Below are 43,444 nucleotides of genomic sequence, written 5' to 3'. Positions count from 1 at the left end.
GCCGAAACCCTTAACCATCAAGGGTTAGAAGGCTATTAAAGCTGAAGAAAGTGCGAGGTTTTGGCTCAAAAATGCTCTATATCAAGAGCTTTTTGGGAAGATGCGATGCAGAATCTGCCGAAGACGGGGCAATGAAACTGTACCAAATCCGATGACAGGAATCCCATGACAGCCATGGCGATTGAAATCGCTGCTACACTTGCCAAAGTCCGCAAGGTAAGGACTGGGTTATAACGGGGGTAGCTAACCCGGATTTAGTATTAACCGTTAATAGATCGCGTCTTTAGCCGCAAGCCTATGAACTCCGGTTGGCGCGAATGAATCAGAGAAACTTTCCCAAGGTGAGTTGTCTTACTATAACTCAATTTCCTGCTGATATCAGTTGCTTGCCTTGGGGTGAATTCGCGTAACCTAAGAAAGCTTGAACGGCTGGATTCGCTGGGTTTTTGTAGACGTAATAGAGGGTTCGTTGATAGGGATACATCGGTTGATCGGGAAGTACACCATTAACAGCTAAAGAACGCACAGTTTTCTGGTTCATCACCTGAGTATACGTCGCATAGCCAATACCATCATTCCCTAATGCTCGAAGTAGGGGTGTTGTGGCGTCTTGGGGTAGGGTGGTAATATTCGGCGTTGTGCCAAAATTTTCTCCAGCTAATACTAATTCTTGAAATGCCTGATGGGTGCCACTAATCGCGGGACGATTGATGACGCGGATGGCATTTGCAGCACCACCAACTTGTGACCAATTGGTAATTTTTCCCTGGAAAATACCCTCGACTTGACTAGGAGTTAGTCCTCCGGTAAGGGGATTATACACGCCAACGACGATCGCGATCGCATCCGTAGCCAGCCGCGAGTAAGGCGAGGGTGATCAGAATGTAAGGAATGGGGGAAGGATCACCATGTTTTATCATCAGATTCACCTTGAGTGGGAACAGATATCTAGATGAGGCAAAATCACCGATAATTTAGAAAATGTAGAGAGGAGTTAAGCTGTTCGGCATTTAAACCTTAATGCCAATAATGGCGAATTCCTTGTATGTAGTGCGAGCATCTTGCTCGCTATTAAGCATCTTGCTCCCCTAAGCATCTTGCTCGCTATTAATACCCAATTTAAATGCATGACAGCTTACAACCTGCTGCTAATTTTATGCAAACAACGGCTCTTAATGAGCAAAATTAACAAAACTCTACACTTCCGCCTAGCTTAACCAAAGCTTAAACTAATCGTGCTTATCTATTGCCATCAGGAATTGATGATGCCATTAAAGGGTGGTATTAGTCGGCGCTAATCATGAAATGTATTCAATGTCAGACGGATAATAATTTACAAGAACGGACTGAAAATCAGGGGCGGTGTAAAAATTGTGGGCATCCCTTTGCCTTTGAGCCGACGAGTATGGGTACACCAACATTTACTGACCCCTTTTTTGCCAAGGCGATCGCAGATATTTCGGTTAATGGTACTCTATTTTTTACGCCCAAGCAATTCTTGTATTTTTTGGATAGGCGTTTGAGGAGTCGGTTTGGAAGCGGTAGCTATGGCTGCTTTTTATTTTTATATATCTTCTACATGGGTTTTGCTATTACTTTTGGGGGTTTATCATTATCTACGTTGTTGATATTGTTGAATTTTTATTTGAATTTAAATATTAATCTTTATTTCTCCTTTTTGATGGCATTTGTTTTGTTTCATGCATTAGCTCTTTATTATATTTTAGTAAAAACTAAATCAGCAAAACAAAACTATCAAGATCGAAAGAAAAAATCAAAAGCTTTAATCTTCTTGGGTTTACTAATAATTATTTTAGCCTTTTGGGTGACCATGGGCATACTAAATTCTTTTATTGCATTTTCAACTTTCGTTATTCTAGGAATGACATCCATATATTTAGGGAGCCGACAATTAAAGCGTCAACCTAAAATCCGTCAATCGTTTTTTGTATATCCAACTAGAGTTCAAGATTGGCTGAATCGCTGGATAGAAATTAATGGTAACTCAGAAAAAATGCTACCCTCTCCCCCTGAGGAGAATACTGAAGCCGAAATCAGTCCAGATATCAGCGCCTATAGTTTTGACCGAGTAGTCGTTTGTGATAGTGCGACTATTGCACAACTCCTGATTGCGAATAATTTCCACTTTGAAAATAACTGTGCAGTTCTGAGTATCAATGGCTATCCTCAAAGAATTTTTAGAACCGTATTACAAATGTTAAAACGTAATCCAGAATTAAAAGTTTATGCCCTCCATGATGCTAGTCCTCGTGGCGTCAGATTGCTGCATCACCTGCGAACTAGCCGAAACTGGTTTGCCGAAAGTACGGTAACAATTTATGATTTGGGATTACTTCCTCGTCATGTATTAAACAGCAAACGTAATTTTTTTGTCCGAGGATCAGCAGAATCAGCGCAACAGGCAAAACAATTACCTCCAGACGTGCGGCAGAATTTATCGGCAGAGGAACTAGAATGGTTAGAGTTGGGTAATTTTGTAGAATTGGAATCCTTGACTCCCCGCAGGTTGTTGCAAATCGTGAGTCAAGGGATTGCCAGAAGACAACTTTCCCCAAATGGCACAGATTCAGCTTTTGTAGAAATTGATAGCGATTCGAGTAGTGGTGATGCTTATTTGTTAGCCTCTGAAAGTTTTGGTTAAGCTGTCACACATTTAAATTGGGTATTGGAAGCGCCTCCAAATAACAAATATACAGGGGTTGGCAACCTTTTAGGTATAGGCGTGAGGGCGCAAGCCTTGCGCCCCTACATTTGGGTGTACCTCACGCACTTGGGAACTGCTAGTGCAGCGCGGCTTCAAATACTAACCAGTTAACAAGCTCCTTAAAAGCAGCTACCTTATGTTCCTTATCGCCTTCTGCCATCTGCCTTCGGACTTCTGCCTTCTTGTACTAGCCAGAAATCGGTTTGCTCATTGTTGTTACTGTACCTCATAGCAGCGCGAAGCGCTGTATTCCGGTTCCCTCCCCTTGCAGGGGCTGACAGGTGTAGGTTTTTTACTGTGCGGTTGGGGCAAGACAAGGAGGGCAAGGTGGACAAGAGGACAAGGAAGGAAAACCGTACAGAATCTTGTTCGGTCAACCTCACTTCTAAAAGCCGAAACGCCCGATTTTTCGTTCTCACTCTTCCTTGTCTACTGGTCTACCTGTCTCCCTTGTCTTACCTGAACCCCAATCTTAAAGAACCTACCCTTATGAGGGGTTAGGGAGGGGTCTTTCCTTCAACCAACAGCATCATACATATCTTAATCCTCTAGCTTTAACGCCGCTGCGTGATGACGAATGTGGTCTTCCACAAACGAGGAAATGAAATAATAGCTGTGATTATACCCTTCCTGGAAGCGTAATGTTAAAGGAACCCCGGCTTTTTCACAAGCTTGGGCAAAGATACCCGGAAGCAATTGCTGCTTTTCTAAAAAAGGATCGGCTGTCCCTTGATCAATAAGAATTGGGCGCTTATATCCCACAGTTAACACTAATTCGCTAGCATCATAGATGTCCCAAGTTTCTTCATTCTCACCTAAATAATTCGTAAATGCCTTTTGTCCCCAAGGACACTGTGTTGGTGCAGCAATGGGAGCTAAAGCCGAAACAGAGGTATATTGCTCAGGATTTCTTAAAGCACAAATCAGCGCCCCATGACCCCCCATAGAATGACCAAAAATCCCCTGATGATCAATTTGAGCCGGGAAATGTTGGGCAATAATTGCTGGTAATTCCTCAACCACGTAGCTATACATTTGATAATGGTCTGACCAGGGTTCTACTGTCGCATCAACGTAAAAACCCGCCCCTGTACCGAAATCCCAGTCGTCATTTTCTCCAGGAATTCCTGTATCACGGGGACTGGTATCCGGTGCCACTAGCATTAATCCATACTTCGCCGCAAACTTCTGCGCCCCAGCTTTTGCCATAAAATTTTCTTCAGTACAGGTTAAGCCAGAAAGGAAATAAAGAACGGGGACTCGTTCTGATTTGGCTTGAGGCGGCTGGTAAACCGCAAACCGCATTTTACTGTTGCAGGTTTGAGAGTGATGGGAGTAAAAGCCAACTGTACCACCGAAGCATCGATTTTGTGAGAGAATTTTGGGGGCTGTGGACATAGATTAATTGTGTAGTGAGCAGCAGTAGATGTGGCTTTTTAAGTCGGCTGTTTTGATACCTGACGCACAACCCATACCCGCAAGACGACTAATAGTGGCTATTGATCCGATAAAGCATGAAGCAAGCGTCAGTCCTATTCTATTCTCCCACAGACAGGCGATCATCGTCTGCTTTAGATTAGTGATTATTATGAATCACTGCTCAGGGGATCAAGTTGTCACAGGTTGAGAAAACGGCTAAGGTGTCCGCGATCGCTCATCTCGAAAAATTTTTCCCTATCCCTTACCTACCCTAGCTTTCGATGAAGTGATAGGGAAAGCGCGATCGCAGGAGAGCGAGATGGTCTAGAATCGAAGCACAATCCGGATTGTGCGGCTATAGTAGAGTAGATTTACCTTGAATTCTAGACCTAAGGTAGCTTAAAATACCCACCTGGAAAAATTCTATCCCCCCTCCCAGGCTTGGCAGAGGGGATAGGGGTGAGGGCGAAACCTGTCTGTCAATTCCGAGCATTTGGGTTTAAATTGATACCAATATCAGGAACTATAGAAATTCTTATAACCCTGGTGATACTGCCTAAAAACGTTTTAAGATCCTTGGGGATGGACAATTGAGCCTTTCTCGTTTTCAATGAGAAAACGGAGAACAGCTAGAGAACCCCCCAAAAGACTCAATGACGTATAAACTCATAAGGAGTCAAGTCTCACCAACGGCAGTCAGCCTGTATCAGTAACAATGAGTGGTAGTTCAGTTTTAAATGTGAGGTAAGAGTGATGAGTGATGGTATGGCATTCCTAACAGGGGCTGCCTTTGCGGGGGTAGCGGTTCTGTTTATGATGAAAGGCGGAGACAGTCTCGGCATAACGAATGCCCCTCCCTCTCAAACCGCTCAACTTCCACAGAGCAATCCTTATAATCCCTATAATCCGGCTTATGGGCAGAACCCGCAAATGCCAGTTCAAACAACACCGGGTTTTCCAGGGAATGATTTGGAACAGCAGCAGGTGACAGTAGAACGCTTGAGAGCCATGCTGGAACAGCAACGCGCCGAAACTGAACAGCTAAAAGCGCAGGTGCAAAACCAGCAAGCGTTGATTGACAATCTGATGGGACAAAATAATCCCAATAATCCCAATAGTTTCGTACCCCCTCGGATTGAAGCTGCACCTCCGGTAACGCCTGTCCAGCAGTCTGAACCAGATAATTCAATTCTTTCCGGCTTAGTTTGGGGATTAGGGGGTATGGCAGTAACGATTAGTGGAGGTGTAGTTGTTGTAGGATTATTGGCGGCACTATCGCGACAACAACAACCGCGTCCCTCTCGGACAACTTACGTTGTCCCCCATCCCTACAATGCGCTTCCTTATGCTCCCTCCGCTAGGCGACGCACTGAAGTGATACCACCTCCTCTTGATGATAGACAAGTGGATTATGTGGAATATGAGCGTTAAATCATGTAGGGTGGGCATTGCCCACCAGCCTTAAGGAACGTGACATTTTGCTTAGGAGGATCACACCCCTACTGATATTATGTCCGGTTGAATACCCATAATTACGGTGAGGGGGAGATGGAGAGAAGTTTTTATTATGGGTGATGAGTCCGGACATCAGATGATTTAATCCTCACCGCACATTCCGATTAATCTCGTCCACCGATAATCCTAACGCCTCTGCTACCTGTTCAATCGTTAATCCCATTGCCAATAATCGAGGAATCGCGTCTCGTTGTGCCTGTTCTGCTTGTTGTCGGGCTTGGACTTCTTGTTGTCTCGCCTGTTCTGCTGCTTCTTCAGGCAAAAGGATTAAATTCCCTTCTGAGTCAAACAAACGCAGCCAAATCGCGGGTTTTCCCTCAATTTCTCCCTCCCAGGTTCCCAACCATAACTGCAAACGCTGACACCATAATTGACCTTGCTCATTAGGTGTTAGGAGTTGATACTGTTGATTAGCATCTAAATGCCAACCCTGTAACGAATTCGGGTCAAAAGGGTTAACTAACAGTCCGTAAATATCTAGACAATTATTGACATAACTGGACATTTTTCCAGATATAATCGGGCAATGTCTAGTTTTCCCCCAAGAAGCAGCTACTCGACTTTGTGTGACGGTCTTTCACGTTGCACCGATGGCAACTCAACGGCTGGCATCCGATCTTCAAAGGACGGCTGGTAGTCCGGAGTCGATAGGATATTGCTGACTTAATTGGCAATAAATCTGGTATAGTGAATGAACTCAGGGAGGTAGCCAAAAAGCTATGACGACTCTCACTTATTGCAAAGGCTTGCCAACTCCCGCCGATGAACTTAACCCCATCGGTTTCACCGACTTGGAGATGTTGTTAACGTCATTGTCCGATATATTTTATCAAGCAACAGTTGAAACAGTTAACCATTTATTAAACAAAGAAATAAAATTCAATCAATCCAGTTGGAATAGTCATATTCAACAGAAATACGGACTCAGTAAACGTTATGCTAACGGAGTAATTGCATTAGCTAAAGGAAAAAATACCTCTGCCAAAGAATGTAGAAAAATCGAGATCAAGCAATTAAGAGCACGAGTTAAGTCAGCGAAATCTTGGGTAGAGCGAGCCACTAAGAAAATTAAGTTGGCTCGGAAGTTCTATGGAAAAAAGAACTGGCAATTCTCCAAAAATGGCTGTAATTTTCCCTTGTCGTCAAACCTGAAGACGAGAAAAACCAACTGGTATCATCTGCGTCAAGGTTTGCATCAGAAAAAGCGATATATCCACCGACTTGAAAATCAAATTAAACATCTCTTGTCGGCGAAAATTAGAGTGAAGGTATCCAGAGGCGAACTATTTATTGTTGGCTCATCGGATGAAAGTTATGGGAATCAAACTTGTCAATGGTCTGGGGATACGCTCAAATTGAGAGTCCCCGGTTGTCTGGAAGCCAAATTTGGCAAATATGTCACATCAAAAATAGGCAGCTTCTCCCGTCAGATTAATAGATTACCCAATAGTGGTGCGAAAACCTGGCACTTCTATAGAAAGGATAATCGCTGGGTGGTTGCTGTTCAATTCACACCCGCAGCCGTAGAGAAAGTTAGCCTCCCAATTCAGTATGGTGCCCTGGGTATCGATCTAAATCCTAGTTCTATAGGTTGGGCTTATGTTGATGGTCAAGGAAATTTAAAAGCTCAGGGAACTCTGCCTATAAAGACGGGTTTACCCACAGGTAAACAAGATGCTCAACTTGTAGATGTTTGTTTGAAATTGGCAGCTTTAGCCAAGGGTTTTCAGAGCCCGATTCTGTGTGAACGCTTAGATTTTTCGAGAAAGAAAGCTCAATTAAGAGAGGGAACAAAAAAATATGCTAGAATGCTTTCTGCCTGGGCATACAGTCGTTTTTATAAAATTTTATCATCGATTTTATCCAACCGAGGAATAGCTCTAAAGTTGGTCAATCCAGCTTACACGAGTTTGATTGGATTGGTTAAATATAGTCGGATGTATGGACTATCATCTGATGTGGCAGCTGCCCTAGCAATTGCCAGAAGAGGCATGAATTTGAGTGAGAGATTGCCGCGCTCTGTGTCCGCCTATCTCGGAGTGAATCCGAGAAAGCACGTATGGAGTGCTCTATATCAATTTAATAATTTTATTGGTCGATGCCCTGTAGTCAATCGTAGACACGATTACTACAGTGTCTCTAACTGGGAGCCGTTGGTTAAGGCTGATATCGAGCAACAACGCCGGGTATCAGCCAAGCTTTTGCGTTAACGGTTATCGATCAAAAGTTACACCGTGGACTTATACCAAGACAGAATTACTTGTGGGTAGGTTTGTCTAGGTTTTTAGAAGCGGTAGGATATGGGGTTCTACTGGACTGGCACAGCTAAAATGGTGGAATAGATTTTACCATTGAATCGGGCGCAAAGCTTTGCGCCCCTACGGTTTCGGGGCGTAATTCTAATTCATCAAATAAGGTGTGCTACGCCACTACTGGACTGACACAGCTAAAATGGTGGAATAGATTTGACGTTTAAACCGGGCGCAAGCCTTGCGCCCCTACAATTCTAATCCACCAAATAAGGTGTGCCACGCCACTACTGGCGTGACCCAACTAAAATGGTGGTGTCAACTTGAGGATGCTTCGCTTTTTTTGCACGGAAGGGGGAGCATCAAAGCCCCTCCAAATAAAAAAATATATTCCGCGTCGCTGAAGGACTTTATGCTCCAGAAACGTTAGAGAATATGATTGACCGCAACAGGATTATTGATAGCGCCATGACCCTTATTTTACCTAACAAAGTCTAAGCAACACAAAAATCAGGTTTTCATGGCACATCAGATGGGTAATCGCGGCTAAAACAAGAGAATTAGTGCTTGACTTTTTATCGATTTTTAGGTGATTTTAGATAATGGAAAAATGTGCTGTCCTATAGAACCAAATCAAGCGTGATCCGTAGGGTGGATTAGGCGGTATTAAATTTAGGAAATAAACCGCTCAATGATACATCCGCCGTAACCCACAAAGTTATCATTGATTCCAGATAAAAATCAAATACCCAACCGGATTTATGCCAGCTAAGATGAATGCCACTGACTTTAGAGTTTGTAGTAAGCGCTGTCTTCGCTTCTGGCACTAAAGTGCCTACTACGAACCCAGACTTAAGGATGGTGGGCAATGCCCACCCTACGGTATATATAAGGTTGTGGCGATTCCCTAATGCAAATTTTCAGTGCCATTCAGCTTAAGTCAGTGACATTCCAGCTAAGATAGTATTTTATACAGCCTGATCGATAATTTGAATTGTGCCGATTATAAGATAGCTAGAAAATAGATTTATATTGATTGGAGCATGAGAACGATGAATCTAGAGGCTGAATACGATCTGGACTTCTATGCTTGGATTCGTAAAAATGTAGAATTACTGCGGCGAGGCTGTTTGTCCGAAATTGATGTGGAGCATATTGCCGAAGAGTTAGAAAGTATGGGCAAGCGTGACCTCCGTCAACTTCGCAGCCGCTTACAGGTTTTAGTCATGCACCTGCTCAAGTGGCAATATCAACCCGACAAACAAAGCAAAAGTTGGCTAGTGACGATTGATCATCAGCGGGATGAAATTGAAGCCCTATTGCTAGATAGTCCGAGTTTAAGAGGCGAGTTGGAGCAGGGATTGGCAAGGGTGTATCCGAAAGCTGTGCGAGATGCCTGTCGAGAAACGGGTCTTCCTGAGACGGCATTTCCCTTATCCTGTCCTTTTGAGATAGAAGAGATTTTGGCTCAAAATTTTCTGCCGGATTGTCGTTAGTTTTCGTAACTACTGTGATAAGGGGGAGGAGAAAATGGAAATTAGAACAGAGCGTGTAAATGGAAACTCCGATTGGCTACTTAAAATACCTAAGTTGAGGTAATTCAGACCTACACTGATCTGTCAGACGCCGCGTTAGTGCGTCCTATAGACCCCAATCAAGCGTGACCCGTAGGGTGGGTTAGGCGGTATTAAATATAGGAAATCAACCATTCAATAATAAATCCGCCGTAACCCACCAAGTTATCATTGATTCGGGGTTAACAAAAGATTCGGGTTCCTCAATAAAATTAATGGATTTGCCCGTAGTATTGGCAAGGAGGAACCAACAAGGATAAAAAGGCACTTGGGTCAGATAGGAGTCTCCCCTACAGACGGTCGGGTCGCCCGCTGATTGTGGAAATCCAAATAGATAGTCGAGGAAAGAGGGGAACGAACACGAAAATGGAAGAGCTAAAAATCAAATACCCAGCCGGATTTGAAAATGCTGTGCAAATGACTAAGGATGAGATGGAGCAGCATATCCGTTTAATGGCTGCCCTGAAAATGTTTGAACTGGGAAAGGTTTCGGCGGGAAAAGCGGCTGAGTTAGCGGGAATGTCAAGACTCGATTTTTTTGAGACTTGCAGCCGATATCGAGTCAGTGTTTTTAATTATCCACCAGAAGAGCTGGAATTAGAACTGGAACAGGATTTAGAACGGCTTAGGAACGCCAGCTAACGATGAAACTTGTTGTCAATACAGGTCCGATTATTGCCTTAGCCAAAATTGGAAAATTAGCTTTACTCAAAGAGCTGGCTCCAGAAGTATTTATTCCTCCTACCGTTTACCGAGAATTATTGGCGAAATTTGGAGCCGAATCGGAGCAGCTTGAGCAAGCTCTTACTGATTTTATTCGTGTTCAGATGGGTAATCGCGGCTAAAAAAATAGAATTAGGGATTGACTTTTTCTCGGATTTTAGGTAATTTTATATCATGGAAAAATATGCCGTCCTATAGACCCAAATCAAGCGTGACCCGTAGGGTGGGTTAGGCGGTATTAAATTTAGACAGTGAGCCATTCAATAATAAATCCGCCGTAACCCACCAAGTTATCATTGATTTCTGGTTAAAAAAAGATTCGGGTTCCTCAAAAAATTAATGGATTTCCCAGTCGTATTGGCAAGGAGGAACCAACAAGGATAAAAAGACACTTTGGTCAGATAGGAGTCTCCGATCGCACCCGTTTAGGGATGATCCGAAACACCTGGGGTCAGGTAGGGGCAACCCGCTGGCACGAATGAACAACTCCAGAAACAGGGCGGGTTTACATAAGTTACCAGTTTTGCAAAGAATGTTATCGGTAAAACCCGCCCCTACAGACGGTTGGGTCGTCCGCCCTCTCCTCTACTGGCTGAAGAAGAGGATTGATTTGTGCGACCAAGATATCCTGAAGGTGTGACGCTTACGGGAGGGATCATGAATCCGGCTAGTCTTGACCAACAATTAATTCCTGCTTTGGAAAATGGCGATCGCTTGAGTCGTGCTGAGTTTGAGCGACGCTATAATCTGATGCCTGATATCAAGAAAGCCGAGTTAATTGAAGGAGTGGTTTACGTGCCATCGCCTCTACGCTATAACCGACATGGCAAACCTCATAGCAAAATTATTGCTTGGCTGGAAGTTTATGCGGCTTTGACACCAGGGGTTGAGGTGGCTGATAATGCGACGGTACGCCTGGATTTAGACAATGAACCGCAGCCGGATGCTTTGCTGCGCTTAGATGAAGAGAGTGGGGGGCGATCGCGAATTAGTGAAGATGATTATGTTGAAGGAGCGCCAGAGCTAATTGTGGAAATTGCTGCGAGTAGTGCGTCTTATGATCTCTATGATAAGTTACGGGCTTATCGGCGCAATGGGGTGCGGGAGTATTTGGTGTGGTTGGTGCAGGATAGAGTGTTTCGCTGGTATATTCTGGAGCAGGGAGAGTATGGACAGCAGCAACCGGATTCGTTAGGGGTGTTAAGTAGTCCCTTTTTTCCAGGGTTGCGGTTGGATGTGTCAGCACTATTGCGGGGAGAGATGTCGCGAGTTCTGACTGTGCTACAGGAGGGACTCGGTTCCCCAGAACATCAGACATTTGTTGAGGAATTATCTAGAGCGTCGCTCCAGTAACCGTTAAACTGAATGCCGTCCTATAGACCCCGATCAACCGTGACCCGTAGGGTGGGTTAGGCGGTATTAAATTTAGGCAATGAACCGTTCAATAATAAATCCGCCGTAACCCACCAAGTTATCTAACAACTGGGCGGTTGAAACCGCAGCTACACAAACCAAACCCGCCTGCGCGGGTTTCATAACCCCTAGAGTGTCGGCTCGTGAAACCCAACAGGAGGTTCGTAGTGGGAACTTTAGTTCCAGCCCGCTCTACTGGCTACTTTTTAGGCAAAAATTCATCCTTGAAGCCTCTGGCTTGGTCGCGGGTAATGGCAGTAAGGATGGCAATTATAAAACTGGCGATCGCATCCAGTACTATTATTTGTACTAGGGAGCGGTTCTAATCTGTTGGGGATCGATGCTGTTGGAGTCGCGAACTTGAGCAATGGGTTGGTTTAACTGTTCGAGAATCTGTTGCGGCTGGTTGATTTCTAGCTCGATGGGGCATAGACTATTAGCGATCGCGTGACCTAATGGGGCTGGGAACTGCTGCTGGAGCCGGGTAGAGACTTGGGAGGCGGCTTAAGCGATAAAACGGGTATCGGGCGATCGCACGGTGATGTTGATCGGCTGCGTTTGGGTGTTATAGTTGGATTTGACCTCAATCTTGTCGATTTTGTTGTAATGATTCTCCAACTGTTTCACAGTTTTGTTGCTGGCTTGCTGGATATCGATGCCAGGGATACCGGAGACGGAGATGGGAACCAGGGTGACTGACAGGGTGAGCTGTTTCTGGTATTGTTTGGGTTGGAGTAGGGAGAGGGCAATGGCGATCGCAGAAAGTCCAACTGTTATCAGTCTGCTCGATGTACTGGGGATTCGGAAAAACAGAATACTATCGACTAAAGAAACTTCATCCTCATTTTAATGGAGCCTGTGTCCAGTATTTTCCGTGAATCAACCTATACTCCTTTGTTCCATCTAAGCTATATTAACCAAAGCAATCTTACAGGCGACTTTCAGGCAGGGGCTACCAACTGAGAGAATGGTTACAATTTGGTGTGGGGAAATCAGATGGATAAAGTTTGCGTCGTTGGTTTGGGATATGTAGGCTTGCCAACAGCGAGTTTGCTGGCGAACAAGGGTTTTCAGGTGCGGGGTGTGGATGTCAACCCTGGAATTGTGGAGACTATCAATCGTGGTGAAATTCACATTCATGAGCCAGATTTAGATGTTTTGGTCACCTCAGCAGTCAACAGTGGTAATCTAACGGCGAGTTTGTCACCAACTTCGGCTGATGTGTTTATCCTGGCTGTACCAACGCCGTTTCAGGATGGGTATGTGCCGGATATATCTTATATTGAAGCGGCGACGCAGGCGATCGCGCCTTACCTGGAATCGGGTAATTTGGTGATCCTGGAATCCACCAGTCCTGTGGGAACCACTGAAGCGATTGGGGACTGGTTACGGGAACTGAGACCGGATTTAGAGGCTAATGCTATTTATATCGCCCATTGTCCAGAACGGGTGCTACCGGGTCAAATTCTTAAAGAGTTAATTATTAATGATCGGATTGTGGGTGGCATCAATCCAGCGTCAACAGCTAAAGCGGCGGCTTTTTATCAACAGTTTGTTACGGGTGAGATTGTCCCGACTCAAGCCCGCACCGCCGAACTATCGAAGTTGACCGAAAATGCCTTCCGGGATGTGAATATTGCCTTTGCCAATGAATTGTCTCTGATTTGCCAGAGGTTGCAGATTGATGTCTGGGAACTCAGGGAACTGGCAAACCGACATCCACGGGTAAATATTTTGCAACCGGGACCAGGAGTAGGAGGACATTGTATTGCTGTCGATCCTTGGTTTATCGTCCACTCAGCACCAGAACAAGCACGGCTGATTCGAATGGCTAGGGAAGTTAATGATAGTAAACCCCATCAGGTCGTTACTCAAGTTAAAGCAGCTACGGCTGAGTTCCAGCACGCGGTCATTGCTTGTTTGGGATTGGCTTATAAGGCAAATATTGATGATCTGCGTGAAAGTCCCGCCATGGCAATTGTTAGAGAATTGGCAAGGGAGGCGGTAGGACATCTATTAGCAGTAGAGCCTCACATTCCTAGTCTTCCGGCTAGTCTGGATAGCTTGGGTAATATCCAACTGGTTGAGCTGGACATGGCACTCCAGAAGGCAGATATTATCGTGCTACTGGTTGACCACCAAGCTTTTAAGGATATTGATAGAGAACAGTTGCAAGGGAAAACAGTCATTGATACACGGGGGATTTGGCGGTGAAGCAGGTACTGATTCGCCAGGGTCAAGCAATCGTCGAAGAAATTCCTGTTCCTCAAGTTGAACCAGGTACAGTTCTGGTGCAGGTCAATCATTCGTGCATTTCAATTGGTACGGAAATGAGTGGTATTAAGATGAGTAGTCTGCCACTGTGGAAACGCGCACTCAAGCAGCCGGAAAATGTGAAAAAAGTAGTCGATATGGCGGTTAACCAGGGGGTGTCGCGTACTGCCAGTTTAGTGCAGGGCAAGCTGGCTGGCGGTCAGCCGACTGGGTACTCCGCCGCTGGGACGGTGTTGGAAGTGGGTGCTGGAATAGATGACCTGCGCCCAGGGGATCGGGTTGCCTGTGCTGGGGCGCAATGCGCTCACCATGCGGAAGTGATTCGCGTGCCGCGTAATCTTATCGTACCGATACCAGAGGGATTGGAGTTTGCTGAAGCGAGTACCGTAACCCTGGGTGCGATCGCACTTCAAGGTATCCGCCGCGCTCAACCGACTCTGGGTGAAGTGTTTGTGGTGCTGGGATTAGGGATTTTGGGTCAGCTTACTGTCCAGATGCTCAAGGCGAATGGCTGTAGAGTCATAGGTACTGATTTGGAGCGCCAACGGATTGCGATCGCTCAGCAGCTAGGTATGGATATTGGCATTCATCCAGACGATGGGGATACGATTGAGCAGGTGGCACGGCTGACGGATGGTTTAGGTGCTGATGGTGTGATTATCACGGCGGCTACGCCATCGGATGAGGTGGTGTCTACTGCCTTCCGGATATGCCGCAAGAAGGGACGAGTTGTGCTGGTTGGGGATGTGGGACTCAATCTCAACCGGGCTGATTTTTATCAGAAGGAACTGGACTTTTTTATCTCGGCGTCCTATGGTCCTGGTCGCTATGACCATAATTATGAAGAACAGGGTTTAGATTATCCGGTTTCCTATGTACGTTGGACAGAAAACCGGAATATGGCAGAATATTTGCGTCTAGTCGCTGAGGGGAGAGTGTTAGTTAAACCCTTGATTCATGCTATCTATCCGATAGATCAGGCAACAGATGCCTATGAGTCACTCAAAAATTCTGGAGAAAAACCCCTTATGGTACTGCTTGCCTATCCCCAATCCCAGGAAACCAGTAATGTGGTTAGAGTAGTCCCTAATCCGACAGCGAAAGCGGCGGGGACAAAGCAGATTCGGGTAGCGTTAGTGGGTGCGGGTAGTTTTGCCAAGGGGATGCACTTACCGAATCTGCAAGCGTTGGCTGATCGCTATCATTTACAAGCGGTTGTCAGCCGAACGGGGCATAATGCGATGGTGACGGCTAAGCAGTTTGGGGCTAATTATGCTACGACGGATTATCAGCAGGTTTTGCAGGATACAGAGGTTGATGCCGTTATTATTACAACTCGGCACCATCTCCATGCTTCAATGGCTTTGGCAGCGCTGAAGGCAGGTAAGCACGTTTTAGTTGAAAAGCCCTTGGCATTGACAAAAACGGAACTGAGTGATGTGGAAGGGTTTTATGCTTCTGCCACGGATGAGTCTTTACCCATTCTCGTAACTGGCTTTAACCGTCGCTTTTCTCCTTATGCTCGACGGATTTATGAGATAATTCAAGACCGAAGCAACCCGATGATTCTGAATTACCGGATGAATGCAGGGTATATTCCTTTAGATCATTGGGTACATGGAGAGGAGGGAGGTGGACGCAATCGGGGTGAGGCTTGCCATATTTATGACCTGTTTACTTACCTAACGGGTAGTAAAGTGGTAACGGTGAATGCTCAGGCGATCGCATCAACAACGGATCATTACAGCTGTAGCGATAATTTTGTGGCGACAATGACGTTTGCCGATGGTTCAGTGGCGAGTCTTACCTATACGGCTCTTGGTAATAAGGATTATCCTAAAGAACAGTTAGAGGTATTTGTCGATGGTAAGGTGATAGTCTTACATGATTATAAGCAGCTTACGATTAGCGGTTCTCTGGCAAAAGGGATGGAAACCAAGGTGGTCAATAAAGGTCAGAAGGAGGAGTTAGCCGCGTTTGCCTGGGCAATTCAGCAAGGAGGAGAATGGTCTATTCCATTATGGCAGCAGGTGCAAGCAACGGAGATTAGTTTTGAGGTGGAAAAAGCACGGGGTTAGTAATGAGTGTTTGCCGGATTTGCTGAATACCATTTAGGTTATTGGTATATTCACTCAATTCCTAAGATGAAATAATCATAAAATTGAAGAGTTAAAAAGTATTGTTAAAAATTATGAATGCACCAATTTTTATTAGTGGATGTCCTAGATCGGGAACAAGTATTCTTGGCTTTTTAATAGGTAAAAACAATCAAATATTCTCTTATTTAGAGCCATCAGGGTTCTATAGGTACTTCAATGAAATATTTCTCAAGTATCCAATACCTTTATTATTGTTCAAAAAAATTTTTGCTGGGAAAATTTCTAGTAGCATAGTTTATTCTGTTTCTGTTTCAAAGCAAACTATTCCTAGTTATGTCCAACCGGAATTATTTTTTTCCAAAAAAGAACTTGTCAGAAAAATGAAAATTTTAGAAGGATATAGTCAAAAAAATGAGTGTTTAGAGATTTACGGTAGATTTGCAGAAAGTGTATTTGGTGACTTTGCTAGATATTGCCAAAAAGAGAGATGGTGTGTCAAAAAACCTAATTATCTTTACGCAAATATTGACAAAATATATAGAATTCATCCGAACATGAAGTTTATTAACATTGTACGGGATGGTAGAGATGTTATCGCTTCGTTGATGAAGCAAAAATGGAATAAAAAAAATACGTTTAAAAATTGTCTGAATGTTTGGATGCAAATATTAGAGTTAGGTAATAGAAAATGTAGAAGTGTACCTGTCGATAATTTTTTGACGGTTAGACTAGAAGATGTATTGTCATCAACGGACAGAGAATTAGAAAAAATTTGCCAATTTATTGATGTGGATTATGATCAAGGAATGCAAATATACGCCAAGCAGAATCTGAACCTTGATTCGGTCGGGCGTTGGCAGACAGAACTAACCCTAAAGCAAAAGGAAATTATCATACACAAAGGAGGACATTTACTCAAAAGATATGGATATCTGTGAATTGACAGAGGGAGAAAGGTAGAAATGTTAAGTATATGTAGGAATTCATTTAGATGTGTGGCATAGTAGGGGCGCTGGGCTTTAAAAGCGGTTCCTTTAAGATTACTGAACCCTATATACAGCGCATGCGCGATACAATGAGCCATCGAGGTCCGGATGGGTCAGGGGTATGGGTTTCAGCAGCAGAAAATGTGGGGTTAGGTCATCGGCGGTTGTCTATCATTGATTTATCCGATGCCGCTGCCCAGCCGATGTGTAATGAGGACGGAACGTTATGGGTTATCTTTAATGGTGAAATCTATAACCATGCTGAGATTCGCACGGAGTTGGAAAGAATAGGCGGACATCGGTGGAAAACTGACCACTCAGATACCGAGGTAATTCTTCATGCTTTTGAGGAGTGGGGAATTGACTGTTTGCACAAGTTCCGGGGAATGTTCGCGATCGCCCTCTGGGATGCTAGAGCACGGGAGTTGTGGCTCATCCGCGATCGCATTGGCATCAAACCTCTCTATTACAGTATTCATAACGGTCGTATCACCTTTGCTTCAGAAATCAAAGCGCTTCTGCAAGATCCCAATCAAAAGCGTGCTGTTCACGAAGAAGCGTTTTATCATTACCTTTCGTTTCTGACGACTCCCGCACCCCAAACCTTATTTGACGGAATCAAGAAATTACCAGGAGGTACTTGGTTGCGGATAAAGGAAGATGGGCAAATTCGAGAATATAGGTATTGGGACGTTTTGGATCACACCACACCATTAATTGGTGTTTCTGAAGAAGAGATTGCAGAACAGCTTTTGGCTGAACTTCGTACCGCCGTTCAGCTACGCAAGGTGAGCGATGTACCGATTGGCGTGTTTCTCTCTGGAGGTATTGATTCTAGTACAAATGCTGCCCTGTTCTCTGAGGGGGAAGGACAACCGATCAAGACGTTCACGATTGGTTATCAGGGGGAATACCAAACCTACCAAAACGAGACACAATATGCCCACCAGATGGCAAAAATAGTCGGGGCGGACTTTTACGAACACCTGCTGACTATCGATGACCTGATCAACTTCTTACCGCAGATGGTACATTTACAGGATGAACCAATTGCTGATCCAGTCTGTGTGCCAGTCTACTACGTTTCCAAGCTGGCGCGAGATAATGGTGTCACGGTTTGTCAGGTGGGTGAGGGTTCTGATGAGTTATTTTGGGGCTATCCTCACTGGAAAATCATGCTCCAGCTACAACGCTATAGTTCCTTGCCGTTCTCGCGAGTATTCAAGCAAATTGGTCTTCAATGTCTTGATTTGTTAGGGAAAAAGGAGAAGTTTTCCTATGAATACCTATATCGTGGGATAGCAAATATACCTATTTTTTGGGGAGGGGCTGAGGCATTCACTGAAGTGCAAAAGCAACGGTTGCTATCACCGCGTTTACGTCAACAGTTTTCTGGTTTAAGTGCTTGGGAAATACTAAAGCCAATTCGCCAACGTTTTGAAGAAAAAGCTTGGGAGAATTCACATCTCAATTGGATGACCTATTTAGATCTCAATCTGCGGTTGCCAGAATTACTGTTGATGCGAGTAGACAAAATGAGTATGGGAGTAGGCTTGGAAGGACGAGTACCTTTCCTTGACCACAAGTTTGTGGAGCTAGCAATGAGCATTCCGGAGTCAGTCAAGACTAGAAATGGCAACCTCAAGCATATTTTAAAAAAAACGGCAAGAGGGTTGATCCCTGATGAATTAATTGAGCGCAAAAAGCAAGGTTTTGCTGTTCCCCTTTATGAATGGTGCTTTGAGGGACTGGGAAACAAGATGCAACAGGAGATAGATGATTTTTGCCATCAAAACGATTTCATTAACGCTGCTGAAATCAGATTTTTTTTGGAGAATGGCAGGGGAAGCCAGGTATGGTATCTACTTAATTTTGTTATGTGGTACAGACAATTTATAGAAAGGTAAAAATCATGACTAATAACTTCAAGCAATTAGAAGATAAATTTTATAAATTAATCAAGGATACAGATAAAATAATCTATCCTTTAATCGAGTCAATTGAAATAGATGATATATCAAAGCACAATTCGGCTTATAGGAATTACTCTAACGATAAATTCAAAAATTTTGTAGAAGTAGAGAAAAGAAGATTCATAAAGGTATTAAATGTAATAACGGAGGATAAGTGTCATGGAAAAATATGCGATTTGGGGTGTTTCATTCCCTATGTGCCAATGGCTCTGTCGTTGCTGGGATATCAAGTGCAAATTGTTGATAAATATGAACTATACGGAAGTCGATTCAAACATTCTATATTAAAACTAGCAGAAACTCATTCCATAGAGGTTAATGATATGGATATCTTGCAGGATGAATTTACGAATTTGGCAAAGAATGATATTGTCTTATTAATGGCGGTTGTCGAACATTTATCTGGTTCTCCGGAAAATCTTATGAACAAGGTACAGCAAATAATATCACCCAATGGATTTATTATTTTTGAAGTTCCAAACATTGCGGAATTTGCTAAGAGAATAAAGATGATGTTAGGCAATTCACCGTTACCTCCCTATGAAACTTATTTTCACTCCGATTACCCTTTTACTGGTCATAATCGAGAAATGACTGTTGCTGAAGTAATCTACCTTATGGACAAAACTGGCTTTGAGATAGAGTGGCTACATTGTTATGACTATTCAAAATATTTACCAAAAACTTGGTTAGGAAAAAGTATTCGAGTGATAAAAAAGTTGATACCTATAAGAGATAAGGGAGAATCAATAATGGTCAAGGCATATTTCCGTCAATGAATATCGATAAAGATAGACGCAAAATTATCAGAGTATGAACTCAATAGTAAAAATAACAGTACAAGTGTTTTCTTTTGATATTCTGTCAAAAATTTTATTGGGAGGAATAAACATTCTCCTGATTAGGTTTATGGCAGACTCTGAGTATGCTTACTATACTTTAGCACTTTCTATTATAACTATTTTTACCCGGACATTGGTATCAAGTTTCAATAGAATTTATATAGTTGGTTGCAAACGCATAAAGAGTGTGACTACCCCCTCATCATTTTTAGGGCTTCAGTTATATGGAGTTGCTACGTTGGTGTTTATAACTTTTCCTTTCCAGAGCTTTGTCGGTGAAATATATTGGTTTACTGTTGTTTCAATTGTCGCCACCTGTTTATCAAGATTTTCTCAAACCATTTTTCAGGAACACCTAAAATTCTTACAACTGTCAATAGTTGAGCTGAATCGAACTTTAGTTTTTGTATTCGCGATAATAGTTCTAATATATTTTATTCGTCATGAATTAAAGGCATGGCAAATCTTGCTTCTACAAGCTATTGCCGCATTTGTTGTATTTATTTTTTCTTGTAGTAAAGAGCTTAATCTCAAGAGGATGTTTAACGTGAAAGAATCAGTGTATCTAGCTAGAGAAATAGTAATGGGAGAGTATAAATATCTATTTGGATATTTTTTAGTTATTGCTGTATTTTCTCAGGTTGATGTGTTCGTTTTAAGAGCTATTGCTAGCGATGTAGAACTAGCTACCTATGGTTCTGCATTTCGGTATTACAGTCTTTTATTATTGGGTCTGGGTGCAGTACATACTGTTTTTTTGCCAGTCATACAAAATGTTAAAAGTATTAGTGAGTTAGAAATTATTTTTATGAAACATAAACGTATGCTATTACTATTTGTACCGTTGGTGTTGTTTTCGGCGTGGATTTCCCAGTGGGTTATCCCTTGGATTGACATGGGGAAATATCCTAATGCGGTTATGGTGTTTCAAATACTTGCTGTTTCTGCAATCATATCTTTTGCGTTTAGTCCTCATGTCAACATAGTAATGCGTTTTGAAGACTTCAGATTCCTCTTCATTTTGATTAATTTTGCCCTCTTAGTAAATGTAGTGCTTACTCTTGGGTTTATCCCAAAACTAGGTGCTACTGGCGCAGCTCTTGCGACGCTAATTGCATTTGGATTTGTTAATAGTGTAATATTCTTGCGTTCAAACAAGCACAAAAAGCTATTGTTGACTGCGCCGCCAGTGGATTCTCAGTTATCTTGATAATATGATGAGATTTTTATTTCGGAGGGTTTTCCAGTTAACAGTGTATGAGTATGCAAATAAAGTGATAGCTAGAATTCAGAGAAAGGTCTTAGGACAATTTTACTATCAACGGGCGCTTCGTCAAGGCACATATTTAATAGATTATCCAAAATGTCACTTAAATGTTTATTTTGCCAAGCCAAGTTTCTCTAGTTTAGAATCAAATCAGGACGCCTTACATGATTTAACCTATCATTATATTGCTCATCGCTTCGACCTCCTGGGTTCTGGTTGGGTGCAACTCAAACACGGAATGTACTGTCGAGGTTTGGAAGGCTATCGCTATGAGATGGGTTCATCCATTGATCTAGACAGCAAAGGCAGATGGTTAGAAAGTCGCATTAATTCAGCCAACTTAGCCGAGTCCCAGCGGATTTGGCATCTAGTAGATGAGGATTACACCCCTATCGATTGGCATCTCGATTTTAAATCCGGCTATCGCTGGTCTGAAAATACTTGGTATGTGGATATACCTTATGGTCACAAACTAGGTGTCGATATTAAAGTGCCATGGGAATTAACCCGAATGCAGCACTTGCCACAACTTGCCTGGGCTTATGTTTTAGCGGGAAAGGCTCAACCCGGTTTTGCACCTTCCAAAACGTATGCCCGTGAATTTCGCAATCAAGTGCTGGATTTTATTGCCACCAATCCACCCCGCTTTGGGGTAAACTGGCGATGCACAATGGATATAGGAATCCGAGTGGCAAATTGGTTAGTGTCCTACGACTTTTTCCGAGCCTACGGTGCAGAATTTGATACAGAATTCGAGACAGAGTTCAGTCGCAGCATATATCAGCATGGTTGGCATATCATTAAAAACTTAGAATGGTCGCCACACCTGAGATCAAACCACTATTTGGCTAACGTAGTTGGTCTATTATTCGTAGCCGCGTACTTACCCTGCACGCCAACAACGAACACTTGGTTAGCCTTTGCCATTCAGGAACTCATCAATGAAGTGGAGTCTCAATTCTATCCAGATGGAGCCAATTTTGAAGCCTCTACCAGCTACCATCGCCTTTCTGCCGAGATGGTAATCTATGGCACAGCTCTAGTACTCGGTATGCCACCGGAAAAATATTCAGCTTTGAAAAAATACGATTATCGCCTGCACAAGGTTCGTCCCCCACTCCAGCCAGCACAACTTGCTCTTTATCCCCTGGCGGGAAGCGATCGCCTCATTCCCTTTCCCGATTGGTACATCGAACGGTTGGAGAAAATGGCAGAGTTTACGATGCACATCACCAAGCCAAACAATCATGTTCCCCAGATTGGTGATAATGACAGCGGACGCTTTCTGAAACTCCAGCCACTGTATCATCAGATGAGTGTCGCCGAAGCGAAGGCACGCTATGCTAATCTGGATGACTATACCGATCTTCGGGATGATGCCATCTATTGGGATGAAGACTTGCTAGATCACCGACATCTGGTTGCTGCGATTAACGGACTCTTTGGACGGGATGATTTTGCAGAATTTACAGGGGAAGGCTGGCTGGAAACTGACCTGATTGGGCATTTGGCTACAGGCACTCGCCTACCTTCCTACTTACAACCGGGTCAACATCCTGCTGCGGAGGAAGTACGTATCGGCAAAAAAGAAGATTGGCAGCAATTTAGTGTTAAATTAGATTCGCTGCCACAGATGCAAGCCCAGTCAAGGCAAGTTCTAGATATTCCCGCACCGGGTAGCGACCTAGACAAAGACCTCAAGTTTTACGCCTATCCAAACTTTGGCTTGTATCTCTACCGCTCTCAGCGACTCTACCTAGCTATCCGCTGTGGTTGTCTTGGTCAAAATGGCAACGGAGGTCATGCCCACAATGACCAGTTTTCTATAGAGTTAAACCTAGATGGTGAGGATTGGATAAGTGATCCAGGAACATATCTGTACACACCGCTACCAGAACGCCGGAACGAATACCGCTCCAGTCAGGCACACTTTGCCCCCCAGCTTCTTCCTGAACGAGAACAAAAGTACCTCAGCCAAGGGCTGTTCACCTTGAAAAATGCTCCAGAAGGAGAATGTGTTTATTTGGGGTCGGATGGATTTATGGGAACTCTCAGATTCAACAAAGAATCTACCTATTATTTCTTAAAAATAGGAGAACAAGTTATCCATATAGTTGCTGCAAATCTATTTTCTGCATTACATCTGCCCTTAAAACATCTAAATTTTAACCATAGAGATCAGGGAACTCTATCTAATAAATTTTCTAACGGTTATGGGAAGCTGATAATAGATAAACCTAAATAGAGGAATTATTTAATTGTCTATTTATCCTAAAAAAAGTTATGATTACTGTGCCAATCTTTTTATATCAATGCCCAAAACAAGTTTTGTGAATCGTTTAGATATCTATCTATTTTATATTTTATTTGCTTTAATTTTACTGTATAAAGTACAATTATTGTCACCTTTAATGGTAGCTGTATTTAAAATTAGGTATGTTTTATACATTTACTTATATTTGCGAATAGCAATATTCTATAAATGGGAATTAAACACTAAAAAACTTTTGGTGCTTATTTTTCTGTACTTCACTATATTTATAGCTATACATACCTATTTCCTTTATGGGAAAGATGTTGCTATAGCTGGTTTAACTCGGTTCATCAATGTTGCCTTACTAGCACCTTTAGCTAGCGTATTGTTTGAAAATTTAAAGCAATTCCAAAAATTCATTAACCTGTGGTTGTTTGTTATTGTCATAGGGGGACTTACTCTTATATACCAGTTGCTAGGAGGAGATTTATCGTGGCTAGTCGAAAGTTATATAGCAAGTCGGGGTATCCTGCTTCGCTTTAATACTTTACTGGGCGGACCAAATACGGGCGGAATGGCATCAGCTATTACTTATATCATTGCATTATTAATTATTCGTCCTTTAGCTGTAAAAATAGTTTTACTAACCGTCGCTTTAATTTTACTCATTTTTAGTCTTTCTAAAGCTGCAATTGCAGGTTGGATTATAGCGACAGCTATTATAGTCTGTTTAAAGGTTGGAAAACGATCAAATATTTTTAAAATCAACCGAACGAAATTTCAAAAAATGACTACGATAATGATAGTAACACTATTATTTATCTTTTGTATTACCACCTATTCTTCTCCTATTCGAGAATATATTGTAAAATATGCCACAATTGCACTGCTAGCGTTTACTGGTGGTGATACAGGAGATCCGACTAGCCAAAGTGTATTAGAAGATCTATCTATGCGTATGATTAGCATGACCCAAAAGGGTATCTCATTAGCCATGGAACAAAGTAGTTTTTATCCCCTAAACTTTTTGGTAGGCAGTAGTTTTGGTATCGCTGGCAGTGCGGCATTTCAGCTCAAGGCAGATGTTATTTTGCCGCACAATACATTTTCGGAAATATACTTAGTTGGTGGGATATTATTATTGTTTATTTTTGGATTGATCTTAGTTAAGACGTGGTCAAGATTATGGCTGCTCAATAAGGTTAACGATTATTACAAAGCTTTGCTAATTGTTTTCTTGACTATTGTAGCCTATATGCCATCTTACCCAATTATATATGAGCCAATACTAGGTTCATTATTTTGGCTCATAGTCGGTTTAGTTGCTAATTCTAACTTTTCTCTCAAAAAACATAGTTTGAACGGGGTATCAATATCAAACGGAGTCGATAGGCAAAAATTAATCAATGAAAATCCTGATTATTAGTTATTCTTACAAACCAGCAATTACACCACGTTCCTTTCGTTGGTCAGCGATCGCGGAACATTGGGTAAAACAGGGACATCATGTTGATGTTGTCTGTGCGTGGATGGCTGGTTTGTCTCGCAATCAGACTTTAAACGGTGTTCACGTACATCGAGTTGGGGGAACAATCTCAGAATTACTCCGCAGCCAACTTAAAAAATCAGTTGCTTATCCAAACGCTGAAAAAAGTAAGTTTCCAGCCGATGATGCCTCAACCAGTAGTCAGAAAATAAAATATGGGTTAGCCTATTTGTCCAAATGGATTCATGACCATACCTGGAAAAAGGTATATTGGCCCGATTATGCAGGCTTGTGGTATTTGCCAGCACTTCTGAAGGCTAGACAGCTAATCAACGGACACCATTATGACGGAATTATTAGTGTATCTCACCCTTTTACGGGGCATTTAGTAGGTTTGAGCTTAAAGAAAAGTTATCCTAAGATTAAATGGTTAGTAGATGTTGGCGATCCTTTTTGTTTTGCTCATGATGCTCCCACTAACAATCATAAACTCTACCAAAATCTAAATTACTTGATGGAAGAGAAAGTTTTTGTTTCTGCTGATGCTGTGGCAGTAACAACAGCATCAACATTAACAACATACACTAGCTTGTTTCCTGAAAGTATCGAAAAAATAACGATTATCCCGCCTTTATTGTCAAACTGGGATGCTCAGGATAATGAATCGGAAAGAGAAAAGCTATTTCCCGAAGATGAAAAAATAAGACTCATCTTCTTAGGAACACTCTACTCCTCTATTCGACGACCCGATTTCCTGCTCAAGCTATTCCTCAATATCATAGAAAACGAACCCAGTCTTGCCGCTAAATTAGAACTTCACTTTTTTGGAAAAATTTATGACTGTCAATATTCCTTTAAGCCATATAATACACTAATGGGTAAAAACCTATTTACTCATGGCATAGTAAACCATGCAAAGGCAAAGCAAGCGATGCAGGAAGCTGATGTTCTTGTAAATATTGGCAATAAGACCCCCTACCGTTTACCTAGCAAACTTGTTGAGTATGCTAGAAGCGGTAAGCCTTTATTAAATCTAATAGAAATAGATGACGATAGCTCATTAATGTTCTTGAAAAAATACCCAGGCAAAATATTGAACATTATAAATGAAAAAGCTTCGGTTGACAAAAATAAAATTAATGAAACTATAAAATTTATTCATAATTTGCACGAACCAATTGAATGTACAGATCTAGACCAATGGTTAAAACCATTTGATATCACCCAAATTTCATCAAGTTACCAGAATATTTTCAACCCATAAACATGAATAAAAAAAAGTTTAAAATTGCTAATATTGTTTTAGATGGTCGTGTGGGGGGACCCCAACGTCGGATTGTTCAGGTCGCGCAACATTTGCTTGAGCAAGGATGGGAAACAGTTCTTGTTTTTCCTTACATGGGGGATGAACTGCCACAATATGCAACACAGAATGGTATTTCTTATCTCTGTGTTCCCTTATCACGCATTCGCCTGGAAAACATTTTGGTTCAGCTAATTCGTTATGTCAGCCGCTTACCCTTTGAAACCTGGCAATTGAAAACTGCACTAAAAAACCATCAGATAGATATAGTTCACGCTAATGGTCTGTATAACGTTCAAGCAGTATTAGCGGCTAAACTAGCAGGTTTACCCTTGGTGTGGCACATTAATGACAACTCTCCTCTCCCTCCTTGGTCGTACCGTATTGCCCGCACAACCTTAGGCTGGCTAGCAGAGATTCGGGTATACTCTAGTCCACCAGTGCGCGATATGTGTGATGACTATGATGATGAACGCACAGCAATACTCTATCCCCCCGTGGATCTAGAAAAATTCGATCCTAAAAAACTAAAACCAAGTGGAATTGAGACTAAAATACCAGCCCTACAGCGACAAGGAAATGAAGTGCTACTACTGGCAGTTAGTAATGTTAACTGGGTTAAAGGATATGAGTTCCTCCTAGATGCCTTAAGCAATTTACAAGATATGCTAGTAGGCTGGCGACTTGTTGTCATTGGAGCGATTCTTCAAACTCAGCGTCCTTATTTTGCAAGTTTGAGTAATCAGGTTAAAACACTTGGTCTTGAAGAAAAAGTTGTTTTTGCGGGTTTTACAGATGATGTTGCTGAGGCACTTTCAGTCGCTGATGTTTTTGTGATGAGTTCAACGGCTGAAAGTGGACCCATGGTTCTGCTGGAAGCCTTGGCTATGGGAAAACCTGTCGTTACCACTGATGTAGGAATTGCCAAAGAGGTGATCAACCATGAAGAAAACGGACTCATTGTGCCACCACGAGATGTACCTGCTCTCGCTCAAGCTCTGCGGAAAATAATTCTAGACGAGAAACTTCGGCAAGATTTTGCGAATCAAGCTCGCCGCAGCGTTGCCAAAAAGTTTTCTGTACCTCATGTAACAGCAGAGCATATAACTGTTTATCAGAAAATTGTTAACACAGCATCAAATCGTTTTAACTTGATCTAAACCTAGAGGAAAGAAGGGGGTGAAAGTTCCAGTAAGCAGTGCATGAAGAAACTGATTTCTGGATTATTAGTGTCATCCAAGCAAATCCAGTAGTGCAGTTTGAGCAAAAGAGGCTGTGGAAATCATGTGTGGAATTTCGGGATTTTTCGGAAGGTTTGAACTATCACTGCTCAAAATAATGAATCACTGCCAAAGCTACCGAGGACTCGATGATTCGGGAATTTTGCTGAATAAAAAATATGGCGTTGGATTGGCGCATCGACGGCTTTCTATTCTCGATCTGAGTCCCCTTGGTCATCAACCAATGTGGGATGCAACAGAACAAGTAGCAATTGTTTTTAATGGAGAAATATATAACTATAAAAAACTCAAGAATAAACTAATTAATAGTGGGTATAATTTTAGAAATAATACAGATACAGAAGTCTTACTCAATTTATATCTCCATGATAGAGAAACTATGCTACCTCAACTCAATGGAATGTTTGCTTTTGCTATCTGGGATACTCGGTCGAACTCTTTATTTTTAGCCAGGGATGGAATTGGAGTTAAACCTCTCTATTATACAACCACCTATCGAGGCTTTTTGTTTGCTAGTGAACTGAAAGCACTACTGCAAGAGGAAACGGTAGAACGTTACCTTAATCTTGAAGCTATCTATTATTATTTAACTTATCTTTGGTGTCCAGCTAATCAGACTATTATTGAAAATATAAAAAAATTAGAACCAGGTCATGCTTTGATTGTCAAAGATGGTAAAGTGCAAAAGCATTGGCGATTTTATGATTTGCCATATCACCAAACCATTGAACCTCTTTCAGAAGACGAAGCCATTCAACAGGTGAGATGGCAACTGCAAGAATCTGTCCAACGCCAAATGGTTGCTGACGTTCCCGTTGGTGCATTTTTATCAGGTGGTTTAGATTCGAGTTCAGTAGTTGCGTTTGCCAAGCAACACACTTCTGAACAAAATTTGCAGTGTTTCACCATTGGCTTGAAAAATGCCGACTCTTCTAGCGAAGGGTTTGTGGAAGACTTGCCCTATGCTCAAAAAGTAGCCAATCACTTAGATGTAGATTTACATACGATCTATGTGGGTTCTGAGATGGCAGAACAACTGCAAACAATGTTATATCATCTTGATGAACCTCAAGCCGATCCAGCACCGCTCAATGCGTTATTCATTAGTCAACTTGCTCGTCAGCACGGAATTAAGGTTTTACTCTCTGGTGCTGGGGGAGATGATATTTTTACAGGGTATCGCCGTCACTACGCACTGATGCAAGAGCGGTACTGGTCTTGGCTACCAAAGTCGGTGCGAAGACAATTAAGCAGTATTACTCAATCTCTACCAACAGGATCAGCACTGGGAAGGCGAATCAGCAAAGGGTTTCGTTATGCGGCTTTAGATGGAGATGAACGATTAGTTAGCTATTTTTACTGGCTTGATCCTCAAACACAAAAAAATCTTTACAGTTCCAATCTCAAAGAGCAAATTGCAAAATTTTCTGCCAGCACTCCTCTTCTGGAATCTCTGAGTAATCTTCCTAATTCAGTCCATCCTCTAAACCGGATGCTATACCTTGAAGGTAAACACTTTTTAGCTGATCACAATCTCAACTACACTGATAAAATGAGCATGGCAGCCGGAGTAGAAGTCCGTGTGCCACTCCTCGATCCCGATTTGGTCGCATTAGCAGCTCGTTTGCCGATTCAATACAAACAAAGAGGTAGGGAAGGAAAATGGATTTTTAAGAAAGCCATGGAACCCTACTTACCTCATGATGTTATTTACCGTCCCAAAACCGGGTTTGGTGTTCCTTTACGAGGATGGCTACGAAATCAGCTAAAGCCATTGGTAGATGATACACTTTCAGAATCTTCTCTCAAAAAACGCGACTTGTTTGATTTTGCCGCCGTGCAAAATCTGCGAGAAATGGATAAAGTAGCGCGGGTGGATGGAACTTATACAATTTTTGCCTTAACTTGTATCGAGTTGTGGTGTCGTATTTTTCTAGATTAATGAAGTCGTGAAACAAGTCCTCCAATCTCTGAGTAATGGGGATACCGAAATTGTTAACATCCCCTATCCACAGGTTAAACCCAAACATCTACTGATCCGCTCCTGTACCAGCCTAGTCTCAGCAGGAACAGAACGAATGCTAGTGGAATTTGGTCAAGCGAACCTCATTGATAAAGCTCGCCAGCAACCCGATAAAGTCAAAATGGTGCTGGATAAAATGAGGACAGATGGCGTAATCCCCACTTTAGAAGCGGTACAAAGTAAACTCGACCAACCCTTACCGATGGGTTACGCCAACGCCGGAGTCGTTCTGGAGGTGGGCGCTGGGGTTGAAGAGTTTAGCGTTGGCGATCGCATCATCTCCAACGGTTCCCATGCTGAAGTCGTCTGTGTCCCGAAAAACCTCTGTGCCAAAATCCCTGATCCAGTTACCGACGAAGCCGCCGCCTTTACCGTACTTGGCGCGATCGCACTCCAGGGAATTCGTCTTGCCCAACCCACACTGGGCGAGACGTTCGTCGTTACTGGACTGGGTTTAATTGGTCTAATCACCATCCAACTCCTCCATGCCCAAGGTTGTCGTGTCTTAGGGATTGACTTTGACCCGAAAAAGCTTGACTTGGCTCGAAAATTTGGGGCTGAAACCGTAGATCTCTCCCGTGGCGAAGATCCAATTTCTGCGGCGGCTTCCTTGTCTCAGGGACGAGGGATTGATGGCGTCTTAATTACCGCCGCCACCAAAAGCAACGAACCTGTTCACCAAGCTGCCCAAATGTGCCGCAAACGAGGACGAATTGTCTTAGTCGGTGTCGTCGGCTTAGAACTGTCACGGGCAGATTTCTACGAAAAAGAGCTATCCTTTCAAGTATCCTGCTCCTATGGTCCCGGTCGCTATGACCCAGCTTATGAGGCAAAGGGTCAGGACTACCCCCTCGGATTTGTCCGCTGGACGGCACAACGGAACTTTGAAGCGGTTCTGGATATGTTGGCGACAGGCAGATTAGACGTAGCCCCCCTGATCTCCCATCGTTTTCCCCTGGATCAAGCCCCGGCTGCTTACCAACTCCTAAACAGTAGTGAACCGTATCTGGGCATTCTTCTAGAATACCCCGATTCTCAATCGCCCAGTGACCTGCTTAACCCAACGATTCAGCTTCAACAGGAACATACACAGACAAAGGCATTCCCATCTGAAAGTCACAAAACATCCCCCATCCCCAATCAGCCAGTTCTTGGTTTCATTGGTGCAGGCAATTACGCCACCCGAATTTTAATCCCCGCCTTCAAACAAACCAACGCTACCCTAAAAGCTGTAGCCACCACAGGGGGTATCAGTGGGGTTTATGCGGGTCGCAAATTTGGCTTTGGTCTCGCCACAACCGATACAGATAGTCTACTGAGTGACCCAGAAATCAACACCTTGGTGATTGCCACCCGCCACGATAGCCACGCCGATTATGTCTGTAAAGCTCTCAAGGCTGGGAAATATGTCTTTGTGGAAAAACCCCTCGCGATCGCGCCTAACCAACTTGAGGGTATCCAATCCACTTATACCTCAATCCTCAATTCTGGCACGTCACCCCTACTCATGGTAGGCTTCAACCGTCGCTTTGCTCCCCAAATTCAGAAAATCAAAGCCCTGCTTGCCAACCTCAAAGAACCAAAAGCCATGATAATGACAGTGAATGCGGGAGCAATTCCCCCAACCCACTGGACTCAAGACGCGGCGATTGGTGGGGGACGGATTATTGGCGAAGCCTGCCACTTCATCGATCTGCTAAGATTTCTGGCAGATTCCCCCATTGTCTCAGTTCAAACCACCAGCTTAGGTAGCATCGAACTGCAAGAGGATAAAGTAAGCTTTACCCTGAGTTTTGCCGATGGTTCCCTGGGTACGGTACACTATCTAGCCAATGGTCACAAATCGTTTCCCAAAGAGCGATTAGAAATCTTTTGTGCGGGTCGTATTCTCCAACTCGATAACTTCCGCAAGTTAAAAGGCTATGGTTTTTCTGGATTTAACTCGATGAACTTGTGGCGACAGGATAAGGGGAATACGGCTTGTGCCGCCGCTTTCATCAATGCCATTGAATCGGGTCAAGCCGCACCCATTCCCTTTGAAGAATTCGTTGAAGTCACGCAGGTTAGCTTTGAAATTGCGGAGGCGGCGAGACATTGAACCTAGGTCGTTGGTGGCGGACAATTCGCGACATTCCCCCGCGTCAGCTAGCCGCACGGGTACAATTTGAAATCAAAGCGCGATCGCTCCCCCATCTACCACTATCACTGCGTCGTTCCCTGGCTTTGGGGAACCCGATTCCCACACCGCCTTTACGTCAAAATTATCTCAAGGCGTTAGAACTGCCGCAACTCCCCCAACATTTTGTCCCCCCAGAAGCCACCTATACCTTCACCTTCCTCAATCAATCACGGCAACTCGCGTTTCCGATCCCTTGGAATAGTCCAGACTATCCGCGCCTGTGGCAATTTAACCTCCACTATTTTGACTGGATGCGTGAGGTTTTGACGAGAGGATATCAACAGGGGCAAATTGATGCGGCTAGCCTGAGTCAGCTTAAGCACTTAATTGGGGACTGGATTGCAGCCAATCCCCTCTGTTCGTTTGATGGTTGGCATCCATACACCACATCTTTACGCATTGTCAACTGGACATTTGCCACTAGAGCCATCCCCACCCTAGCTGAAGCAGAAATTATTACTTCTTTGTGGTTTCAGGTTAACTATCTCCATCGCCACAAGGAGTATTTTGCTGGAGGCAATCATCTGTTGGAAAATCTGAGAGGGTTAATTATTGGCGGGTTAAACTTTGATTGTCCTAGGGCTGAATCCATCGTCCGCTTGGCACTGGAGCAACTGGCACAACAACTAGCCATTCAAGTTTTACCAGATGGGGGGCATTACGAACGTAGCCCCATGTATCATCTCATCGTTCTCAACCTCGTGGCTGAAACAGTCGCCTGCTTACAGAATGCGGGTTGGTCGATCCCAGAAACTATTAATGAACCCCTGCACCGGATGCTGCAATTTGCCGAAACTATCCGCTTGTCCTGTGGACTCTTTCCATTGTGGAATGACGCGGCTTACGATATTGCCAATCCCCTAGATGAAATCGCCAGTTGGGTTCGCCAGCTTTTGGCACAGTCTTCCACCGATATGACTGATGCTTTGCATGAGCGCTTACTTCAGGCAAGTGGTACGTACCAAGCCGCATCTATCCCCACCCAAACGAGTGTAACGACAAGTAGCCTGCTTCCTGATTCTGGCTACTATATCCTACGAAATGCCACGGGTATAGAACTAACCTTCGACTGCGCCCCACCCTGTCCCTCTGAACTCCCCCCGCACGCCCATGCAGATTGCTTAACCCTCGACTTGTACTGCAAAGGTCAACCCGTGATTGTAGATACGGGTACGAGTGAATACAGCAGCGGTATGATTCGGTCTTACGAGCGTAGTACCTTAGCTCATAATACAGTTGCGATCGCGAATCAAAACCAATCTGAAATCTGGGGAAGTTTCCGGGTTGGTCGCAAAGCTCAACCTAACAAAGTTCAATCTGGCACATTCCAGGAATGGCAGTGGGTCAGTGCAGCTCACAACGGCTATGCTCATCCCCCTCTCAAGGCTTGGCATCAGCGCTGGGTGGGTCTGGGAACCAAAGCAATTGTTATCCTGGATCGCCTAGAAACTGCCCTTGCCACTGAGTATACCTCAAGGCTTCACTTTGCTCCCGGTTTAAATCTGATTCACCAGCCAGAAACACAGGTGTACACCTGCGAGTTAGAGACAACCTGCTTATATATTCAATGTCTTGGTTTGACAGCCGATGATGAAGTGCAATGGTTGGATGCTGATACCTCACAATCCTGGTATGCTCTTGAATTTGGACGACGCTATCCTCGCGGATACCTGCAAATTCAAGGCTCATTGCTCCCTAATGGCAAGATTTTCTGTCTGGTTCTGACGCTTGATTATCGACCGAAGATGACCTGGACGTGGCACAATCAACAAGGAAAACTTCAGTTTGAAAATAGAGAAATCCTGACATGGCACTTCCAGCAGGGTAATTTAGTTGTCTTAGAGTGAATGACACTGAAATAAGCATTTTGGTATCGCCGAAACCCTTTATATATCGTAGGGTGGGCATTGCCCACCAGCCTTAAGTCAACCATTCGATTTAAAGGTTTGTAGTGGGCGATGTGAGGTTTATGGCGCTAAAGCGCAACTACGAACCTAATTGAGCAACGGCTGTTGTAATGGATGTAACTAATGACTAATGACCCATCAAATTTGGATTATCAATCAATTTGCCAATACTCCAGACGTACCGGGTCATATCAGGCAGTATGAACTCGGTCAATTTTTAGTCCAGCAAGGCTGTCAGGTGAATGTGTTTGCTTCAGACTATAACTTGACCCAGCGACAGTACTTAAAACTAAAATTTCCTCAATTATGGCATCGGGAAAGTCTCAACGGTCTGCAATGGAATTGGCTCTATGCGGCTTCCTATCAAGTCAATAACTGGCGACGCTATTTAAATATGCTGTCATTTTGCCTAACGTTATTGATTATCGGTCTGTTTAAACCGAAGCCAGATTTGATTATTGGCTCATCACCCCAATTGTTAGCTGCCTTAACCGCTTGGATACTAGCAAAATTACGGGGAGCTAGATTTTACTTTGAGGTACGCGATCTGTGGCCCCAAGTCCTGATTGAGCTAGGGGGTAAGTCACCCAATAGCCTGCTGGTCAGGTTTTTGGCGAAGATTGAACACCTACTGTATCAAAAGAGCGATCGCGTGATTGTTCTGGCGGCAGGATTAGTGGATTACGCCACTAAGCATGGTGCTGTCCAGGTCAATTGGCTGCCCAATGGTCCTGATATTGAACAGTTTAAGCTGGAAATACCTGTTGAAGTAGCCAAAGCTGATTATCACATTGATCCAGAGCGAATTTGCCTGATGTATACTGGGGCGCACGGTACGGCGAATTCCCTCGACACTATCGTTGAAGCGGCGCGATTACTTGACCAAAGCCATCCCCAAAAGTTTCAAATTTTATTAGTTGGTGATGGTCCAGAAAAATCCCAGCTCATCGAACAAGCCTCTGGCATTGAATGCCTAGAATTTAGACCCGCAATCCCGAAAGGGGAAATGCCTAAACTCCTAAAAGCGGCTGATGGTCTAATTCTAACGCTCAAAGATATTCCCCTATTTCATTATGGTGTCAGCCCCAATAAACTCTATGATGCGTATGCGGCGGGTAAACCAGTGATAGTGGCAGTTGGCGGGACAGTGAATCAAGAGGTGGAAAAGCATCGGCTGGGCTTCACTTCAGAACCTGAAGATGCCAAGGGTTTAGCCGAGGCAATGCGGCAACTGGCTCAGATACCATTATCGGAACGGCAAGCTATGGGTCAACGGGGTCAGGATTTGATCCGTTCAACCTACTCCCGCACCAAAGTTGCTGCAAAACTATGGCAGTTCATCCAGGAGGATTTATGTGTGCCGATATCTTACTAACCGGTGCGACTGGATTTACCGGAGGCTTTGTTTGTCAGCAATTGCTCCAGCGAGGTATTCAGTTTGATTGCTTAGTTAGACCCACGGCTAAGACAGAAAAACTCAAACAGTATCACCTGAGATTAGTCGAAGGCGATCTCAATGATATAGAATCACTGCGTCGGGTTTTTCCTGGATATTACACCTTAATTAATGTCGCGTCCATCGGATTTGGTGCTGCCCCCAACCTTGTTAAGGCTTGCCAAGACTCCGGAGTAAAACGGGCAATTTTTGTTAGTACGACAGCAATTTTTACGCAACTGAACGCCAAGAGCAAAGTGGTGCGTCAAGCGGCGGAAAAAGTAATTCGGGAAAGTAATTTGGACTACACAATTTTGCGTCCAACGATGATATATGGTACGCCCGAAGATCGGAACATGATTCGCTTACTGCGTTTAATTGAGCGATCGCCCCTGATCCCAATCCCTGGTTCCGGACAATCCTTACAGCAGCCCGTTCACGTTGAAGACGTGGCTTGGGTAATCTGTGAAGTTCTCAATCAGCCTAAAACCTATCGTCAAGATTACAATATCTCCGGTGGACAAGTCCTGAGTTATAACGATGTGGTTCAGATTGCGGGTTATGCCCTAGGTAAAAAACCGATTCTCTGGCACATACCGATCCATTTATTTCTTAATCTAATCCAAATGGCAAATTCTATAGGTCTAAAAATGCCCGTAAGTCAGGAGCAGGTCTTACGATTGAATGAAGATAAAGTGTTTGACTACAAGGCAGCTCAAGCAGACTTTAACTATTCACCCCGAAGTTTTACCGAAGGAATTGCTCAAGAAGTCGCGTTGCTGAGAAGGGGTCAATTGACCTCACACCCTAACGTAACCTCCCTAAACCCTTGACAAACCTTGCGCTGAGACACCTCTGTCACGGAACTCACCGGAAACCAATAGGTCATATAGTAGGAAAAGTGTGTGTGAGAAGTGTAATAGATAAGCATGTTAACTGTTCTTGCGGCTGCCAGTGTACTGGCGAGCATCCTCCTGACCCATATCATTAAACGACGCTTCAGCAACCACTTACTAGACATCCCCAACGATCGCAGTTCCCATACCCAACCCACTCCCCGTGGTGGTGGCTTGGGTTTCATCCTAGCGTTTGCCATAACAGGCTTAATTGCCACTCTATTCGCCAGTTCTTTCCCTCAACTCCTATCCCACCCCCTAATTAACCCCAACCCAACCTTCCTGTGGCTGATCCTCACCCCCCTAGCCATCATTGGTATCATCGATGACCGCCAAGGGCTTCCGGCGAGAATACGCTACTTAGTGCATCTGTCCGTCGCCAGCCTCGCGATCGCGTGTTTCGGTTCCTTCCCCCTACCCTGGCTCACAGACTTCGGTCTAATCGGTCAAATAATCGCGATCGCACTCACCCTAATTGGCATCACCGCCCTAATCAACTTCTACAACTTCATGGATGGTTTAGACGGTCTAGTTGCCAGCGTCACCGCCCTCCAGATAGCATTCCTAGCACTTTACCTCAACCAACCTCTATTCTGGCTGCTTACCGCCGCCCTCCTCGGTTTTCTCTGGTGGAATTGGTCTCCCGCAAAAATCTTTATGGGCGATGCAGGTAGCACCGTCCTGGGAGCCAGTGTCGCCATCGCCCTGCTCAATACCAATAACCCCGTACAAGCCTGGTCTGCTTTGGCTGTCACCCTCCCACTCACCACTGATGCCATCTACACCCTGATCCGTCGCCTGATCCGCCAAGAAAACATTTTTAAAGGACACCGTAGCCACCTGTACCAGCGGCTTCAACAATCCGGTTGGACGCATCGCCAAGTCGCCCTCACCTACCTGATTGCCACCAGTATAATTGTCCTATTCATCACCACTCTCGGCACTCTGGGGAGTTGGTTCAGTTTAGTCGGGGTACTGATGGCGATCGCGATCGCGGAAATGTATCTCCAGGCGACGAGGGCGATCGTTTAAAATGTCGCGGCTAACATTCCCCTTAATCCCAGCCTCCTTTGCTAACCGACGAATAACCCGATTCACGATCGAACGGTGTAAATGCCCATAGCCATGAACACCGGGAAACACCCAACTATCATCGGGCTTACCCTTGCGCCATGCCAACAGTTCATTCCCAATAGAACCCGACTGTCTTAGTACCGCTATAAAATGTAAAAACCCCAAGAGTGCGATCGCATTTTGCTAATATATTCGGGATGCTAGTGAGATTGTCTCACTAGCATCTACCCAAGGGCGCGATCGCCATCATGAAAATTGGGGATTTATACGTGATCAAAACTTTCAATCAAGCATTTATCTAGCCCCGACTTACGATCACGCCTCTTGTCTTGGTCGCGAACTCTCTGATACTCAACGTCAGAATAAGTCTGTGGAGTCTTACGTAAATCGGTGTCGGTCAGCTTTTTATTTGAACGAAAACGACAGCAAGACCCTGAAGACCCTAGATCTGTTTAAACATATTGTTAACCCATATCAGATAGCTTCTCAGGAGTGGCTCAGTCGTCTTGAGGCAATCTCGGAGCAACAGATAACCTTGATTTTACAAGCACTCCCAGCCGATCGCTTCTCCGAGGTAGCATCTGACTTTGTCAAAAAAATTTTGCTCACTAATAAAGAACGATTACTCTCTCTCTAAAATTCATGAACACTACTCCCCGAAAAATCTTATTTCTAGCTTGGCAAGATTATCAAAGTCGGTCGTGGTTCCCGGTGGGTCGGTTGACGTTTGACGGGGAATTTTACACTTTTATTTATATAAAAGGGGCGATTGCGGCTCAACAAAAATGCGGGTTTGAACCTTTAATGTCTTTCCCTGAGTGGAGTCGAGTTTACCGTTCGACGGAGTTGTTTGCGTTTTTTGCCAACCGGGTTATGCCGCGATCGCGTCCCGATTACCCGAGTTACCTAAGTCGGTTCAATTTATCAACCCAGACTTTTGATTTAATGGAGTTTTTGGGACGCACTGAGGGAGAGCGGCAAACAGATAATTTTAAGGTTTTTCCTTGCCCACAGTCCGATAACAATGGGCAATACCACATTTTTTTCGTAGCGCATGGTCTGCGGTATTTACCGGAGTGTTCCCTGCAACGTATGGAGCAACTAGAGGTGGGCGAACCTCTGTGGTTAGCTCACGAGTTTCATAATCGTTATGATACTAAAGCTTTAACGCTCAATACAGAGGATCATCATATTCTAGGATATTGCCCTCGCTACTTAATGACGAATGTGTTTGATATTTTGATGCGCGATCCGAAATTGGTAGAGGTGAAAGTAGCAAAGATAAATTTGCCTCCTTCACCGATCAAGTCTCGGTTATTGTGTAAGATGACCTATTCAGGATTTGAGGGATATGAGCCGTTTGGTCAGGAAGAGTATCAGCCGTTGACGGAAGAAGATGAGGCGATTGGTTTTGCCACAAGCGTTGGCGATCGCGGAAATTTATCTCCAAGCGCGATCACTGAGCCTAACCACCCGTAGTGGCGTGGCACACCTTAATTGGTGGATTAGAATTGTAGGGGCGCACCGACGTGCGCCCAATTTCACCGTCAAATCTATGCCACCATTTTAGCTGTGTCAGTCCAGTAGGCTACGATAGCAGCTCTGACAAGGGTGTTGTCTGGTTCTCCCCAGGTGGTGCGATCGCCAATCCCAGCTTAGGGAGCTGCGTAAAAATAAAGTACCAGTGAGGAAAGCTGTATTCATCAACTCAGCCAAGCTTGATTGGTATATTATTAAGCCGCAAGTCCCTTAGATGTCCCATTGACGACCAAAAAGGAAACCTGTAGCATCTAATTAGAGTCTTAATCGGGATTTTAATTGAGGTCTATTCCATGGTTAACCTTCAAGATATCCACTCACTCACTGATTTTAAGCGCAACGCCAGTAACTATATAGAACGCATCCGAGAGACGAAAGCACCAATGGTACTGACAATAAACGGTGAGGCGGCTGTGATTGTCCAAGATGCCCTCAGTTTCCAACATTTACAAGATCGCCTCAAGGAACTCGAAGCGGAATTAGAGAAAGTTAAACTGAAAGCCTTACAAACAGAAATCCGTCAAGGAGTTGAGAGCGGAGAAGCCACACCACTTGACATTGAAGACGTGATCCGTCGAGGTCAAGCACGAAGTCTTGAACGTCGAAGCACAAAGCAAGGTGTATGAGCGAAATTTTCAAGCGTCCTCTTGCTCAGACAGATTTAGATGCTATCTGGGACTATCTCGAAGAACATAGTAGTCAAGAGCAGGCAGCCGATTTTCTGAGAAAGCTTTATGCTAAATTGGAGACCCTTGCCCAAAACCCTTATATTGGGCGTATTCGTGACGAGTTGTTACCGGAACTGCGGAGTTTCCCATTTAGGAACTATCTGATTTTTTACTTTCCCCTGACGAATGGAATTGAGGTGGTGCGTTTGTCCATTGATTTAATGACTAGAGGCGCACCGATCGCGAAACCTTGCTCCCCAGTATAATGTCGGCAACATCATTGTCCTAGGTCATCCTCACTCAAAGCATCTGGCTCAATCCCCAACCCCCGCAACCGTTCTGCCAACCGCTCACTTCGCTGACGCTCCTGCTCTAACTGCATTTCCAATTGCTCAGCCCGTTGTTGTTCCTGCTGTGCTTGCTCTACAGGTGTGGGTATCCACCGATTAGTCCGATCATACCAACGTAACCACAAACCCGTTGTCTCCTCAAACACCCCTTGCCAAATGCCTAACCCTAGCTGTAATTCGTCCAACCACAGCCGCTGATTTTGTAGTGATAACTCCTGATAACGAGTACCCGATAAACAAAAAGCCCTAAACTGATTAACATACCGATCAAACACCACATAATAGGGAATACGCAAAATTCGCTCGTAGACCTCCCACTTCGTCGGCGGTTGGTTCACCTCCCGCAATGTCTGTCCCAAATCTTCCGGTATTGTACCGGGGGAGAGCAACTCAACCACAAGCAAAGGCGTAACTCCCTCCTGCCAAATCACATAACTCCAGCGCAAATCCTGTTGCTGGGTAAATCGGCGCACCCCAAGAACAACAAACCAATCAGGACGCTTGTACCAACGGGGATGACGCGGATCATAATAAAGGTTCAAGTCACTGGCGACAAACACTTGATCCATAGGCTGATTCGGGGGTTGGCAGGTTTGACTGAGCAAGTCAGCCTGTAGTCGGTGAAACTCATCGGGCAAACCAGGTTCCTCCACCTCTTCACTGGGTAGATCATACATGGTGGGTAGGGTTTCCTGAGGCGGGCGGGGGGGATCGGTTTGATACATAAGCTGTGGTGCATTCAAACGTCTTGGCAAAGGAAACAAGTCGTAGCAATTCTCTATGGTATAATGCTGCACCCTATCCGACGGGAACCTATCATCTTAAGTCAAAAGGCACGCTCCTTAAGGTGGGTGGGCAATGCCCACCCTACGGTATATCAAGGGTGGAGGCGATCCCGAACCACTTATTTCAGTACCATTGTTCGTGTAGGGGCGACCCGCTTGCACCAATCAACGACTGTATCTACTCAATTGGCTCGGGTCGCCCTTTACTCAACGGGAGCTGAAATTCCCCTTTAACAAATAACGTATGACGTATGAGCTTATATTAAATGCTGGAGGAACTATGTCATCAGCTCCGCTATTTAGCGATCGCGCTCATGCCGGTGAGGAACTTGCTCAAGTGCTGCTCACCCAGATTGCTGAATTGGAAATGACGATGGGTGAAATGGTATCACCTGTGGTGTATGCCCTCCCCCGTGGCGGTATTCCTGTCGCCGTACCTGTTGCACGTCGATTAAATTGCCCTCTGGATATCGTGGTGGCTAAAAAAATTACCACCCCCCAAAATCCGGAATTAGCCATTGGTGCTGTCACCTCAGACGGACAAGTTTTGTGGGCGCAACAACGACTATGGGGACGACTGAAGGCAACTTTGCGACAAACCGCCCTGCGTCATGCTCAAGATAAAGCCCAAGCTCAACTGGCTGAATTTGCCCCTGGTTGTTCTCCGGTTAACCCCCAAGGACGGTTAGCCCTGGTGGTGGATGATGGAATTGCGACAGGGATGACCATGATCGCGGCGACTCAAGCGTTGAAGGAGCAGCATCCTCACCAGATCTGGATTTGTACCCCCGTGGCGCCAGCCGGACTGATCAAATGTCTGGGTCGTTTCTGCGATCGCTTAGTTATCCTAGAAACACCGGATGACTTTCTCAGTGTCAGCCGTTTCTACGGGAAATTTCCTCAGGTCAACACGGATGAGGCACTGGCTTATTTACAAAAGTATAATCATCTTCCCGACCAACAGTAGCCAAATTTGTTCCCCTAAATTATCTTAACCTTATAATTCTAGCTGATGAATTTTTTCATGAGGCATTTGCAATTCTGTTGGCGCACCTTGGTGCTTTCCACGCAGCAAAATCCACCGGAGTCCATCGAACATTTGATGGTCTTGTTAACCCTGGCTTTGGGCTTAAATTGGGTCTTTCAACCCGATTGGCAATACCTTGTCCTCAGTTCTAGCTTCGCGATTGGTGCAGCCGCATCCATGTGGGTTAGGGAAGCCTTTTTACCATCACCGCGTCCGCGTGTGGTTATGGTTGTCGCGATTACGGTTTTGCTCCTCTATAGCGTCTATGCCTTTGCCAATGTTGCCTATGACGTGGCGATCAGTTAGGGCGGCGGCTGGTGTAAAATTAAGCGATTGCCATTGGGATCATAAGCGTAGACTTCCCGCCCGTGGGAGGCGACGATGATTTCGCCCGGTGGCGGATATCCCATTTTGCTCAACTGTGCGATCGCGGCGTCTAAGTCATCAACGTCTAAACACAAGCTCAACCCACTTTGCTCAGACTGCTCAAATTCCTGTTGATGGTTATCCCTAGGCTTAAATAGTCCAAGTCGCAATCCAGGGAGGCGAAACTCGGCATAGGTATTGGGACTATGGCAATGGGGAGATTTAGCGAGTAATTGACGATAAAATTCAACCAGCGGCTCGATATTCGTAGCCGCTATCGTAACGCAAGCCGTCTTATAGTGAAATTTCATCCCTATCCTAAATAACTGACCATAAATTTGGTTCACTGAGTTAAGAATTGTAAAAACCCTCAATCCCTTGTCCTGTTCCCTGTTCCCTGTTCCCTGTTCCCTCTCCCCACCACAAGACTCCCTGTAGCAGCCCCTAATTCAGAGAAAGTGATCCCCGTCCTTCCCTCTACCCCTACAATAGGATGAGTAATTCCGAAAAAACACCAAGCCTGAGTATGCCCAAAACCGTTGCCGAAGTCATGAGCCGTGACCCGATCGCGGTTACGCCCCAAACGCCCATCAGAGAGGCGATGAAAATTCTTGCCGACCGACGTATCAGTGGTTTGCTGGTGGTCAATGATGCCGGAAAATTGGTGGGCATTATTTCCGAAACAGATTTATTGTGGCAACAGACTGGAGTCGAACCCCCGGTTTACATCGTATTTCTAGACAGTGTGATTTATCTAGAAAACCCAGCCCGGTATGATCAAGAACTACACAAGGCGTTAGGGCAAACCGTCGGGGAGGTTATGACTCGCGAACCTGTTGTCGTCAAGCCGGATCAACCCTTACGCAAAGCCGCGAAACTGATGCAGGACAAATCCCTGCGCCGTCTAGCCGTGACTGACAACCAAGGAAAAGTGATTGGTGTCCTCACAGCCGGAGATATTGTGCGGGCGATGATTGCTGAACTCGACGAGTCTTAAAAGCTGAAGCTGATAGTATAGTTCAACAATAAATCAATGATCCATAACAAATACATTACACATGACAGTTTCTCGTGAGTCTGTTCAACAGTTGCTGAGTTCCGAGGACTTTGGCAACCGTCTCAGTGGGGTAAATCTACTACGCCAGCTCGAACCATCAGTAGCCTTTGAATTAATCCAGCCGATTTTGACTGATGCCAATGCTCGAGTTCGATACGCCGCCGTGAGCCAGCTTGATACGCTTGGGAGTCAGGATTTATCACTCACCTTAACCCTGTTGCGCGATCGCCTCTTGAACGACCCAGAACCCGATGTCCAAGCCGCCGCCGCTGACGCTTTGGGTGCCCTGAAAATGACTGAGGCGTTTGAGGAAATGCAACAGTTATACCACCAATCCTCGGAATGGTTATTGCAGTTTAGTATTGTGGCGGCATTAGGGGAACTCGCTGATCCGCGTGCGTTTCCCCTCTTAGAAGAAGCACTGTCCTCCGAAACCAGCTTGATTCAAACCGCTGCAATTAGTTCATTGGGAGAACTCGGTGATCCCCGCGCTGTACCATTATTAGTTCCCTTTGCCACCGATTCGGACTGGCAAGTACGTTACCGAGTCGCCCAGGCGCTCAAACCCTTCGATACTTCGGAGGCTCGAGCTGCCCTAGAAGCCTTAGCCCAAGACTCAGTTGAGCAAGTGGCTCAGGAAGCCAAACGCAATTTTTGACACTCTCCGGTCTAAAGACGCGGAGATTCTTGGTTCCCCGACTCGCCGTTAGACGACAGGATTGCTCCAACCGTCCAAGAGGGCAAATCTCCCCAAGCGTAAGTTCCGGTGTGCCCCACCGTACTTAATCCTTTTTG

36 protein-coding genes and 2 pseudogenes are annotated in these 43,444 nt (G+C 44.5%); 31 read left to right on the top strand and 7 right to left on the bottom strand.

Annotated features, from left to right (window positions below):
* Positions 1-361 precede the first annotated feature (361 nt).
* Positions 362-856, bottom strand: a pseudogene (locus RIE73_RS15355) (substrate-binding domain-containing protein); the annotation flags it as partial.
* Positions 857-1,300: 444 nt separating this feature from the next.
* On the opposite strand from RIE73_RS15355, the gene RIE73_RS15350 reads away from it, so the two are divergent.
* Positions 1,301-2,662, top strand: a complete 1,362-nt coding sequence (locus RIE73_RS15350; RefSeq protein WP_446401999.1) for a hypothetical protein — start codon at positions 1,301-1,303, stop codon at positions 2,660-2,662.
* Positions 2,663-3,265: 603 nt separating this feature from the next.
* On the opposite strand, the gene fghA is transcribed toward RIE73_RS15350, so the two are convergent.
* Positions 3,266-4,123, bottom strand: coding sequence for an S-formylglutathione hydrolase (fghA, locus tag RIE73_RS15345; RefSeq protein WP_446401998.1), 858 nt, complete (start codon positions 4,121-4,123; stop codon positions 3,266-3,268).
* A gap of 786 nt (positions 4,124-4,909) precedes the next feature.
* Between fghA and RIE73_RS15340 the strand changes: the two genes are divergently transcribed.
* Complete coding sequence (locus tag RIE73_RS15340) at positions 4,910-5,575, top strand: hypothetical protein (protein WP_446401997.1); 666 nt, start codon at positions 4,910-4,912, stop codon at positions 5,573-5,575.
* Between the two features lie 172 nt (positions 5,576-5,747).
* Here the strand turns inward: RIE73_RS15340 and RIE73_RS15335 are convergent, their stop codons facing one another.
* Entirely contained in the window at positions 5,748-6,164 is a 417-nt protein-coding gene (locus RIE73_RS15335; protein WP_446401996.1) for a hypothetical protein, read from the bottom strand.
* 214 nt (positions 6,165-6,378) lie between these two features.
* Here RIE73_RS15335 and RIE73_RS15330 point away from each other — a divergent pair, with 214 nt between their 5' ends.
* The 22 genes from RIE73_RS15330 to RIE73_RS15225 all read left to right on the top strand — a co-directional run bounded on the left by RIE73_RS15330 (position 6,379) and on the right by RIE73_RS15225 (position 36,815).
* On the top strand, positions 6,379-7,869 hold the full coding sequence (locus RIE73_RS15330; protein ID WP_446401995.1) for a hypothetical protein: 1,491 nt from the start codon (positions 6,379-6,381) through the stop codon (positions 7,867-7,869).
* Between the two features lie 1,091 nt (positions 7,870-8,960).
* Positions 8,961-9,404, top strand: coding sequence for a DUF29 domain-containing protein (locus RIE73_RS15325; RefSeq protein ID WP_446346115.1), 444 nt, complete (start codon positions 8,961-8,963; stop codon positions 9,402-9,404).
* A 444-nt stretch (positions 9,405-9,848) separates the two neighbouring features.
* On the top strand, positions 9,849-10,124 hold the full coding sequence (locus RIE73_RS15320; RefSeq protein WP_446355435.1) for a UPF0175 family protein: 276 nt from the start codon (positions 9,849-9,851) through the stop codon (positions 10,122-10,124).
* 2 nt (positions 10,125-10,126) lie between these two features.
* Positions 10,127-10,327, top strand: coding sequence for a hypothetical protein (locus RIE73_RS15315; protein ID WP_446401994.1), 201 nt, complete (start codon positions 10,127-10,129; stop codon positions 10,325-10,327).
* Positions 10,328-10,862: 535 nt separating this feature from the next.
* A complete protein-coding gene (locus tag RIE73_RS15310; RefSeq protein WP_446401993.1) occupies positions 10,863-11,558 on the top strand; it encodes a Uma2 family endonuclease in 696 nt (231 codons plus the stop codon).
* Positions 11,559-12,110: 552 nt separating this feature from the next.
* Positions 12,111-12,317 (top strand): hypothetical protein, encoded by a 207-nt coding sequence (locus tag RIE73_RS15305; RefSeq protein ID WP_446401992.1) that lies wholly within the window; start codon positions 12,111-12,113, stop codon positions 12,315-12,317.
* 297 nt (positions 12,318-12,614) lie between these two features.
* Positions 12,615-13,832, top strand: a complete 1,218-nt coding sequence (gene wecC, locus RIE73_RS15300; protein ID WP_446401991.1) for a UDP-N-acetyl-D-mannosamine dehydrogenase — start codon at positions 12,615-12,617, stop codon at positions 13,830-13,832.
* A complete protein-coding gene (locus tag RIE73_RS15295; RefSeq protein ID WP_446401990.1) occupies positions 13,829-15,970 on the top strand; it encodes a bi-domain-containing oxidoreductase in 2,142 nt (713 codons plus the stop codon). Before wecC ends, RIE73_RS15295 begins: the two co-directional genes overlap by 4 nt.
* 113 nt (positions 15,971-16,083) lie before the next feature.
* The gene (locus RIE73_RS15290; RefSeq protein ID WP_446401989.1) at positions 16,084-16,929 is read left to right on the top strand and encodes a sulfotransferase family protein; all 846 of its coding nucleotides are present in this window, start codon (positions 16,084-16,086) and stop codon (positions 16,927-16,929) included.
* 53 nt (positions 16,930-16,982) lie between these two features.
* Positions 16,983-18,884, top strand: a complete 1,902-nt coding sequence (gene asnB, locus RIE73_RS15285; protein ID WP_446401988.1) for an asparagine synthase (glutamine-hydrolyzing) — start codon at positions 16,983-16,985, stop codon at positions 18,882-18,884.
* Between the two features lie 5 nt (positions 18,885-18,889).
* Entirely contained in the window at positions 18,890-19,729 is an 840-nt protein-coding gene (locus tag RIE73_RS15280) for a class I SAM-dependent methyltransferase (protein ID WP_446401987.1), read from the top strand.
* A gap of 34 nt (positions 19,730-19,763) precedes the next feature.
* Positions 19,764-21,002: a hypothetical protein gene (locus tag RIE73_RS15275; RefSeq protein ID WP_446401986.1), complete on the top strand. Its 1,239-nt coding sequence runs from the start codon at positions 19,764-19,766 to the stop codon at positions 21,000-21,002.
* Positions 21,003-21,066: 64 nt separating this feature from the next.
* On the top strand, positions 21,067-23,304 hold the full coding sequence (locus tag RIE73_RS15270; RefSeq protein WP_446401985.1) for a heparinase II/III family protein: 2,238 nt from the start codon (positions 21,067-21,069) through the stop codon (positions 23,302-23,304).
* 13 nt (positions 23,305-23,317) lie between these two features.
* Positions 23,318-24,739 carry a hypothetical protein gene (locus RIE73_RS15265; RefSeq protein ID WP_446401984.1) on the top strand — a complete coding sequence of 474 codons (1,422 nt, stop codon included), beginning with the start codon at positions 23,318-23,320 and terminating at the stop codon, positions 24,737-24,739.
* Entirely contained in the window at positions 24,720-26,063 is a 1,344-nt protein-coding gene (locus tag RIE73_RS15260; protein WP_446401983.1) for a hypothetical protein, read from the top strand. The genes RIE73_RS15265 and RIE73_RS15260 overlap by 20 nt, the downstream gene beginning before the upstream one ends.
* 2 nt (positions 26,064-26,065) lie before the next feature.
* Positions 26,066-27,262, top strand: a complete 1,197-nt coding sequence (locus RIE73_RS15255) for a glycosyltransferase family 4 protein (RefSeq protein ID WP_446401982.1) — start codon at positions 26,066-26,068, stop codon at positions 27,260-27,262.
* Between the two features lie 124 nt (positions 27,263-27,386).
* On the top strand, positions 27,387-29,285 hold the full coding sequence (gene asnB / locus RIE73_RS15250; RefSeq protein WP_446401981.1) for an asparagine synthase (glutamine-hydrolyzing): 1,899 nt from the start codon (positions 27,387-27,389) through the stop codon (positions 29,283-29,285).
* A 7-nt stretch (positions 29,286-29,292) separates the two neighbouring features.
* The gene (locus RIE73_RS15245) at positions 29,293-31,464 is read left to right on the top strand and encodes a bi-domain-containing oxidoreductase (RefSeq protein WP_446401980.1); all 2,172 of its coding nucleotides are present in this window, start codon (positions 29,293-29,295) and stop codon (positions 31,462-31,464) included.
* A complete protein-coding gene (locus RIE73_RS15240) occupies positions 31,461-33,392 on the top strand; it encodes a heparinase II/III domain-containing protein (RefSeq protein WP_446401979.1) in 1,932 nt (643 codons plus the stop codon). The genes RIE73_RS15245 and RIE73_RS15240 overlap by 4 nt, the downstream gene beginning before the upstream one ends.
* A 190-nt stretch (positions 33,393-33,582) precedes the next feature.
* Positions 33,583-34,827: a glycosyltransferase family 4 protein gene (locus tag RIE73_RS15235; protein ID WP_446401978.1), complete on the top strand. Its 1,245-nt coding sequence runs from the start codon at positions 33,583-33,585 to the stop codon at positions 34,825-34,827.
* Positions 34,782-35,720, top strand: a complete 939-nt coding sequence (locus RIE73_RS15230) for an SDR family oxidoreductase (protein ID WP_446401977.1) — start codon at positions 34,782-34,784, stop codon at positions 35,718-35,720. The genes RIE73_RS15235 and RIE73_RS15230 overlap by 46 nt, the downstream gene beginning before the upstream one ends.
* A gap of 96 nt (positions 35,721-35,816) precedes the next feature.
* Positions 35,817-36,815, top strand: a complete 999-nt coding sequence (locus RIE73_RS15225) for an MraY family glycosyltransferase (RefSeq protein WP_446401976.1) — start codon at positions 35,817-35,819, stop codon at positions 36,813-36,815.
* On the opposite strand, the gene RIE73_RS15220 is transcribed toward RIE73_RS15225, so the two are convergent.
* Entirely contained in the window at positions 36,747-36,962 is a 216-nt protein-coding gene (locus RIE73_RS15220) for a hypothetical protein (protein WP_446401975.1), read from the bottom strand. The two genes, RIE73_RS15225 and RIE73_RS15220, sit on opposite strands and share 69 nt — an antisense overlap.
* Positions 36,963-37,499: 537 nt before the next feature.
* Between RIE73_RS15220 and RIE73_RS15215 the strand changes: the two genes are divergently transcribed.
* The 3 genes from RIE73_RS15215 to RIE73_RS15205 all read left to right on the top strand — a co-directional run bounded on the left by RIE73_RS15215 (position 37,500) and on the right by RIE73_RS15205 (position 39,330).
* Positions 37,500-38,336: an HIRAN domain-containing protein gene (locus RIE73_RS15215; protein WP_446401974.1), complete on the top strand. Its 837-nt coding sequence runs from the start codon at positions 37,500-37,502 to the stop codon at positions 38,334-38,336.
* 353 nt (positions 38,337-38,689) lie between these two features.
* Positions 38,690-39,022, top strand: coding sequence for a type II toxin-antitoxin system Phd/YefM family antitoxin (locus RIE73_RS15210; protein WP_446370283.1), 333 nt, complete (start codon positions 38,690-38,692; stop codon positions 39,020-39,022).
* On the top strand, positions 39,019-39,330 hold the full coding sequence (locus tag RIE73_RS15205) for a type II toxin-antitoxin system RelE/ParE family toxin (RefSeq protein WP_446401973.1): 312 nt from the start codon (positions 39,019-39,021) through the stop codon (positions 39,328-39,330). Before RIE73_RS15210 ends, RIE73_RS15205 begins: the two co-directional genes overlap by 4 nt.
* An 11-nt stretch (positions 39,331-39,341) precedes the next feature.
* On the opposite strand, the gene RIE73_RS15200 is transcribed toward RIE73_RS15205, so the two are convergent.
* Complete coding sequence (locus RIE73_RS15200; protein WP_446401972.1) at positions 39,342-40,139, bottom strand: Uma2 family endonuclease; 798 nt, start codon at positions 40,137-40,139, stop codon at positions 39,342-39,344.
* Between the two features lie 340 nt (positions 40,140-40,479).
* On the opposite strand from RIE73_RS15200, the gene RIE73_RS15195 reads away from it, so the two are divergent.
* Both RIE73_RS15195 and RIE73_RS15190 read left to right on the top strand, forming a co-directional pair.
* Positions 40,480-41,166 (top strand): phosphoribosyltransferase, encoded by a 687-nt coding sequence (locus RIE73_RS15195; RefSeq protein ID WP_446401971.1) that lies wholly within the window; start codon positions 40,480-40,482, stop codon positions 41,164-41,166.
* Between the two features lie 57 nt (positions 41,167-41,223).
* Positions 41,224-41,532, top strand: a complete 309-nt coding sequence (locus RIE73_RS15190) for a hypothetical protein (protein ID WP_446401970.1) — start codon at positions 41,224-41,226, stop codon at positions 41,530-41,532.
* Here the strand turns inward: RIE73_RS15190 and RIE73_RS15185 are convergent.
* Complete coding sequence (locus tag RIE73_RS15185) at positions 41,529-41,903, bottom strand: VOC family protein (protein WP_446401969.1); 375 nt, start codon at positions 41,901-41,903, stop codon at positions 41,529-41,531. The two genes, RIE73_RS15190 and RIE73_RS15185, sit on opposite strands and share 4 nt — an antisense overlap.
* Before the next feature lie 215 nt (positions 41,904-42,118).
* Between RIE73_RS15185 and RIE73_RS15180 the strand changes: the two genes are divergently transcribed.
* Together RIE73_RS15180 and nblB are read left to right on the top strand one after the other, a co-directional pair.
* On the top strand, positions 42,119-42,589 hold the full coding sequence (locus tag RIE73_RS15180; RefSeq protein ID WP_446402000.1) for a CBS domain-containing protein: 471 nt from the start codon (positions 42,119-42,121) through the stop codon (positions 42,587-42,589).
* A gap of 61 nt (positions 42,590-42,650) precedes the next feature.
* Entirely contained in the window at positions 42,651-43,307 is a 657-nt protein-coding gene (nblB, locus tag RIE73_RS15175; RefSeq protein WP_446401968.1) for a phycobilisome degradation protein NblB, read from the top strand.
* A gap of 11 nt (positions 43,308-43,318) precedes the next feature.
* On the opposite strand, the pseudogene RIE73_RS15170 reads toward nblB, so the two are convergent.
* Positions 43,319-43,444, bottom strand: a pseudogene (locus tag RIE73_RS15170) (RNA-guided endonuclease InsQ/TnpB family protein); the annotation flags it as partial.

This window comes from Coleofasciculus sp. C1-SOL-03, from assembly GCF_040220555.1.
Lineage (GTDB): Bacteria > Cyanobacteriota > Cyanobacteriia > Cyanobacteriales > Coleofasciculaceae > Coleofasciculus.
The sequence above is the reverse complement of the archived record's forward strand: the minus strand, read 5'-3'. Positions and strand labels throughout refer to the sequence as shown.

Bases quoted from the DNA above. Each gene is read 5' to 3' on its own strand.
- RIE73_RS15350 (WP_446401999.1), top strand. From the start codon at position 1,301: ATGAAATGTATTCAATGTCAGACGGATAATAATTTACAAGAACGGACT.
- fghA (WP_446401998.1), bottom strand. From the start codon at position 4,123: ATGTCCACAGCCCCCAAAATTCTCTCACAAAATCGATGCTTCGGTGGT.
- RIE73_RS15340 (WP_446401997.1), top strand. From the start codon at position 4,910: ATGGCATTCCTAACAGGGGCTGCCTTTGCGGGGGTAGCGGTTCTGTTT.
- RIE73_RS15335 (WP_446401996.1), bottom strand. From the start codon at position 6,164: ATGTCCAGTTATGTCAATAATTGTCTAGATATTTACGGACTGTTAGTT.
- RIE73_RS15330 (WP_446401995.1), top strand. From the start codon at position 6,379: ATGACGACTCTCACTTATTGCAAAGGCTTGCCAACTCCCGCCGATGAA.
- RIE73_RS15325 (WP_446346115.1), top strand. From the start codon at position 8,961: ATGAATCTAGAGGCTGAATACGATCTGGACTTCTATGCTTGGATTCGT.
- RIE73_RS15320 (WP_446355435.1), top strand. From the start codon at position 9,849: ATGGAAGAGCTAAAAATCAAATACCCAGCCGGATTTGAAAATGCTGTG.
- RIE73_RS15315 (WP_446401994.1), top strand. From the start codon at position 10,127: ATGAAACTTGTTGTCAATACAGGTCCGATTATTGCCTTAGCCAAAATT.
- RIE73_RS15310 (WP_446401993.1), top strand. From the start codon at position 10,863: ATGAATCCGGCTAGTCTTGACCAACAATTAATTCCTGCTTTGGAAAAT.
- wecC (WP_446401991.1), top strand. From the start codon at position 12,615: ATGGATAAAGTTTGCGTCGTTGGTTTGGGATATGTAGGCTTGCCAACA.
- RIE73_RS15290 (WP_446401989.1), top strand. From the start codon at position 16,084: ATGAATGCACCAATTTTTATTAGTGGATGTCCTAGATCGGGAACAAGT.
- asnB (WP_446401988.1), top strand. From the start codon at position 16,983: ATGTGTGGCATAGTAGGGGCGCTGGGCTTTAAAAGCGGTTCCTTTAAG.
- RIE73_RS15280 (WP_446401987.1), top strand. From the start codon at position 18,890: ATGACTAATAACTTCAAGCAATTAGAAGATAAATTTTATAAATTAATC.
- RIE73_RS15275 (WP_446401986.1), top strand. From the start codon at position 19,764: ATGAACTCAATAGTAAAAATAACAGTACAAGTGTTTTCTTTTGATATT.
- RIE73_RS15260 (WP_446401983.1), top strand. From the start codon at position 24,720: ATGAAAATCCTGATTATTAGTTATTCTTACAAACCAGCAATTACACCA.
- RIE73_RS15255 (WP_446401982.1), top strand. From the start codon at position 26,066: ATGAATAAAAAAAAGTTTAAAATTGCTAATATTGTTTTAGATGGTCGT.
- asnB (WP_446401981.1), top strand. From the start codon at position 27,387: ATGTGTGGAATTTCGGGATTTTTCGGAAGGTTTGAACTATCACTGCTC.
- RIE73_RS15235 (WP_446401978.1), top strand. From the start codon at position 33,583: ATGACCCATCAAATTTGGATTATCAATCAATTTGCCAATACTCCAGAC.
- RIE73_RS15230 (WP_446401977.1), top strand. From the start codon at position 34,782: ATGGCAGTTCATCCAGGAGGATTTATGTGTGCCGATATCTTACTAACC.
- RIE73_RS15225 (WP_446401976.1), top strand. From the start codon at position 35,817: ATGTTAACTGTTCTTGCGGCTGCCAGTGTACTGGCGAGCATCCTCCTG.
- RIE73_RS15215 (WP_446401974.1), top strand. From the start codon at position 37,500: ATGAACACTACTCCCCGAAAAATCTTATTTCTAGCTTGGCAAGATTAT.
- RIE73_RS15210 (WP_446370283.1), top strand. From the start codon at position 38,690: ATGGTTAACCTTCAAGATATCCACTCACTCACTGATTTTAAGCGCAAC.
- RIE73_RS15205 (WP_446401973.1), top strand. From the start codon at position 39,019: ATGAGCGAAATTTTCAAGCGTCCTCTTGCTCAGACAGATTTAGATGCT.
- RIE73_RS15200 (WP_446401972.1), bottom strand. From the start codon at position 40,139: ATGTATCAAACCGATCCCCCCCGCCCGCCTCAGGAAACCCTACCCACC.
- RIE73_RS15195 (WP_446401971.1), top strand. From the start codon at position 40,480: ATGTCATCAGCTCCGCTATTTAGCGATCGCGCTCATGCCGGTGAGGAA.
- RIE73_RS15190 (WP_446401970.1), top strand. From the start codon at position 41,224: ATGAGGCATTTGCAATTCTGTTGGCGCACCTTGGTGCTTTCCACGCAG.
- RIE73_RS15185 (WP_446401969.1), bottom strand. From the start codon at position 41,903: ATGAAATTTCACTATAAGACGGCTTGCGTTACGATAGCGGCTACGAAT.
- RIE73_RS15180 (WP_446402000.1), top strand. From the start codon at position 42,119: ATGCCCAAAACCGTTGCCGAAGTCATGAGCCGTGACCCGATCGCGGTT.
- nblB (WP_446401968.1), top strand. From the start codon at position 42,651: ATGACAGTTTCTCGTGAGTCTGTTCAACAGTTGCTGAGTTCCGAGGAC.